Below are 56,631 nucleotides of genomic sequence, written 5' to 3'. Positions count from 1 at the left end.
CCAGGTCACCGGTGCGCAACCAGGTGCGACCGGCGTGCTGTACAAACGTCTCGGCGGTGGCTTCGGGGTTGCGCCAGTAGCCGTGGGCAATACTCGGGCCGGTGGCCCAGATTTCGCCGACGCAGTTGTCGTCCAGCTCGGCGAGAGTCTGCGGCTCGACGATCAGCACCGCGTGCTCGGGCTGGCTCGTGCCACAGCTCATGATCGCGGTGCCCTGCCCTGGTTCGGCACGGTTGGCGGCCAGCGCCTGTTCGTCCAGGCGCAACGCCGGGATGCCCTGGCCACGGGTGCCGCCGGCGACAAACAGGGTCGCTTCGGCCAAGCCATAGGAGGCGAAGAAGTTGTTCGGGGTAAAACCGCACGGGGCGAACTTCTCGGCGAAGCGCTCCAGGGTGTCGAGACGGATCGGCTCGGAACCGGAATAGGCCACGCGCCAATGGCTCAGGTCCAGGCGCTCAAGGGCCGAGTCGCTGACCCGCTCGCTGCACAGGCGGTAGGCGAAGTCCGGGCCACCGCTGATGGTTCCGCGGTATTGGCTGATCGCTTCCAGCCAGCGCAACGGGCGGCCAAGGAAGTACGCTGGCGACATCAACACGCAGGGCACGCCGCTGAAGATCGGTTGCAACAGGCCGCCGATCAAACCCATGTCGTGGTACAGCGGCAGCCAGCTGACAATCACGTCATCGGGGTTGAGGTCGATGCCAAAGCCGCGACGGATCAGCAATTCGTTAGCCACCAGGTTGCCGTGGCTGACTTGCACACCTTTGGGCAAGGCGGTGGAGCCGGAGGTGTATTGCAGGAAGGCGATATCGTCGTCCTGCAGGTTTGGCGCGACCCAGCCGGCGGCGATTTCGCTGTGCAGTTCATCCACACAGAGCAAGGGCGGCGCTTGCTCGATCTGCCCCAGGGCGTCGCGCAAACCACTGCTGGTCAGCAACAGCTTGGGCTCGGCATCGGCGATGATCGACAGCAACCGCTCCTGGTGATGCCGGCGAGTAGACTCCGGCGGATAGGCCGGCACCGCGATCACCCCCGCGTACAGGCAGCCAAAGAACGCCGCGACATAATCCGGGCCGCTGGGGAACAGCAGCACCGCACGCTCACCTAGCCCGGCCGAGGCCTGCAAGGCGGCAGCGATGGTGCGGGCGCGCAGGTCCAGGTCACGGTAGCTGAGCACCACGGTCTCGGCGGCAGACTCAGCCAGAAAGCGCAGGGCCACCTGGTCCGGGGTCTGCGCGGCGCGGCGCTGGAGAGACTGGACCAGGGTGCGGGGAAGTTCGAAGGCGTCCATCATGAGGGGTTCCTGCCTGAAATCGGCTTACGGGGAAATCGGGGATAGAGGGCATGGGCGCGCGGCGGCGTGTTCAGCCGGTCGCCAGGGCCGCCCGCCGTGCAGCGCTATGGCGCCAGCGGGTCAAGTGTTCGTCGGCGTAGCGGCGCAGGCAGCGCAACAGTGAGCTTTCCTGTTGCACCAGAAAGAAATGGTGCCCCTCGAACATGTCCAGGGAGAAACCACTGGCGGTGTCTTCCTGCCAGTCGAGTAACTCGTCGGCGCGCACGTCATCCTGCTTGCCGCCAAACACATGGATCGGCATCGACAACGGCTCGCGCTCGCCATACTGGAAACTGCCGCACAACAGGAAGTCGGCGCGCAGGATCGGCAGCGTCAATTGCATCAATTCGCGGTTGGTCAACGCGTCTTCGGGCGTGCCCTTGAGCTTGCGCAGGCGCTCGATCAGTTGGGTGTCGTCTTTTTCAATGGCGTATTCGCTGACATCCCGTCGCGCCGGGCCGGCGGTGGCCGAAGCAAACAGCGCCAGCGGTTCAGGCAGCCCGCGTTCACGCAGGGCATGGGCCAGCTCGAAAGCCAGCAAACCGCCCAGGCTATGGCCAAACAGGGCGTAAGGGCCGTCGAGTTCGGCGCTGATCTCATCCGCCAACTGCGCGGCAAGCACCTTGATATCGCGCTGCAAGGGCTCGTCCATGCGCATGCCACGCCCCGGCAACTCCAGCGGGCGCACTTGCAACCACTCCGGCAGTGCCCGACGCCAGCGGCTGTAGAACATGGCGCTGGCGCCCGAATAGGGCAGGCAAAACAGGCGCAAGCGGGTCGACGTGCTCATCTCAGACCACCCCTGCCTGGATCGCTGGGTTCTCGCGATAGAAACGCATGTCGTCCTCCTCCGGGTGCAAATCCATGGCCGGCGTGTTGGCTGGCCTGTCACCAATGAGAACGGATGGCCCGGCAAAATAATTAGTCTGCCTGCCAGGGCTGGCACACAAAGAGAAGCGCCTCACAGTTTGTCTTTCGGTATAAGATTAGTTCCACTTCTCATTTGACAATCATTATCATTAAGCATAATTTGTTGCCCGATGTGTAGGAGGCCTCAGCAGGGATGCCCTCCACTAACCATATTTGCAGCAAGGTGATTTCCATGACGGAACAAGTATCCACAAGCAGGTGCGATTCACCGTTACTCCAGGCGTTTGTCGATAATCGACTGATCCTGGTCAAGATCGCGGCGCGCATTACCGGCTGCCGTTCCCGTGCCGAAGACGTGGTGCAGGACGCCTACTTCAGACTGCAATCGGCCCCGCAGATCACCTCATCGTTCAAGGCTCAACTGAGCTACCTGTTCCAGATCGTGCGTAACCTGGCTATCGACCACTACCGTAAACAGGCCCTGGAACTGAAGTACTCCGGGACGGAAGAGGAAGGCTTGAATGTGGTTATTCATGGCGCTTCACCGGAAACCTCGCACATCAATTTTTCCACCCTGGAAAACATCGCCGACGCCCTGACAGAGTTGCCCCAGCGCACGCGCTACGCGTTCGAGATGTACCGCCTGCATGGCGTGCCACAAAAGGACATCGCCAAGGAACTGGGGGTGTCGCCAACGCTGGTCAACTTTATGATCCGTGATGCGTTGGTGCACTGCCGTAAGGTTTCGGGGACCCATAGCGATACGTTTGCCCGACGGGTCTGACCACCACGCCATTGCAATGAGGCATGAGCTTGTATGGCAGCGGGCTTGCCCGCAATGGCATTGGATCAGCCAGTCAATCCAGTGGCTGACACACCGCTATCGCGGGCAAGCCCGCTCCCACACAAGCCCCCACAGTTGATCTTCATTACCCCCAAGGTCTCAGGCCAACCCACACCGCTCAAAAAACCGCTCCCGCCCCAGCATCATCAGCGCCGCGCGCTTGTGGGGGAAATCGAACTCCTTCTCGCAGTGGAAACACTGGTTCTGCATATACCCAATCATCTTCGCGTTGTCGGCCCTGGGCTCCGCCACCACCCGCTGGGTGCGCGGGTCGTCGAGAAACAGGTAGTGCACCAACGTCGCCAGCCAACTGGCCACCTTGTGCGGCCCGCGGTGGTGCTCCTCCCCCACCAGCATATGGATGCCCCGATCGTAATCGTCCACCTCATAGAACGGCGCAATGCGATCCTCCCTGGCCCAATACGCCTCGAAATAGGCAAACGGCTCATCGTCGAAACAGCCGATCAGCGTCAAGGCATGTGGATCAGCTGCAAGCTTCTCCAGATAGTCTCGATGCTGCTCCAGGCTGCCGCTTTCCTGCCAGAAACTGGCGACCCGCGCGCTGTTCTGCCAGCGATTGAAGCGGGCCAGGTCCACGTCGATCTCCAGCGTACGCAGTGAAATCCACGCGCCCAGGCGCGCGTCGAAACGTCGGTAGACTTCGCCGCACGGTTTGGGCGCACGCACCGGATGGCGCTTGCCATTGCTGAGGATCATTTGCTGCGGATAAGCGCCACTCACCGGCTGGCCCAACCACGGCTGTGGCAATTGCCAGAACAGAGTGCGCTCGCAACGGAACTGCCCTGCCACATCCGTGGCCAGCAGCAGGCCGCTGCGCAGGGCCTCGTCAGGGGCGTATTCGAGGTGCCAGGCCAGTTGCTGGCGCTCAGGCTCCCGGGCAAACAGCCAGTAACAGGCGGCCCACAAGGCCTGCACCGACGGCACCTCACCGGGGCTTTGCAACTGCAGGTGCAGCTCTTCGCCGCGCGCCAGGCGCAGGCGCACCAGCGGCTGGCCTGCGAGAGTCAGGGTCAGGCGGCCATCGCTTTCGTCTGCGTTAAGGGCAGGCCCTGCCGGGAGTGGCAGGACTGACAAGTCTTGGGGATTGGGCATGGAGGGGGCTCACGATAATCGTCGACAGTTAGACGAAGTGACGTGAACCAGCAGCAAAAATTTAAGCGGGCGTTGCCCGGATCAGGGCGCGTCAGCTACCGGCAGCACATCAATGCGGTACGGTTCGAAGATCTTCAACAGCTCGCCGCTGTCGCGCAGATCCTTGAGCAATGCGGCAAACGCCGGGCCGCTGATCGCCGCCTTGGGCCGCAGCAAGGCGTAGTGGTGGTACACCTGATCAATGCGCTCCGACACCAGGAACTGCCCGGCGGTGTCGGCATTGCGCACCATAAAGTCACTGAGGTAAGAACGTGTGACCAGGGCGATATCCGCGCGGCCACGGGTCACCATCAGCAAGTTGCTGTCATGGGAATAGGTCAAGGTGGCGTTGAACTGCGCGGCCATGGCCTTGGGGTCGGGGTTGAAGTTGGCGAAGGCGTAGTGATAACCGCTGAACACCGCCAGGCGCTTGCCCGTCAGATCGGTGAAATAGCCCTGGCCGCGATCGGTCTGGCGCTGGGCAACGAATATCTCGGCGTCCTCCAGGCCCATGTCGACACTGGCATGGGGGATATCCTGCCAACCCCACTGCGGGTTCTCGAAGATGGCCATATCGATCCGGCCCTGCTGGAAATCACGAAAACGCCGGGGAATGGAGGTGGGTACCAGCACAAACTGGTACTCGCGCTGCGCACGGTTCAGCGCTTCCAGCAATTGCGGGAGCAGCCCGCTGTCGGCGCCCTGCTCCGGGCGCACCGTATACGGTGGAAAATGCGCAGCACCGACCCGTACCAATTGGGCCGCCGAAACCTGCGCCTGCCACAAGGTGCCCATTGCCAATACTGTTAATCCTGCAGCCAGCCGCAATGGCGAAAACATCAGGCACGCACCGTTCAAAATCTGGATCTCGCTAAGCTAGGCGTTTTTGTCCGGGGAGACAACTTCCGGCCCGACAATTAAATCGCTTGCTTTACCCGCCTAATCCGCCTTCAGCACCAGCAGCAATGCTTCATCGGCCAATTGCTCGAGGGTCATGCTGCCCTGGGCGCGGAACCAGGTCGTGGTCCACGACAGCGCCCCGGTCAGGAAACGCCGAGTGATAAATACATCACCCTTGATATACCCAGCCTGCTTGGCCTCCCCCAATACCTGCAACCAGATCTCTTCGTAGACATCGCGCAATGCCAGCACCTGGGCCTGCCCTTCTGCCGACAGCGAACGCCATTCATACACCAGCACCGCCATGGCCTCGCCGCTGCCGCCCATGATCGACTGCAACTCACAGCGAATCAGCGCCAGCACCCGTTCGCGCACGCTGCTCGCCTCGGCCAGGGAGGCGCGCATCAGCGCGGTGTTGTAATGGATGGTTTCCTCCATCACCGCCCGCAGGATTTCGTCCTTGCTCTTGAAGTGGTGGAAGATGCTGCCGGACTGGATCCCCACCGCACTGGCCAGGTCGCGCACGGTAGTGCGTTCATAGCCCTTGTTGCGAAACAGGTGAGCCGCGGTCTGCAGCAGCTTGCCCCGGGCGCTGTCGGGGTCGGTCAGTTGCCCGCCGTCCACCATGGTGCGCATCACCTCCAGGGCTTTTTGCTCATCCATGCTGCTCTCCTCAACTACTTTGATTGCGTCATGGCCGGCAATTTAGGCCGTGGCAGCCACCCAAGCAAGCGCTTGGGCACAAGTTGTGTACGCAGTTTACAAACCAAGCGCTTGCTTGGTAGTCTCGACCCAGCGATTTTGCAGAGAAGGACGTCCCATGAACAAGACCGTTCGTATCGGCTGCGCCAGTGCATTCTGGGGCGACACCTGCACCGCCGCCGCGCAGTTGGTGCAAGGCGGCGCGCTGGACTACCTGGTGTTCGACTACCTGGCCGAAGTCACCCTGTCGATCCTCGCCGGGGCGCGCATGAAAGACCCCCAGGCCGGCTACGCCCCGGATTTCGTCGAAGTCCTGGCGCCGTTGCTCGGTGATATCCAGCGCCAGGGCATCCGGGTGATCAGCAACGCCGGCGGCATCCACCCCCAGGCCTGCGCCGCCGCCTTGCAGGCCGCCTGCGACCAGGCCGGGGTGCCGCTGAAAATCGCCGTAGTGCTGGGCGATGACTTGCAACCGCAGTTCAAGCAACTGCAGGGCATCAGCGATATGTTCAGCGGCGCGCCTTTGCCGGCGATGTGCGTGTCGACCAATGCCTACCTCGGCGCGCCGGGCATCGTCCAGGCCCTGCAACTGGGCGCCGATATCGTTATTACCGGGCGCGTGGTGGACAGCGCAGTGGTCAGCGCGGCCCTGGTGCATGAATTCAACTGGGGGTGGCAGGACTACGACCACCTGGCCCAGGCCGCACTGGCCGGGCATATCATCGAATGTGGCGCGCAGTGCACTGGCGGCAACTTCACCGATTGGCGCGAGGTGCCGGACTACGAGCACATCGGTTTCCCGATTGTCGAGGTCAGTGCCGACGGCCAGTTCACCGTCAGCAAAGTGCCGGGCACAGGCGGCCTGATCAGCGAACTGAGCGTCGCCGAACAACTGCTGTATGAGATCGGCGACCCACGCGCCTACCTGCTGCCGGATGTGATCTGCGACTTCAGCCAGGTCACGCTGGAGCAACAAGGCGAAAACCGCGTGCGTCTGCGCGGTGCCAAAGGGCTGGCACCCACCGACCAGTACAAAGTCAGTGCCACCTACCCCGACGGTTTCCGCTGTACCGCCAGTTGCCTGCTGGCCGGCATCGACGCGGTGGCCAAGGCCGAACGGGTCGGCCAGGCGATCATCAACAAGACCTCGCAGTTGTTCAGCCAGCGCGGCTGGGCACCCTATACCGAGGTCAGCATCGAGTTGCTCGGCAGTGAGGCCACCTACGGCGCCCATGCCCGGCGCCAGGCCTGTCGCGAAGTGGTGCTCAAGCTGGCGGTGCGTCACCCAAGCAAACAGGCCCTGGTGCTGTTCGCCCGGGAAATCGCCCAGGCGGCCACCGGCATGACGCCGGGCCTGACCGGCATTGTCGGCGGCAGGCCCACGGTGTATCCACTGATCCGCCTGTTTTCGTTCCTGATCGACAAAAGCGCGTGCCGCCTGAGCGTCGACTTCCAGGGGCAATCCCACCCTTGCGAACTGCCTGCCACGGCCGCCCTGAGCACGCCCCACGCGCCCCTCGACCCGCCCAAACCCGAAGGCCGCGCCGAGGCCAGCGTGCCCCTGGTCAAGCTGGCCGTGGCGCGCTCCGGGGACAAGGGTAATCACAGCAATATTGGCGTAATCGCGCGCCAGCCCGAATACCTGCCATGGATTGCCGAAGCACTGACCCCAGAGGTGATCGTCGACTGGATGAGCCATGTACTCGACCCACTGCACGGGCGCGTCGAGCGCTGGTACCTGCCGGGCAGCCACAGCCTCAACTTCCTCCTCGAAAACGCCCTGGGCGGCGGCGGTATCGCCAGCCTGCGCATCGACCCACAAGGCAAGGCTTTCGCCCAGCAACTGCTGGAAATCCCGATTGCCGTGCCCCGCCACATCGCCGATCAACTCACCTAAGGGACTCTCGCCGTGGCCTTCGACTCGATCTTCAAAGCCGACCTGTTCCAGGGGCAGACCCTTATCGTCACCGGTGGCGGCAGCGGCATTGGCCGTTGCACCGCCCATGAACTGGCGGCACTCGGCGCCCATGTGGTGCTGGTGGGGCGCAAGCCGGAAAAGCTGCAACGGGTCACCCAGGAAATTACCCAAGACGGCGGCCACGCCAGCTGGCACGCCTGTGATATCCGCGATGAAGAAGCGGTGAAGGCGCTGGTCAGCCAGATCATCGAGGCACACGGGCCGATCCAGGGTCTGGTGAACAATGCCGGCGGCCAATACCCCTCGCCCCTGGCGTCGATCAATCAAAAAGGCTTTGAAACCGTGCTGCGCACCAACCTGGTGGGCGGTTTCCTGATGGCGCGGGAAGTGTTCAATCAGTCAATGAGCAAGCACGGCGGTGCCATCGTCAACATGCTGGCCGACATGTGGGGCGGCATGCCCGGCATGGGCCACTCGGGCGCAGCGCGCGCGGGGATGGACAACTTCACCAAGACCGCCGCGTTCGAGTGGGGTTACGCCGGGGTGCGGGTCAACGCAGTGGCGCCGGGCTGGATCGCCTCCAGTGGCATGGACACCTACGAAGGCGCGTTCAAGGCGGTGATCCCGACCCTGCGCGAGCATGTGCCCCTCAAGCGCATTGGCACCGAATCGGAAGTCAGTGCGGCGATTGTGTTCCTGCTCAGCCCCGCCGCCGCATTCGTCAGCGGCAGCACCTTGCGCATCGACGGCGCCGCCAGCCTGGGCAGCCGCGCCTGGCCGCTGCACAAGGCGCAGCCGCCGAGCCCGTCGTTCAATGGTTTTCACCGCGCCTACCTGCCGGATGTGCTCAAGGAGGGCCAATAAACCATGCCGGTCATCGACTCCCTACTCGACACCCACAGCCCGCAGTTCGCACAGAACCGCGAGGCCATGCTCACCGCCATCCATCATCTGCGCCAACTGGAACAGAACCTGTTGGACAAGGCCGCCGAGGCCAAGGGCAAGTTCGACAAACGCGGCCAACTGCTGCCCCGTGAGCGCCTCAACCTGTTGCTCGACCCCGGTGCGCCCTTCCTCGAACTGGCAAGCCTGGCCGGTTACAAGCTGCACGACGACAAGGATGGCAGCGCGGCCGGCGGCGGGCTGATTGCCGGTATCGGCTATGTCAGCGGCGTGCGCCTGCTGGTGGTGGCCAACAACAGCGCAATCAAGGGCGGGACGATTTCCCCCAGCGGCTTGAAAAAATCCCTGCGCCTGCAACAGATCGCCATGGAGAACAAACTGCCGGTGGTGACCCTGGCCGAAAGCGGCGGCGCCAATCTTAATTACGCGGCGGAGATTTTCGTCGAAGGCGCGCGCAGCTTCGCCAACCAGGCGCGGATGTCAGCCATGGGCCTGCCGCAGATCACCGTGGTGCACGGCTCGGCCACCGCCGGCGGTGCCTATCAGCCGGGGCTTTCGGATTACGTGGTGGTGGTGCGCGGCAAGGCCAAGCTGTTCCTGGCCGGCCCGCCGCTGCTCAAGGCCGCCACCGGCGAAGTGGCGACGGACGAGGAACTGGGCGGCGCCCAGATGCATGCGCAAACCGCCGGCACCGCCGAATACCTGGCGGAAAATGACGCCGACGGCGTGCGCATCGTGCGCGAGATTGTCAGCCTGCTGCCCTGGGACGACCGGCTGCCACCCCAGCCGGCGCGGGCCTATGTCGAGCCGCTGTATCCGATTGAAGAGCTGCTGGGCCTGATCCCCTCGGACCCGAAAAAGCCCTATGACGTAAGGGAAATCATCGCGCGTATCGCCGATGGCTCCAACTTCCTGGAGTTCAAGGGCGAGTTCGATCCCCACACCGTCTGCGGCCACCTGCACATCCAGGGCCGGGCCTGCGGGTTTATCGGCAACAACGGCCCGATCACGCCCAAGGGCGCGAGCAAGGCCGCGCAATTTATCCAGCTGTGCGACCAGAGCCAGACACCGCTGCTGTTTTTCCACAACACCACCGGCTTTATGGTGGGCACCGAATCCGAGCAACAAGGCGTGATCAAGCACGGCGCGAAGATGATCCAGGCGGTGGCCAATGCCCGCGTGCCCAAGCTCACGGTGGTGGTCGGCGGTTCCTACGGCGCCGGCAACTATGCGATGTGCGGCCGTGGCCTGGACCCACGCTTTATCTTCGCCTGGCCCAACAGCCGCACCGCCGTGATGGGCGGCGCCCAGGCCGGCAAGGTGCTGCGCATTGTCACCGAGGCCAAGCAGTTGAAAGACGGCCTGGTGCCCGACCCCAAGGTGCTCGACATGCTCGAACACGTCACCGCGCAGAAACTCGATAGCCAGTCCACGGCCCTGTATGGCAGCGCCAACCTGTGGGACGACGGGCTGATTGACCCGCGGGACACCCGCACGCTGCTGGGCTACCTGTTGGATATCTGCCAGCAAGCCCAGGTGCGCCAATTGCAACCCAACAGCTTTGGCGCCGCGCGCTTTTAACGATCAGGAGAACAATAAAAATGATCTTCACCCAGGAACACGAAGAGCTGCGCCGTACCGTACGGGGTTTTATCGAGCGCGAGATCAACCCCCACGTCGACGAATGGGAAAAAGCCGGGCGCTTTCCCATCCACGAGATTTTCCGCAAGGCCGGCGATCTCGGTCTGCTGGGTATTTCCAAGCCAGAGAAGTTCGGCGGCATGGGTCTGGACTACAGCTACTCGATTGTCGCCGCCGAAGAATTCGGCACCATCCGCTGCGGCGGCATCCCGATGTCCATCGGCGTACAGACTGATATGTGCACCCCGGCGCTCGCACGTTTTGGCTCCGATGAACTGCGCGACGAATTCCTGCGCCCGGCCATCAGCGGCGAACAGGTGGGCTGCATCGGCGTCTCGGAGACCGGCGCTGGCTCCGACGTGGCGGGCTTGAAAACCCACGCCCGCAAGGACGGCGACGACTACGTGATCAACGGCAGCAAGATGTGGATCACCAACTCCCCCAGCGCCGACTTTATCTGCCTGCTGGCCAACACTTCGGACGGCAAGCCGCATATCAACAAGTCACTGATCATGGTGCCGATGAACACCCCTGGGATCAGCGTCAGCCCTCCCCTGGAAAAGCTCGGCATGCACAGCTCGGAAACCGCCCAGGTGTTTTTCGATGATGTGCGTATTCCACAGCGCAACCGCATCGGCCACGAAGGCGCGGGCTTCATGATGCAGATGCTGCAGTTCCAGGAAGAACGGCTGTTTGGTGCGGCCAATATGATCAAGGGCCTGGAGGCCTGCGTCGACAGCACCATCGCCTACTGCAAGGAGCGCCAGACCTTCGGCAAGGCCCTGATCGACAACCAGGTGATCCACTTTCGCCTGGCCGAACTGTCCACCGAGATCGAGTGCCTACGCGCCCTGGTCTACCAGGCCACCGAGCAATACCTCAAGGGCCAGGACGTGACGCGGCTGGCCTCGATGGCCAAGCTCAAGGCCGGGCGCCTGGGCCGCGAAGTCAGCGACAGCTGCCTGCAGTACTGGGGTGGCATGGGCTTTATGTGGGACAACCCGGTGGCCCGCGCCTATCGTGATGTGCGCCTGGTGTCGATTGGCGGCGGCGCCGACGAGATCATGCTGGGGATCATCTGCAAACTGATGGGTACGCTGCCGGGGAAAAAATCGTGAACGCCTGTGAAACCCTGCTGCTGGAGCCGCACAACGGCGTGTTGCACATCACCCTCAACCGCCCGCAGAACCGCAATGCCATGAGCGTGCAGATGGTCAGCGAACTGCGCGCCGTGCTGACGGATGTCGCCCGTGACGAGCAGGTGCGGGCATTGGTGATCAGTGGCGCTGGCGGGCACTTCTGTGCGGGCGCCGATGTTAAGGACATGAGCCGCGCGGGCAGCCGCGAAGGCTTGCGTGATTTGAACCGGGTGTTTGGCGCGCTGTTGCAAGAAGTCGAAGCCCTGCCCCAAGTGGTGATTGTGGTGTTGCAGGGCGCGGTGCTGGGCGGCGGTTTTGGCCTGGCGTGTGTCAGCGACATCGCCATTGCCGACCACCAGGCACAGTTCGGCTTGCCGGAAACCAGCCTCGGCGTGCTGCCGGCGCAGATCGCACCGTTTGTGGTGCGGCGCATCGGCCTGACCCAGGCCCGGCGCCTGGCGTTGACCGCAGCGCGGTTTGACGGGGTCGAGGCGCAGCGCCTGGGGGTGGTGCATTTTGTCGAGCATGACCCCCAAGGATTGGCGCAGCGCCTGGATGAGGTGTTGGGGCAGGTATTGCGCTGTGCACCGCGCGCCAATGCGCGAACCAAGGCGTTGTTGCTCCAGAGCCTGGATCAGCCGTTGGAGCTGCTGCTGGATCAGGCTGCCGATTGGTTTGCCGAGGCGGTGACCGGGGAAGAAGGCATTGAGGGGACGCGGGCGTTTGTCGAGAAACGCAAGGCCAGGTGGGTGAGTTGATCTTGAAAACGCCACATCCCCTGTAGGAGCTGGCTTGCCTGCGATGCGGGCACCTGGATCTGTCAGGGATACCGAGGTGATGCAATCGCAGGCAAGCCAGCGCCCACACAAGCCCGCGCCTGCGCAACCAATCAAACAGGGACCCAAAATGCCCAGTTTCAATAAAATACTGATCGCCAACCGCGGCGAAATCGCCTGCCGAATCCAGCGCACCGCCCAGGCCCTGGGCTACCGCACCGTGGCGATCTATAGCGCAGCCGACGCCAACGCCCTGCACGTACAAATGGCCGACGAAGCGGTGGATATCGGCCCCGCCCCGGTGCAGCAGTCTTACCTGAACATCCCGGCGATCCTCAATGCCGCACGCCTGACCGGCGCCGATGCGATCCACCCCGGCTACGGCTTTCTCTCGGAGAACCCCGAGTTCGCCAAGGCCTGCATTGCCGCCGGCCTGGTATTTATCGGCCCCAGCGCCGACGCCATCGAGTTGATGGGCAGCAAGCGCCTGTCAAAAATCGCCATGCTCGACGCCGGGGTGCCGTGCATTGCCGGCTACCAAGGCAGCGCGCAGGACGACACCACCCTGCAGAGCGAAGCCGAGCGCATCGGCTACCCGCTGATGATCAAGGCCAGTGCCGGCGGCGGCGGACGCGGCATGCGCCTGGTGCACGCGCCGGCGCAGTTGCTCGAACAACTGCACACCGCACGCTCCGAGGCCCTGAATGCCTTTGGCAGCGACGAACTGATTCTGGAGCAGGCGCTGATCGAACCGCGCCATGTGGAAATCCAGCTGTTCGGCGATGCCCACGGCAACCTGATCTACCTGGGCGAACGTGATTGCTCGGTCCAGCGCCGCCATCAGAAGGTCATCGAAGAAGCACCCTGCCCGGTCATGACTGCCGAACTGCGCCAGGCCATGGGCGAAGCGGCGCTCAAGGCCGGACGCGCAGTGGCGTATGTCGGCGCGGGCACTGTGGAGTTCCTGCTGGACCGGAGCGGGCGGTTCTATTTCCTGGAAATGAACACCCGCCTGCAAGTGGAGCACCCGGTCACCGAACTGATCACCGGCCTGGACCTGGTGGACTGGCAACTGCAAATCGCCGCCGGCCAGCCCCTGCCCTTGCGCCAGGACCAGGTGACGCTGAGCGGGCATGCCATGGAAGTGCGCCTATACGCCGAAGACCCGGCCCAGGGTTTCTTGCCACAAACTGGCGAGGTGTTGCGCTGGGAGCCGGCAGCCGGGGTGCGGGTCGATCATGGATTGCAAGCCCCGCAGCGCATCAGCCCGTTCTATGATCCGATGCTGGGCAAGATCATCGCCCATGGCGCTACCCGCGAAGAGGCCCGGCGCAAGCTGCTGCGGGCGGTGCAGGACTGCGTGCTGCTGGGGATCCCCAGCAATCAGCGGTTACTGGTGGACCTGCTGGGGCATGCGCAATTTGTCGCGGCGGATTTCAGCACCGGATTTATTGCCGAACACTTCAGTGACATTGCCCGCCCTGCCGTCAGCGAAGAAGACCTGGCTCTGGCCGCCGCCCTGTTTTATCGGCACAGCGCGGCAGTGCATGGCCCGGCCCTGGCAGGCTGGCGCAACAATGCCAGCGTGCCCTGGACCTACCGCCTGGGCGTCGATGAGCACCGCCATGAGGTCAGCGCCCGCTTACTGGCGGAGGATCATCTGCAAGTCGGCAACATCGACATCCACCTCCTCGACAGCGACGGACGCTGGGCCAGCCTGGTCATCAACGGCATTCGGCGGCGGATTGCCTATCACCTGCAAGGCTCCCAGCTCTGGCTGTTGAATGCCGGCACCAGCCTGTGCGTGAGCAACCAGACGCAAACCGTGGCCAGTCGTGAAGCGCCCGTCAGCAGCGGCACGGTCAAGGCGCCGATGGACGGTGCCATTACCCTGCTGCAGGTGCGCGAAGGGGATGTGGTGAGCAAGGGCCAACTGCTGCTGGTGCTCGAAGCGATGAAAATGGAGCATCCGCTCAAAGCGGGCATCGACGGGGTGGTCAAGGCCATTCACGTCAGCGCCGGTGATCAAGTGCGCAATCGCCAGGTATTGCTGCAGATCGAGTAGCCCTGGGCGGAACTACCAGGCTTGGCTACGCTCTATCCCCATCAGAAAGGGATGAGTACGGGAACCTGCGATGCCTCATTGGCTGATTATTGATCTTGAAGCCACAACGGATGACGGCGGCTGGCCCGTGTCGGAGATGGAAATCATCGAAATCGGCGTGAGCCTGGTCAACCGTCAGGGCCGCGAGCTGGACCATTTCCAGCGCTTCGTGCGGCCCTTGCGCCGCCCGTTGTTGACGCCGTTCTGCCGCCAGCTGACGCACATCAGCCAGGCCAGTATCGACAGCGCAGCGCCCTTGACCGAGGTCTGGCCGCTGTTCGAACGCTGGCTGGGCCAGCATCATCCGCGCCTGGAAGGCTGGGCCAGCTGGGGCGACTATGATCGCCAGCAACTGGAGTTGGAGTGGCAGCGCCATGGCTTGGCCAGCGCGCTAAGCCAGACACCCCATGTGAACCTCAAGCAACGCTTCGCCAAGGCCCGACGCCTGGACAAGCCGTTGGGGCTCAATGGCGCCTTGCAACTGGCGGGCATGCAGTTCAACGGCCAGCAACACCGGGCACTGGAAGATGCGCGCAATACCGCGCGTTTGCTGCCGTTGATTTTGCCCGTGTAGAAGGCATACTGGCCGACCTTTCTTGCCCCTTTTTTCGAGGATTCGCCCATGTTCAAAGTCAATGAGTACTTCGACGGCACCGTCAAGTCGATCGCCTTCGGCACCCCTGAAGGTCCGGCGACCATCGGCGTGATGGCTCCGGGTGAATACGAATTCGGCACGGCCCAGCGTGAAATCATGCACGTGGTCTCGGGCGCGCTCACCGTCAAGTTGCCAGGCAGCGACGCCTGGGAAACCTTCGCCGCCGGCAGCCAGTTCAATGTGCCTGCCGACAGCAAGTTCCAGCTCAAGGTGGCCGTGGACACTGCCTACCTCTGCGAATACCGCGGCTAAGCTTTTTCCGCGCAAAAAAATGCCCGCCTCCCAAGAGGCGGGCATTTTTCATGGGCGACGGTTATTCGAGGATCGTCACCGGCATGCCGACTTCCAGGCGGCCCGCGCCGTCATTGACCAGGTTCTGGCCGAACATCACGCCATCGGGCTGTTTGCGGTAGGTTTCCAGGGTCGCCAGCGGCTGGCGATCGGCACTGCGCTCCCCGGTCGCCGGGTCGATGGTGGTGAGGATGCACCGCGAGCAGGACTTGACCACCCGGAACTCCACCTCACCAATGCGCACGCGCTTCCAGCCATCCTCGGCAAAAGCCTCGCTGCCTTCGATCACCAGGTTGGGGCGAAAGCGCAGCATTTCCATGGGCCGGCCGACGCGTTGCGACAAGTCGTCGAGAGACGCCTGGCCTATCAGCAACAAGGGGAAACCGTCGGCGAACGCCACCTGGTCATCGTCCTTGCCGTAGCCGGCCGCCGTGGTGCGCGCGCGCTCCAGCGGGACTTGCACCAAGCGTGTCGGTTTGCCGATGAACTGGCTGACCCAATCGGCGGCCTCAGCACCGGCGTCCGGGACCCGCAGGGTGTCGCGCCAGATGGTGACACCACGCAGCTCGGCATCGGCGCCGGGCAACGCCACATCCAGGGTGGGCAGGCCTGCAGCGCTCAAGGTCAGGCCACCGGCGGCATTCCACAACGCCGACAGCTGGCTCATCTGCGCCACGGCACGCTGGGTCAGGAATCGCCCACTGGCCTCGTCCACCAGCATCCAGCGTCGATCCCCGTCCAGCCCGAGTTTATCCAGGCCGATCTGCGACAAGGTCTCTGCCTTGCCCGACTTCAAGGGGTACCGATACAACGCGCTGAGACGAAGCATGAGCGTGGGTTCCTGTGAGCAAAAGCGTCACCCTATACGAGCACGCCGGCAGAATCAAAATTTCCCCCGGCCGGCAATTAGAGGCCCCCTCGTCACAGGCCGGAATCAGGCCGGCACTTCGTCCAGCATCAGGCGCTGGCGCACCACATCCACCAACTTGTCGGGCTGGAATTTGGAGAGGAAGTTGTCGCAACCGACCTTCTTCACCATCGAGTCGTTGAAGCTGCCCGACAAGGATGTGTGCAGCACCACATAGAGGCCGCGCAGACGCGGGTCGTTGCGGATTTCGGTAGTCAGGCGGTAGCCGTCCATCTCGGGCATTTCGGCGTCGGTGAAGATCATCAACAGTTTGTCGGTCATCACCTGGCCGCTGTCCGCCCATGCCTTGAGCATGTTCAAGGCCTTGAGGCCGTCACTGGCGATATGCATCTTCACCCCCAGTTGCCCCAGAGTGTCGCGCAGTTGCGACAAGGCCACGTTGGAGTCATCCACCAACAGCACTTCGCGACCACGGGCACGTTCGAGCACCGGATCCTCGAGTTTTTCCCGGGAGACCTTGGCGTTGTAGGGCACGATCTCGGCGAGGACTTTTTCCACGTCGATGATTTCCACCAACTGCTCATCCACCTTGCTGATGGCCGTGAGGTAGTGCTGGCGGCCGGCGCTCGCCGGCGGTGGCAGGATCGACTCCCAGGTCATGTTGACGATGCGGTCGACGCCGCCCACCAGGAACGCCTGTACCGAGCGGTTGTACTCGGTAACGATAATGGTACTGTTGGGCCCCGGTACCAGCGGACGCATGCCGATGGCCTGGGACAGGTCGATCACCGGCAAGGTCTGGCCGCGCAGGTTGACCACGCCGCAGACAAACGGGTGACGCTGGGGCATCAGGGTCAGCTTGGGCAACTGCAGGACTTCCTGCACCTTGAACACGTTGATTGCGAACAACTGGCGCCCTGCCAGGCGAAACATAAGGATCTCCAGGCGATTCTCACCCACCAGTTGCGTGCGTTGATCTACCGTGTCGAGAATGCCAGCCATTGAAGACTCCTGGGGTGTGCTGAAAGATTTGCTGCTTACTGGAGAAAGATATCGGCAGACAGTGCCAAACCTTGACCCCCCGGTAAAATGCCACGCAAATGCATTGATGTCACACTGACATCATGCTTTACTGGCCTCACCTTGCCGTCCGGTCGTCAAGCCACGCCGCACGACCCTCAAACGGACATAAGGTTCCGCCATGTAAGGGATTCCCCTAGTCGCAATCAGGTCCAACCTGATATTCGCGATATCCAATAGCCATTAATGTGACGCCATTCTCATTGCATGAACGGAGTCAGGCTTTTGTTTGCTATCGCAAGCCCACGGCCCAAGGGCCTTCCAGGCATTAACGCCTGGGCAATCGAAGTAATGCGAATGCCTCTGGTTGTTCCCACTGCAAGCAGCGCCAGCAGTCGCGACGCTGGTCATTCAAATAAAAGTACTACTCAAAATTCAGAAATGAACTACAGATCTCGGTCATATTTCGGCGCTAGTTTTAAGCCGTTGCTCCGGTATTACATCTCATTGTCTGACCGTACGTTGTGGAGACTTTCATGATGAACGACGGTAAAGAGTGGCAAGACGCACTTCCCGAGTTCCTCCTGGAGGCAGAAATGCTGCTGGCCAAGTCTGAGGAATGCCTGAGCCACCTGCATTTGATCCGCAACGATAACGATGCCATCGACTGCATGAAAAACAGCCTGGTCAAACTGGCAGAAAAGGCCGATGCCATGGCGCTGGACGCCATTGGCAACTTTTCCCGGCATATCCAGGACCTGATCAGCAACGCCCAAAGCCCGATGCAGCTCCACGATACGGCACTTGCAGCCCTGCATGACTGCCTGACGCTGCTGGCCTGGCAACTGGAACTGATCGACGTCAAGACCGGCAAACTCAGCCTGGATGACGCGGAGCAAACCACGTTGATTGAGACGGTTGCTCAGCAGATCCCCCAGAAGGATGTTGGCGCTCGCCATCGCCACTCCATGCCCTACGCCTCCTGAACCTGCCGTGCGGTTAATCCAGGCCGCCGGCGGGCGCCCAACTAATGCTCGTCAAATATTTAGCCAGCCAACTATCATTAACCCAATATGGGTAATAGCGATACAAAACCAAATTAATAGTACAACTAGACGCCGCTGAACTAAGCCTTGTAGCAGGCGACCAACGGTAATTGTTGGTGGTACTATTAGCGCGCTCGAAGTGGCCGACCGTGAATACGTAATAAATCTGAGAAGCGCCTCGAACCAAGACTAAACCCAATCGCTTTCCAAACAGAGCCCGGCCAGCGGTCATGACCGGTCTACCCGCAGCGAACACCCATCGGCTCCATCTGCTATGTACGCCAGCCTCAAGTCACTCATCGCCAGGTTCGTCCTCTCGGGCAATACCCGTTGGATCACCCTGGGTCTTTGCCTGTGCGCGACTCTGGTCAGCCTCTGGGTCTATGCCCACAAAGCACCGCTGCCGCTGTTTTTGCTGTTGCTCAACCTCGCCGCCCTGACCGCCGCCGGCCTGCAGCGTTGGCGCTCGCGCAAGTCGATCAAGTTCCAGCCCCAGGAATTGGCCGACCGCCTGCTGCAAGTCCAGGAAAACGAGCGCCATCGTCTCAGCCGCGAGCTACATGACGATATCGGCCAACTGCTGACCGCTGCCAAACTGCAAAGCGACTGGCTGCAACGCCGCTCGCCGGCAGAGTTGCAGGACCAGTGCGGCGTACTGTGCAACACCCTCAACGAAACCCTGGCCAAGGTGCGGGACGTCTCGGCCATTCTCAATCCCCGGCAACTGACCAGCCTGGGCCTGGAGGCGAGCCTGCGCGCGCACCTGCTCAAGACCCTGGCAAACACCCCGGTGCATTGGAGCCTGGAATGCCAGCAACGCCTGACCGGGATTCCCGAAGAGATGGCGGTGGCGGCCTTTCGTATCACCCAGGAAGCCGTGACGAACATGTTGCGCCATGCCCAGGCGCGCAACCTGCTGGTGCGCCTGCAACGTTTGCCACAGGGGTTGTCGCTGTTTATCAGCGATGACGGCCGGGGGTTCTCCCCCGCCACCGACCCGGCCCTTGCGGGGCAACGGGGCATGTCAGGCATGTGCGAACGCATTGATCAACTGGGCGGCATGCTGACGGTCAATAGCCAACCCGGCTTTGGCACGCGAATCGAAGCGCTGTTCCCCTGGGCGCCCCGTACCCTCGAACGGGCCAATTCCCCTGAGGTTCTAGAGTGACCTGCAATTTACTGCTGGTAGATGACCACGCCCTGATCCGCGCGGGTGTGCGCGCGCTGATCCTGGATATCCCAGGCTATGCGGTGATTGGCGAGGCCACCGATGGCGCGCAACTGCTCGCACAATATACCGCCTTGCTGCCCGATATCGTCTTGCTGGACCTGTCGATGAAGCACACCAGCGGCCTGGATGCGTTGCAGCAACTCAAGCACGCCTACCCCAAGAGCAAAGTGCTGATCCTGTCGATGCACACCGACCCGCAATTGATCATGCGTGCCCTGGAGGCAGGCGCCCACGGCTACCTGCTCAAGGACACCACCGCCAACGAGCTGGAACATGCGCTGCTGGCACTGCGCAACAACGAGCGCTACCTGAGCCCGGCCATCGCCCACACCGTGATCAACCAGGCCTTGATCCACAGCCAGTCCCACCCGGAGGCGCCCGTGCAGCGCCACAACCTGACGGCGCGCCAGCTGGAAATCCTGCGCCTGATCGTACGCGGCAAATCCACCCGGGAAATCGCCCACGGCCTGGGCCTGAGCATCAAGACTGTGGAAGCTCACCGCTCGCAGATCATGAAGCGCCTGCAGATTTTTGATGTGGCCGGCCTGGTGCTGTTCGCCGTGCGCGAACAGATCATCAGCCTGGACGATTAGCCAGCAACGGTGAATCCACCGGCAAGTGCACCTGCAAGGCCTTGGGCAAGGCGCTGAAGCGCAGGTCACTGCCCTTGAGCGGTTCGCCATCCAGGTTGATATCCAGTCCTTCGGCCACCTTGATTTCCACCCACGGCAGGCGTGCCCGCACAAACAGGTTATCCAGGCCCCAGCCGTCGGTCATCAGGCTGCGCAAGGTGCCGACCACTTCCTGAGGCGCCGGCAGGATGCTGATATCCAGCAAGCCATCATCGGCCATTGCCCCCGGGCACAGCTCGTGCCCGCCACCGGCCTGGCGACCGTTGCCGATGCCCAGGGCCAGTAACTCGCCGCTCCAGTGAAAGTCCGGCCCCACCAGCTCCCCATAAGCCGCCCGCAACTCGCTGAAACGCGACAAGCCGGTAAACAGATAGGCCGCACCGCCCAGCACCTTTTTCAGATCCTCGGAAGTGTTGGCCGTGACCTGGCTGCCAAAACCGCCAGTGGCCATATTGAGAAACACCTGCCCGCCAACCTCCCCCAGGTCGATAGCGCGCGGCGCAACGTCCAACAGCGCCAGGGCCTCACGCGGCTCCAACGGCACGCCGGCCGCACGGGCGAAGTCATTGGCAGTGCCCAGGGGCATCAGCACCAGGCTGGCGTCGGTCTTGGCGCGGGCCATGGCCTCGGCCACATCACGCAGCGTGCCGTCGCCGCCGCCCGCGATCAGGCGTGTGTAGCCGGCATCCAGGGCTTCACCCACCAGGCGTTGGGCATCGCCGCCCTCCCAGGTGACGCGCACCGCCAGCTCCCACCCCTGCTCGCGCTTGCCTTGCACTGCCGCCCGCACGTCTTCGTTGAGGGCTTGCTTGCCGTGCAGAATCAACAGTGCCTTGGGTTTACTCATGGGGTGAAGCTCCTATTGTTGGAGGGGACCTGAGGGATGTTGACCTTCGGCAGTCAGAAAAAAGCCATTGGGCTGTAAATAAATTCTTCAGCCCAACACTTCACTCAGGGGAATGAAATTCACCCGATCACCGATGGCCAAGGTGCTGCCCTCCACCACTTCCACCAAACCCTCTGCCCAGGCGGCACTGCGCAGCACACCGGAACTCTGGTTCGGGTAGATCACCGCCCGCCCCTGCTCCAGGCGCCCGCGCAGGTATTCGCGACGGTTGCCCGGCTTGGCCCACACGAACCCTGCCGGCACCTCGAAACGCAACGGCTGCACCACCGCGACACCCTGACGGCGCAACAGATACGGGCGCGCCAGCAAGGCGAACGTAACCAGAGTGGACGCCGGATTCCCCGGCAGGCCGATCACCGGTACGCCGCGGAAATGACCGAATGTCAAAGGCTTGCCAGGCTTGATCGCCAGCTTCCACAAGGCCAGTTCGCCCTCCTCGCGCAATGCGATACCGAGGAAGTCCGCTTCCCCCACCGAGACTCCGCCGGTGGACAGGATCAAGTCCACCGAACCCAGTGCGCCCAGGCGGGTGCGGGTCAACTCCAGGTCATCGGGCAAGATACCGGCGTCGATCACCTCGCAGCCCAGGCGTTGCAACCAACTGCACAAAACCCGCCGGTTGCTGTTGTAGATCTGTCCCGGCCCCAGTGGCAGGCCCGGTTCGATCAACTCGTCGCCCGTAGACAGCACCGCCACACTCACGCGGCGCACCACCGCCAACCGGTCGCGCCCCAGGGACGCCGCCAGGCCCAGTTCAATCGGGCCGAGCCGTGTACCGGCAGCCAGGACTTCCTCACCGACTGTAGTCTCCTGCCCCTTGGGTCGGATGTTTTGCCCTACGCGCAGCGCCTGGGTAAAGCTCACGCGCTGATCGGGTTGCAGCTCGGCGTTTTCCTGCATTTCCACACAGTCGGCCCCGTCGGGTACCGGAGCGCCGGTGAAGATCCGCGCACAGGTACCCGCCGCCAAGGGCTCAGGGGCCTGGCCAGCGAAAATACGCTGGCTCACCCGCAGCGGCTCGCCGGTCCAATCGGCAGTGCGCAGGGCGTAGCCGTCCATGGCGCTGTTGGGCCACGGCGGCAGGTCGAGGGTGGAAACCAATGCCTCGGCCAATACACGCCCATCGCACGCGGCCAATGGCAGGTGTTCCTGCTCACGGATCGGCGCGGCCTCGGCCATGTTCAGCAGCCGTTCCAGGGCTTCTTCCACCGGCATCAGGGCGCCGGTCTTGCCCGGCTTATCCACGGGATTCACACGGCTCGGCCAGCTTGAGGTGCGGCACAAAATTGCATGGGCGATGGCGGGCATCCAGCTGTTCGGCGAGAATCCCGTCCCAACCTGTACGCACCGCATTGGTGGAACCCGGCAGGCAGCACACCAGGGTGCCATTGGCCAGGCCGGCCAGGGCACGGGACTGCACGGTAGAGGTGCCGATATCGGCGACCGAAATCTGCCGGAACAGCTCGCCAAAGCCGTCCACTTGCTTGTCCAGCAAGCAACTGACCGCTTCGGGGGTGCTGTCACGGCCAGTGAAGCCGGTGCCGCCGGTAATCAGCACCACTTGCACCACATCCTCGGCAATCCAGTGGGCGACTTGCGCACGGATTTTGTAGAGGTCATCTTTGAGCAATACCCGTTCGGCCAGGCGATGCCCAGCAGCGAGCAGGCGGTCAACAAAGACCTGCCCGGAGGTGTCGGTTTCCAGGGTGCGGGTGTCGCTGACGGTCAGTACAGCGATATTAAGAGGTACGAAAGGCGCATCAGCCTTGGCTTTCATGGCTCGGTCCGGTTGTCGAAGGAACAGCCCGATGTTATATCACAGCCCCCTATTTCACTGCCGCTGCGGAGCCGTCATGCCACTCAATTCTTCGCCCCTGCCCTGCTCGATCCTGTTGCTGGCCGGCGGTCGCGGCCAGCGCATGGGCGGCCTGGACAAGGGTCTGCTCGACTGGCACGGGCAGCCGCTGATTGCTCACCTGCACCAACTGGTGCGGCCGTTGACCGACGACCTGATCATCTCCTGCAACCGCAACCAGGCGCAGTACACCCCGTACGGCGACCAGTTGGTGAGCGACGACAGTCCGGACTTCCCGGGCCCCTTGGCCGGTATCCGCGCCGGCCTGGCCGCCGCGCGCCATGAACATCTATTGATCTTGCCCTGCGATGTGCCGCATATCGACGGGCAACTGTTGGCAGACCTGCTCGAAACCGCGCGGCAGCACCCCCAGGTACCGGTGATGATCCGCCATGGGGCGTTCTGGGAGCCTTTGCTCTGCGTCATACCGACGCGCCTGCGCGACGCGGTGGAGGACGCCTGGCTGGCTGCAGAGCGCAGCCCGCGCCAGATCCTGCTGAAACTAGGGGCCCAGGCGCTCGATTGCGCCGAGAACGACCCGCGCCTGGCCAACCTCAATACACCAGAGTTGTTGCACCCACGCCCCGGCGTGTCAGAATGAGCGCTAGACAAGGAACTTTGCCGACGTTGCATACGTCACAAGGTCAGAACTCAACACAGTATTACTCTCGGAGAAGACTCATGACCCAACGGACCATCGCCGCTCTCATGCTTGCACTGGGCCTTGCTACCCTCGCCGGTTGCGCCTCGCCTACAGTGATCACCCTGAATGACGGTCGCGAAATCCAGGCTGTCGATACCCCTAAATTCGATCAGGATTCGGGCTTCTACGAATTCGAACAACTGGATGGCAAGCGTACCCGCATCAACAAGGATCAGGTTCGCACCGTTAAAGACCTGTAAGTCTTAACGCCAGATACAACAAAGCCCGCTCTTAAGCGGGCTTTGTTGTATCTGGCGCATGGGAAACATCACCACTCAAGCACGATCCGGCTGCTGAAGTCGCGCTGCTCGCCGGTCACCGGGTCGATAAACCGTACGCCCTGGGCCAGCAACTTGAGCGGGTTGGCGTAGTCATCCACGGCATCCTTGATGACCTCGGGATAAAACGGGTCATTGCAGATGCTCGCCCCCAGTGCCGTCATATGCACGCGCAGTTGATGCTTCTTGCCCGTCACCGGAAACAGGCCATAGCGCCACAGGTCACCATTCTTCTCGCGCACCTGCACCGCCGTTTCCGTGTTGCTTGCACCAGGCCCTTCCTGCATGCGGAAGAACGGTTCGCCCTCCACCAGGCGACTCTTGTGCACCAGTGGGAATGTCAGCGCGGGCAAGGCCGGGGCAATGGCTTCGTAGAACTTATCAATCTGCCGGGTGGGGAACAGTTGTTGATACGCCGAGCGGCTTTGCGGGTTGGCAGAGAACAGCACCAGCCCGGCAGTATGGCGATCAATGCGATGCAGCGGCACCAGCGACGGGTTATCCAGGCGGCGGATCAGGCGGCGCAGTAAAGTCTGCTCGACATATTCGCCGGCGGGCGTCACTGGCAGGAAGTGTGGTTTGTCGGCCACCACCAGATGCTCATCGGCATACAGGATGGTCTCCTGCACCGGGATCGGCTTCTCATCCGGCACTTCGCGAAAGTAGTGGATGCGCAAACCTTCCTTGTAGGCCAGATCCACGGCGACGGGCTGGCCATTGCCATCCAGCACCCGGCCACGGGCGATGCGGTCCAGCCACTGCTCGCGGCCGATGGCGCGAAAGTGCTCGCACAGGCAGTCGAGCACCGTCGCCCAGGGCCCAGGCGGCAGGTACAGCGTACTGGCTTGGTTCTGGGCAGCGGAAAAACCGGTATCGGACATGCGTACACTCAAGGGCCTGGAAATACTAAGGGGGCATTATCCCCCAGAATCTCAAGCCCTGACCAATTCGGCCCGCAGCACCGGCGAGGCGCTGGCAGCCTCGGTAAACTCCTTGAGCCAACGCAGGACGTCCACCGCCTCCCAGCGGCCGGGATCGTACAGTGCATACAGCAAGCCCTGATACCCCACCACATCCAACTGCTTGTGATAACCGGCGCGCTGGAACAAGGCTTCGATTTCGGCAAAACAGGTATTGAAATGCACTTTGTTGAACGGCGTCTTGCCTTCCGTGACCAGGCCATCGAGCCGCAGTTCATTCACCGCATCGCGTACGATATCGACGGACATGCGGTTGACGCTGCTTTTCAGTTGTTCGACATTCACCACGGGCGTTCCCTCTCACTCAAATCGCTGTACAAACATACAGTAACCGAATAATCAGCAACCTGCCACGGGATTAGCGCTAACTTAAAAAGGCGACCACCTGTTCAGTTTCGAACGGCCAGCCCAGTTCCGCCCCGGTATCCACCCGGCGCAGCACCGGAATACTTAGGCCATAGACGTCAAACAGCGCTTGTGAATCGGCGATATCCACCAACTCGACCAACAGCCCGCATTCGACCAACGGCATGATTTCAGCTTCCGCAAGCTCACACAGATGGCAGCCCAGGGTGCCGAACAACTGGCATTCAGGAGGCATGGCGTAAAGACCCGATAAGAAACAGGTACCCATTCTAGGCCGCGAGAAAAACCTCGTCGAGTCATGCCAAAGACCTGATCCAGATCACCATGGCCTATAACTGATTCAGCGATTCTCGCGGCTTTTTTCCTGCAACACCCCGACGGAGATGTCTGTGTTTGCCAACCTGCTGATCATTCTTGCCTCATCCCTGGTCGTCATTGCGCTGTTCCGTCGGCTGCAACTGCCTCCGGTGCTCGGCTACCTCTGCGTGGGCCTGGCCGTAGGGCCGACAGCCCTGGACTGGGTCAATGACAGCGAAGACCTGCCAGACCTCGCCGAACTGGGGGTGGTATTCCTGCTGTTTTCCCTGGGCCTGGAGTTCTCCCTGTCCAAGATGCTCAGCCTGCGCCGGGTGGTGTTCGGCCTCGGCAGCCTGCAGGTGCTGTGCTGCGCGGTAGTGCTGGGTGCCCTGCTGCTGTTGATGGGCATGTCGCCGGTGGCCGCCTTGCTGCTGGGGGCCGGGCTGGCACTGTCATCCACCGCCATTGTGAGCAAGGAGCTGACCAGCCTCGGGGAGATATTCAGCACTCATGGGCAGAATGCGATTGGCGTGCTGTTGTTCCAGGACGTGGTCGCGGTGCTGTTGCTGACCCTGGTCCCGGTGTTCGCCGGCAGTAGCGAGCAGGCCTGGTACTGGGCACTGCCCCTGACCCTGGGCAAGACCGTGGTGTTGTTCTTCGGTCTGCTGCTCGCCAGCCGCTGGGTGCTGCCGCGCCTGTTCCATGAAGTAGCCGCCTCGCATTCGGCGGAACTGTTCGTGCTGCTGGCCCTGGTGATTGTGTTGCTTACGGCCTGGCTCACACACCTGCTGGGCCTGTCGCCGGCCCTCGGCGCGTTCCTGGCGGGCATGCTGCTGGGGGAAAGCCATTACCGGCACCAGATCGAAGCGGATATCCGACCGTTTCGCGACATCCTGCTGGGGTTGTTTTTTGTCAGTATCGGCATGCTGATCGACTTGCAACTGTTCGTCAGTCACAGCCTGCAGATCCTCGGGCTGACCCTGGCACTGATGTTGATCAAGGGCTGCATTGTCGCCGCGCTGGTCAAGCTGCGCGGCAGCGACAGCGAGACCGCCTGGCGCAGCGGCCTGGCCCTGGCCCAGGGCGGTGAGTTCTGTTTTGCACTGATGGCGCAAATGCAGTTGAGCAATATGCTGCCCGGCGAAATCAGCAGCCTGCTGCTGGCCGCGACGTTCTGCTCCATGCTGCTGACGCCCCTGCTGCTGCGGGCCGCGCCCTCTATCGCCCTGCGCCTGCATCGCAAGCCCAACCAGCAAGTGCAACTGGAGGCAATCACCGCGCTCAACGCCGAGCTGCGCGGGCATGTGCTGATCTGCGGTTATGGCCGGGTCGGCCAATCCATCGGGCGTTTCCTGCGCCGTGAACAACAGGCGTTCATTGCCCTGGACGATGACCCCGAACGGGTGCAGGAAGCCGCCACCGAGGACAGCAGCGTGCATTATGGCGATTGCCGGCGCGGCGCCCTGCTCAGCGCAGTCGGCCTGGAGCGCGCACGCCTGGTGGTGATTGCCGTGGACAATAGCGACGTGGCCCTGGTGGTGCTCAAGGAAGCGCGACGGATCAACCACAAAGTGCCGATCCTGGTGCGCACCCGCGACGACAGCCAGTTGACTGAACTGAAGGCCGCCGGGGCCAGCGAGGTGGTGCCCGAACTACTGGAGTCGAGCCTGATGCTCGCGTCGCACGCAATGATCATGCTCGGCCTGCCCGACCAGCAGGTGCGCGACCGCGTCGACGAAGTACGGCGCAATCGCTACCGCTTGCTCCACGGTTTCTACCAGCATACCGACGCCAACCGTGAAGCCCCGATCAATCCTGACTGACTGCACCAATCTTATGGATCGACAAGTCCGCGCCGTAGTACTCCTCTTCCTGGCTCAAGCGCAGGCCGCAGAGGCGCTTGAGCACGCCGTACACCAGCAACCCGCCCGCCAGGGCCACTACCACCCCCAGGGCGGTACCGATCAACTGGCTGATCAGGCTCACGCCGCCCAGCCCACCCAAGGCGCTCTGACCGAAAATCCCGCAGGCAATCCCGCCCCACACACCACACAAGCCATGCAACGGCCAGACACCCAGCACATCGTCGATCTTCCACAGATTCTGGGCGGCGATAAAGCACCACACAAACAGGCCACCGGCCACCACGCCGGTGACCAGCGCGCCCACCGGATGCATCAGGTCGGAGCCCGCGCAGATCGCCACCAGCCCGGCCAACGGGCCATTGTGCAAGAAGCCCGGGTCGTTACGCCCGATCACCAGTGCCGCCACGGTCCCACCTACCATGGCCATCAACGAGTTGACCGCCACCAGCCCGCTCACCCCGGACAAGGTCTGCGCACTCATCACGTTGAAACCGAACCAGCCGACGATCAATATCCACGAGCCCAGTGCCAGGAACGGAATGCTCGACGGCGCAAACGCCACCAGACGCCCGTCGCGGTAACGCCCCTGACGCGGCCCCAGCAGCAACACCGCCGCCAGCGCCAGCCAACCGCCCATGGCATGTACCACCACCGAACCGGCAAAGTCATGGAAGGATGCGCCGAAGGTCGCCAACAACCAGGCTTGCAGGCCAAAGTTGCCATTCCACACCATGCCCTCGAAAAACGGGTAGATGAATGCCACGATCAGCGCCGTGGCACACAGTTGTGGAACAAAGCGTGCACGCTCGGCAATGCCCCCGGAGATGATCGCCGGGATGGCTGCTGCGAAGGTCAGCAGGAAAAAGAACTTCACCAGGCCATAACCATGGTCGGCACTGAGCACGGCGGCCGGCTGCATAAAGCTGACCCCGTAGGAGATCCAATAGCCTATAAAGAAATAGGCCAGGGTCGAGACCGCAAAATCACTGAGGATTTTCGACAACGCGTTGACTTGGTTCTTCTGCCGTACCGTACCGACTTCCAGAAACGCGAAGCCGGCATGCATCGCCAGGACCATCACCGCGCCGATCAGAATAAACAGCGTATTGGAGCTATGGACGAGAGTGTCCACCGCGCTTTGCACATTTTCCATGGGGATTGGCAGGCCTGCAGTTCAGGAAAAAGCACCAAAGCAGTTCATTGCCCAACAATCGCGCACTAAATTGGCACTGCGCGTTCTACCCTTCTTCAGAGGGAATGAACCGCTTTGGCGCGACGACAATCGAATAAGGCAGTGACTTGCGGGTTTTTCCACGGGTTTTAGGGATTTAGGGTAAGGTTTTTCAAGGCGTTGGCCGAAACCGCCCACAATGCGCGCAAGCCTTGCGGCTGGCGCACCAAGGCAAAGCAAAAGCTGTACCAGACAATTGCAGTGAACCTTCACCAATACCGGTGACTCTCAAGCAAAACCCTGTAAAAGCACCAGACAGCCACTCACGGAGATAACCATGGCCAGAAAATCGGCAAAGACTGCTCAAGAAATATTGATGGAAGATTTCCAGACCCTGGTCAGCGATACCGAAAAGCTGCTGGACGACACCGCGATTCTGGCCGGTGACCAGGCTGACGAGCTGCGCTCGAAGATCCATGACAGCCTGCTGCAGGCCCGGGAAACACTGAAGTTGACTGAGGACTCCCTGCGCGAACGCGGCAAGGCAGCAGTCACCGCCACCGAGGACTACGTGCAGGCCAACCCTTGGCAATCCGTTGGCATCGCTGCCGGCGTGGGCTTCCTGATCGGTCTGCTGGCTACAAGGCGCTAATCATGTCTATCGGCGAAACCGGCTCGTCCGCGGGCCCAAGCTCCACATCGCGGCGCCTCGGCGCGGCTGTCCTGGGCTTGCTGCACAGCCATGTCGAGCTGTTCGGCATCGAGTTGCAGGAACAGAAAGCACGCACCGTCAGCCTGTTGCTGTTTGCCGGGCTGGCACTGGTGTTCGCCCTGTTGCTGCTGGTGGGGTTATCGGCGCTGGTCATGATCCTGGTCTGGGATACCTACCGCCTGACCGGGATCATCAGCCTTTGCGTATTTTACGTTCTGGCCGCAGGGTTCTGCGGGTTGCGCTTGAAGGCGGCGGTATTCGATGAATCCACGCCTTTCCACGCCACACTCGAAGAGTTGGCCAACGATCGGGAGCGCCTGCTGCCATGAGCCTGACTGAATTGCCGCACACCAACTCCCGGCGAGAAATGCGCAAGGCCTTGATCCGCCTGCGCATGGAAATGCACCGCCAGGAAATTCGCCACGAGTCCCAGCAATTGCTGCTGCCCTTGCAAAAGGTGCGCAACATGGGCCAAAGCTGGCAGGACGGGTTTGGTATCAAGCATGCGCCGCTGTGGGGCGTCGCCGCTGTGACCCTGCTGGGATTCTTCACCGGCAAAGGCGCCAAGGGTGGCGGCATCGGCACCATGACCCGTCTGGTACGGCTCGGTGCGGGCCTGATCCCGTTGATCAAGCTCGCCATGCAGGGTGCGTCCCGCAAGTCCTGACGTAACTGGCTGCATTCTTGCAAACGGATCTGGCCCGGCGCCCTCTCTGCAGGGGCCGGGCCTTTTTCATGCCGAAGCACCTAAGGAGGCTCTGTGATTGACGGGCAACCGCTCGCCTGTTTTCAACCGTTTATCGACACCGCCACCGGACGCATCGCCGGGGTGGAAGCGCTGGGCCGCCTGCTCCAGGCAGATGGGCAACTGCTCTCGGTAGGCCCACTGTTCGCCGATGCACGCACGCCCACCTCGGCGTTACGCCGCCTGGACCGCAAGATCCGCGACAATGCCCTGAGCCGCCTGCATGAAGCACCTGAAGACTGGTTTCTGAGCCTCAATATCTCGCCCCGCTGGATCACGTTGCTGCGACCCGGACAAGCCCTGCCCAGCCTGAAGCAGTTGCAGGCCCATGACGTCGATCCAAAACGCATCGTGTTTGAGATCACCGAGCTGGGAGGCGACAGCCAGCGCCTGGCCGAAGTCGTCGCCCGCTATCGTGAAGCGGGCGCACGGATTGCCATTGATGATTTCGGCGCCGGGTATTCGCAACTGGATCGGGTCCTGGCCCTGCGCCCGGATATCCTCAAGCTGGATATGCGCCTGTTCCAGGCCGCGGCACTGGGTGGCCCGAGCGGCGAGGTGGTGCGCGCCCTGGCGCAAATGGCGGAAAAAACCGGATGCTGGATCATCGCCGAAGGCGTGGAAACCGAAGCGCAACTGAGCTTTGCCCTTGAGTGTGGCGCACGTTATGTCCAGGGCTATCTGTTTGCCCAGGCGCAACGGGACTGGTTCGCCGCCGATGCCTTCGTCCCGCGCTTTGCCGTGCTGCGCCAGGCTTATGTGCAGCAGAAACTGATGGAGCGCGGACGGATCATGCAATTGCGCCAGCAATTGATCGAACTGATGCAGATCCTGCAAGGCTGGGCCCTGGCCCAGGCTCCCCTGAGCCAACTGCCATGGCTGCCGGGTTTTCCCCGGTTACTGCGGTTTTATCAGTGCGATAGCCACGGCACCCAACTGACCCCCAACTTCGAATGGCGCCAGGATGCCTGGCAAGCCGACAGCCGCTACCTGGGCCACAACTGGTCATGGCGCCCCTACTTCTATCATCTGCTGGCCGAAGGCTGGGAAGAGCGGCGCCTGATTCTCTCCAACACCTACCGTGATGCCACGACCAATCAACACTGCCTGACAGCAGGACAATTCTTCAGTAACGGTCAGCGCTTGCTGTTAATCGATATTGACGCCGCCGGACTGTAGTTTTTCGCTTGCTCCGGGCGCGCCGAACCGGGAAGCTGAGGGCCGACATTCATCCTATGGAGAGCCCTCGCCTTGGATTGGCCTACCCTGCTTACCCGCGAACGCCTTGGAAAACCCCTGCACAGTCCGGAAGAACTGGGCCGCAGCCCGTTTCACAAAGACCATGACCGGATTATCTTCTCCGGGGCCTTTCGCCGCCTGGGCCGCAAGACGCAGGTTCACCCGGTGACCAGCAACGATCATATCCATACCCGGCTGACCCACTCGCTGGAAGTCAGTTGTGTGGGGCGTTCCCTGGGCATGCGCGTCGGCGAGACCATTCGCAGCGCCCTACCCGACTGGTGCGACCCCAGCGACCTGGGGATGATCGTGCAGTCGGCCTGCCTGGCCCACGACATCGGCAACCCACCGTTCGGTCATTCCGGCGAAGATGCCATTCGCCATTGGTTCCAGCAGGCAGCCGGCCGTGGCTGGCTGGATGACATGAGCAGCGCCGAACGCAATGACTTCCTCAATTTCGAAGGCAACGCGCAAGGCTTCCGCGTGCTGACACAGCTGGAATACCACCAGTTCGACGGCGGCACGCGCCTGACCTACGCCACCCTGGGCACCTACCTGAAGTACCCATGGACCGCCCGCCACGCCGACTCCCTGGGCTACAAGAAACATAAGTTCGGCTGCTATCAGAGCGAGCTGCCGATCCTTGAACAGATCGCCCAGAAGCTCGGCCTGCCACAACTCGAGGAACAGCGCTGGGCGCGCCACCCATTGGTCTATCTGATGGAGGCGGCCGACGACATCTGCTACGCCCTGATCGACCTGGAAGATGGCCTGGAAATGGAGTTGCTGGAATACGCCGAGGTCGAGTCGTTGCTGTTGAACCTGGTCGGTGATGACCTGCCGGAAACCTATCGGCAACTGGGGCCCGAGGATTCCAGGCGACGCAAACTCGCGATCCTGCGGGGCAAGGCGATCGAGCACCTGACCAACGCCGCCGCGCGGGCGTTCGTCGAACAACAGCCTGCGCTGCTGGCCGGGACCCTGCAAGGCGACCTGGTGGAACACATGCACGGCCCGGCCAAGCGCTGCGTACTGAATGCCAAGGACATGGCCCGCAAGAAGATCTTCCAGGACAAGCGCAAAACCCTGCATGAGATCGGCGCCTACACCACCCTGGAAATCCTCCTGAACACTTTCTGCGGCGCGGCCCTGGAGCAACATGGCGGCCGTACGCCATCCTTCAAGAATCGACGCGTCCTGGATCTGCTCGGCAACAGCGCCCCCCATCCTGACTGGCCACTGCATCGTTCATTCCTGCGCATGATCGACTTCATCGCCGGCATGACCGATAGCTACGCCAGCGAGATGGCCCGGGAGATGACCGGCCACTCAAACCCTCAATGACCCACACCCCGGGCAGGTTTTCCTGCCTGGGTGCTTGCCTCAAAGAATCCACCTACGCAGGCACCAGAGCAGCCTGATCGAATTCACCCCAACACCCGATGAATAATCACCCCTCTCTTATCCGCTCCAACGATCAGCTCCTACACTCACGCAAACCCACGATAGCCCAGCGCCTGACTCACCGAGCAAACAGACACAGGCATCGGCCGACGTGTTTCCGGCTGCTGCTACTTCCACGGAAACTCCTATGCCCGAACGAAAATTGCGCATCCTGTTGGTGGAAGATCACCCTTTTCAACTCCTGGCCATTCAGTGCCTGCTCAAGAGTTTCGGCTTCCACCAACTGACCCCTGCCGAGAGTGCGGAGCAGGCGATCAAGTTGATGAGAACAACCGAGGCCCCCTTCGATATCATGTTATGCGATCAATGCCTGCCGGACCTCACCGGGTTGGAGCTGGTGGAGATAGCCTGCCATACGGGCTTTGTCAAAAGTGCTGTATTGCTAAGTGGACTGCCTGCCCTCGAACTGGAATGTTTGAAAACCCTGGCAATACAACGTGACTTGCGCCTGCTTGGATATTTGGCTAAGCCCTTGAATAAAGAAGCCTGGATCGAATTGATCAGCCAGTCGGGACTTGCCGATGATTAAAGAGTGCGACCTTGCACTTGCCCAGCAACCATCTGACCAAACTGCTCCCCCACTACATCAATACACCGAGCCTGGCCAAAGTAATTTTCAAATTTTGGCGTAGGACATTAAACACTCTTGAAACTGAAACATTACCTTAATTAAAGCGGCAAATAACACCGCACAACTTTCCAATCCTTCACCTAAGAAACTCTTACAACACGACCAATAAAGCCTTAGTGTGTCGTAGTCCAATACCTTTTTGGCCGTAGGAATTTTCCTGTTTTATATCTACTCAGCCTTCCCTTCATGCTCCTGCCCTACCTTCTGAGCTAATGTGCGCGCTTATTTGCACTAGTATGGAATTGGCTCATGAATACAGTTTTTATTATTGACGACCACCCGGTCATTCGACTTGCAATCCGAATGTTGCTGGAACATGAAGGTTACAAAGTAGTCGGCGAAACAGATAACGGTTGTGATGCAATACAAATGGTCCGCGAATGCCTCCCAGACCTCATAATTCTTGACATCAGTATTCCAAAACTCGACGGACTGGAGGTTCTCTGCAGGTTCAATGCAATGAGCACGCCAATGAAAACCCTGATCTTGACGGCCCAATCGCCGACACTTTTTGCGACACGCTGCATGCGTTCCGGTGCTGATGGCTATGTTTGCAAAGAAGGCGACCTAAGTGAACTGCTAAGTGCTGTCAGAGCTGTACTTTCAGGTTACAACTATTTCCCAAGCCAGGCATTAAACAGCACCGGCACCGATGTGGGCGAAAACGAAGAATTGAATCTTTTCAAAGCCGTTAATGATCGGGAACTTATGGTCCTACAACTTTTCGCGCAAGGCCGTACAAACAAGGAAATTGCCAAAGGCATGTTCCTCAGCAACAAAACTGTTAGCACTTATAAAAAACGACTTATGCAAAAACTTAAGGCCAAGTCCTTGGTAGAACTTATCGAGATGGCAAAACGCAACGCGTTAGTGTGAGAAACAGGATGCCAAGGCGTTTAAAGGACTATCTAATCATTTTGAGTACCGGGCTGTGCTTGAGTACAGCCGTGCCAGCCACTCAAACCGCTCCAGAACGCTACGCACTGCTGAGTCGTGCCGGCATCGTTCAGTTGGACACTCAACTGACCCCCACGCAGCGCCATTGGCTACAAAACAAACGGGAACTGCTGCTGGGAGCCTCGACACCCGACTACCCACCTTTCGACATCACCGCCAGCGGTCGTGACTATGAAGGTATTACTGCCGATTACGCGGGCATCCTCGCCAAAGCCCTGGCATTGCCCGTCTCGGTGGTGCGCTACCCCTCGCGGGAGGCGGCAATCCAGGCACTGGAAGAGGGGAAAATCGACCTGCTGGGCAGCGCCAACGGATTTGAAGCGAGCAACACCGACATCGTCCTGTCAACACCCTATGCGGTCGACCAGCCGGTACTGGTCACCCGTGACACAGAAACCCGCCCGCTCGATGACGGGCTGGCGGGCCTGCGCTTGAGCCTTGTCTACCACTACCTGCCCTTGAAAGAAGTCGAAGCGCTGTACCCCAATGCGATCATCCAGATCTATCCGTCCTATTTGAATGCGCTGAATGCCGTGGCCTTTGACCAGGCCGATGTGTTTCTCGGCGATACCATTTCCACCCATTACATGATCAACAAGGGCTACCTGAAGAACATCCGCATGGCCAATTTCGGCAAGCACGAAGCGTACGGCTTCAGTTTTGCCGTGCACCGCGACCAGCAGACCCTGCTGGGCATCATCAATACGGTCCTCGCCGGTGTCGGGACCTACGAGCGGGAGAACATCGCCAAACGCTGGAGTGCAGGCAGCGATATCCTGCTGACCGACCATAAGTTGCAGTTGAGCCAGCGTGAAGAGCGCTGGCTCATGGATCACCCAGTGGTGAAAGTGGTCATCAACGAAACCTTCGCGCCACTGACATTCGCCGACTCAGATGGTCAACTGCGGGGCATGACCGCCGACCTGCTGGAGTTGATCCGGCTACGTACGGGCTTGCGCCTGGAGTTCCTGAACACCCGCAACGTCAAACAGATGATCGAGCAGGTGGAAAACGGCAATGCCGACATCATTGCCGCCATCAGCCCCAGCCGCGAACGCGAAACCAAGCTCAATTTCAGCCGCCCGTACCTGCAGAACTCCTATGTCCTGCTGACACGCAAGGAACCTGGGGCACCCTCAAGCCTTGAGCAAATGGCGGGGAAAAAACTGGCAATCACCGAAGGCAACCCCCTGGTGGGCTACCTGCGCCGCGAGTTTGCACAGATCACCCTGGTGGAGGCCAGCGACACCTTCAAGGCCTCGGAAATGCTGGCCCAGGGGCAAGTGGATGGGGCCGTCAACTCGTTGGTGGTTGCCAACTACTTCCTCTCATCCCACTTCTTCCAGGGTCGGTTGCAGGTCAGTTCGAGTATCGGCACGCAACTGGCTTCTTTTTCCCTGGCGACGTCACGCAGCGCCACCGAACTGGCCTCCATTCTCGACAAGGCCCTGCTCAGCATCGCGCCGGACGAACTTGGGGTCATCAACAACCGCTGGCGTGGCTACACGGCCGCCTCCGACAGCTATTGGCGCAACTACCACCGTCTGATTATCCAGATCGTCAGCGCCGCCGGGCTGCTGCTGCTTACATCCCTGGCCTGGAACGGCTACATGCGCCGACAGATCAAGCAGCGGCAGATGGCGGAAAGGGCCCTGAGCGATCAATACGAATTCATGCGCGCCCTGGTCAATGAGACCCCTCACCCGATCTACGTGCGTGATCGCAATGGTTTGCTACAGACCTGCAATGACAGTTACTTGCAGGTCTTCGGCGTCAAGCGCGAGGACGTCATCGGCAAGAGTGTCATGCAGATCAACCTGGAAAACGAAGCACAAGCCAGTCAGTACCATGCCGACTATCTGCGGGTAGTCGCCGAAGGCAAGCCGCTGATCCTGGATCGCGCCCTGCATATTCATGGGCAGCACCTGACGATCTATCACTGGATCCTGCCGTACCGCGATTCGGTCGGTAAGGTCCAGGGCATCATCGGCGGCTGGATTGATATCAGCGAACGCCGCCAATTGTTCGATGACCTGCGCAGCGCCAAGGACCGTGCCGATGAGGCCAATCGCGCGAAAAGCACATTCCTGGCGACCATGAGTCATGAGATCCGCACCCCCATGAACGCGGTGATCGGCATGCTGGAGTTGACTCTCAAGCGTGCCGATCATGGGCATCTGGATCGTCCGGCCATCGAGGTGGCCTACAACTCGGCCAAGGATTTGCTGGAGTTGATTGGCGACATCCTCGACATCGCACGCATCGAGTCGGGTCGCCTGAGCCTGGCGCCGGAACGCGTCAACCTGCGGGAACTGATCGAGTCGGTGGTGCGTGTGTTCGATGGGCTGGCACGCCAGAAGAGTCTCAATTTGCTACTGGAGTTCAATCCCGGCGTTGAAGAACGTGATGTGCAGATCGACCCCCTGCGCTTCAAACAGGTCCTGTCGAACCTGGTGAGCAATGCCATCAAGTTCACCGAGCAGGGCGAAGTGAAGATCAGGGTGGATATCCAGGCCACCGGCGAGCCACAGCAAATCGAGATGAAACTGTTGGTCGAGGACACCGGCATCGGGATCAGCCGAGACGATCAGCAGCGCCTGTTCGAACCGTTTTCCCAGGCCGACAATTCCGGGCACCTGGCCAGGAGCGGCGCAGGTCTTGGGCTGGTCATCTGTCGTAGCCTATGCGAAATGATGGGAGGGCAACTGACCCTGAGCAGCGTGCCCAGGGTCGGCACCCAGGTGTTTGTCTCGCTGCAGATGACCAGCCTGCCACCTGCCTACCCGCTGATCGAGCTCAAGCCTGCGACCCAGGATGCTGCGGCGGTGCTCAATGTGCTGGTGGTGGACGACCATCCGGCCAACCGCCTGCTCATGTGTCAGCAACTGGGTTTCCTCGGGCACCGGTTCACTGCAGTCCAGCATGGCGCGGCGGGGTTCCAGGCCTGGCGCCAGGAGCACTTCGACCTGATCATTGCCGACTGCAATATGCCGATCATGAACGGCTATGAACTGGCACGGTCGATCCGCGAACATGAACAACGGGAGGACATCACGCCCTGCATCATCCTGGGCTTTACCGCCAATGCTCAGCCGGAGGAAAAACAGCGCTGCCGGGATGCAGGCATGAACGACTGCCTGTTCAAACCCATCAGCCTTACCACACTGGAGCGCCATCTGGCCGAGATCACCCCACTGTCGCCAGGGCGGATCTTTGACCTCGATAGCCTGAACACCCTCACCGGTGGTGATCCACTGTTAAGCCAGCGTCTGTTGGAAGAATTGTTGAGCAGCAGCCGGCGTGATCGCGAGGAACTCATGGCAATGCTCGGACAAGGCACGCCTCAGGACCTGATCGACCAGGCCCACAAGATCAAGGGCGCTGCCAGGATCGTCCAGGCCCGCACACTGGCCAAGCAATGTGAGGTGCTGGAACAGGCAGGTGAGGCAGCCGACCCGGTGCAGGTCGAGATTTGGATCAAAGCCATAGAACAAGCCATGCTCGACCTTGAGCACGTGCTGCAAGAGCAGTTGGACAATATGGCGCCATTGTAGGGGCGGGCTTGTCGGGTCGCCGCATCGCGGCGATGGTCGTTAACGTAGACGTGGGGCCCCGCCCCCACTGTTCTACCCGACGCCATCGCAGGCAAGCCAGCTCCCACAAGGAATGCAACTGCGCTCACTCAGCAGTCAGTCAACCGCAGGAAGATTGCCGCCAGTTGCTCAATCCCCATCTGATCCTCAAGCCTGAAACGCGCCAGTTTCGGGCTATCCAGATCCAGCACCCCAATCAACCGCCCATCCTTGATCAATGGCACCACCAGCTCACTGTTGGAAGCACTGTCGCAAGCAATATGCCCGGCAAAGGCATGCACATCTTCCACCCGCTGGGTTTGCCGTGAAGCCGCCGCCGCACCACACACCCCTCGACCAAACGGGATCCGCACACAGGCGATCTGCCCCTGGAAAGGCCCCAGCACCAGTTCCTCATCACGATTGAGATAGAAGCCCGCCCAGTTCAAGTCATCGAGTTGGTTGAACAGGAACGCCGAAAACTGCGCCGCGTTGGCGATAAAGTCGCGCTCATCGGCCAGCAGCGATTCCAGCTGCGCACAGAGCATGGCGTACCCATCAAGGCCGCTGCCCGACTGTTGCAAATCAATCATGGCTGACGCTCCAGCAATTTAAGCCCCACCCAGTAGCGGGCGAACTGGTAGGCGCAACGACCGTTGCGATTGCCACGGCCGGTGGCCCAGCGCACCGCAAGGATGTCGAGTGCTTCATCGCGCTGCCACTGCAAACCCGCTTTGTTGGCCAACTCGCCGATCCAGTGCTCCACCACGTCCAGGAAGTGCTCCTGGGTGAAAGGATAGAACGACAGCCACAAACCAAAACGGTCGGACAAGGCGATCTTGTCTTCCACCGCTTCACTGGGGTGCAGTTCACCGTCCACGCGTTTCCAATTGTCGTTGTCGCTCTGGTTTTCCGGTACCAGGTGACGACGGTTGGAGGTGGCGTACAGCAGCACGTTTTCCGGGGCCTGCTCCAGCGAACCGTCGAGCACGCTCTTGAGCACACGGTAATCGCCTTCGCCGGCCTCGAACGACAGGTCGTCGCAGAACAGGATAAAACGCTGGGGCAGCTTGAGCAGTTGCTCGACCACCCGCGGCAGGTCGGCCAGGTGGTCACGCTCGATTTCGATCAGGCGCAAGCCGGCTTTGGCATGCTGGGCCAGCAAGGCGCGGACCATGGACGATTTGCCTGTGCCCCGCGAGCCCCAGAGCAACGCATGGTTGGCGGGCAGGCCGTCGAGAAATTGCTGGGTATTGCGGGCCAATTGCTCGCGCTGCTTGTCGACTCCAATCAGGTCGGACAGGCGCATATCCAGGCTGACTTCCAGGGGCAGCAGAAAGCCGCTGCGCCCCTCACGCTGCCAGCGGGCCGCCAGGCAGTGGTTCCAGTCAATCACCGCGCGAGGCGCTGGCAACAGGGGTTCCAGACGAGCAAGCACCGCATCGGCCCGCTCAAGAAAGGCATTCAATCGAGAATCCATGACTATTCCTGTGGCAAGTTCTTGTAAAAGATGGCGTATTGGCAACCCTGACGCAGTTGCCAGACGGCTGCACCTGAAAAAACGATTCATACCGGGCAAGGCCGACGCTGAGGATGTTCAGCTATGCTTGCCGGGCGAAGGGAAACGTAAAGTGGCTCAGCACCCAATGGATATCAAGTTCGCCCACCGCTTGTCTTATAAACAAGCCAGACTGACTGTGCTGGTCGGTTTCGTATTGGGAACCTTGCTCAGCCTGATCCAAATCGGCATTGATTATGCCAGCGAAGACGCGTCCATCAACCGTGAAATACACGCGCTGATTGAAATCAGCCATAACCCTGCCTCACGTATCGCCTACAACATCGACGCCGAACTGGCCCAGGAACTGACCCTGGGCCTGCTGCACTCCCCCGCCATCACGCGGGCTCAGTTGGTCGACAATAATGGCCTGGTGCTGGCTGACGTTGATCGGCCGCGCAAAGAGAGCAGCTACCGCCCCATCAGCGATTTTTTGTTCGGCGCCAACCGCCAGTTCGAAAACCGGTTGTATCTTACCCATATGCCCGGCGAATCCCTCGGCGTATTGCGCCTTGACGTCGATACGTACGCGTTTGGCAGCCGATTCCTACGCCGAGCGGAGATCACCCTGCTCAATGGCTTTGCTCGCAGCCTGATCCTGACCGGCATCCTTCTGGGCCTGTTCTACGTGATGCTGACCCAACCCCTGGTGCGGATCATCCGCGAGCTGAGCACCCGCAGCCCCGGCAATGGGCCCCAGGCTCGCCTGGACTGCCCGTCGGGGCACGAACACGATGAGATCGGTGTGCTGGTCAATGTCGCCAACCAACAGTTCGAGAATATGGAGACCGAAATCCAGCAACGGCGCCACGCCGAGGACCGCCTGACCGAGTACCTCGGCCAACTGGAAGATATTGTTTCGGCGCGTACCACCGAGCTCAAGGCGATCAACCAGCGGCTAAGCCAGTCCAACGAGGAACTGGAAGCGTCGAAAATGACTGCCCTGGGCATGGCCCAGGCGCGTGCGGCCTTCCTCGCCAACATGAGCCATGAAATCCGTACCCCGCTCAACGGCCTGCTCGGCATGATCGCGCTGTCCCTGGACAGCACGCTGAATGCCGAGCAGCGCCAACAATTGTCGATTGCCCATGACTCCGGCAAGGTCCTGGTAGAACTGCTCAACGATATTCTCGACCTGTCCAAGTTCGATGCCGGGCAACTGGAACTGGAGAGCATCCCTTTCGATCTCGGCTCCCTGGTGGAAGACACCGCCAACCTGCTGTCGCAGAACGCCGCCCCCAGCGTCGAATTGACCTGCCTGATCGACCCGCAGTTTCCCGCCCAGGTCGTGGGTGATCCGACCCGGGTGCGGCAGATCGTCAGTAACCTGCTGTCGAATGCCTTGAAGTTCACCCGTTTCGGCCGCGTCGACGTACGCCTCAGTGCACAACCCGATGGCGTGCGCATCGAAGTGTGCGACACCGGCATCGGCATTGCCCAGGAGGCCCAGACGCGGATTTTCAAACCCTTCACCCAAGCGGGCGCCGGCATTACCCGCCAGTTTGGCGGGACTGGCCTGGGGTTGGCGCTGACCCACAACCTTTGCGAGGCCATGCGCGGGCGGCTGACCATCAGCTCGGAAACCGGCTTCGGCAGCCAGTTCTGCGCCGAACTGCCACTGGCCGCCCACACACCGGCGGCGCGGCTGGGGCCGTTGACCGGCGAGGTCGCGGTGATTACCGGGGCCAGCAGTGGCCTGGCAGAACTGCTGCTCAGCCTGCTGCCGCACTGGGGATTGTCCCCACACTGCTACACCATCGACGACGACTTGACCGGCCTGGCGCCGGACATCCTGATCACCGACTGCCCCGAGTGCCTGTTCCGCCTGCGCCCGACCGTCAGCGCACCGATCCTGCTGATTACCGCCTACGGCAACTTCATGCCCAGCGAAGAAGTGGCTGCCCTGGCGCCCCTGCAACAGCAGGCTCGCCCGCTGAGCCGCGCTGCGCTGTATCAGGTCCTGCACCGCACCCTGCGCGCCGACAGCGAAATCGTCCTCGACCTGGCCCAACTGGAAACCGGCCCGGTCGCGCATCGGGCGCGCATCCTTTTGGTGGAGGACAACCCGGTCAATCAACTGGTGGCCAAGGGCATGCTCGGCAAGCTGGGCTGCGAGGTGGTGGTCGCGGCCCATGGCGGCGAGGCACTGAAGCAACTGGAAGAACAGCGCTTCGATATGGTGCTGATGGACTGCAACATGCCGGTGATGGATGGCTACGAGGCGAGCCGGCAGATTCGCCGTAGCGGGCGCTGGCCGGAGCTGCCGATTGTCGCGCTGACCGCCAATGCCCTGGCCGAGGAGCGCGAACGGTGCCGGGCCGCCGGTATGAACGACTACCTGGCCAAACCCTTCCGCCGCGAAGAACTCAACGCCCTGCTCGACCTCTGGGTGCCGACTACGACAAGTCTGTGATCTGCCGGAGCAACTGGTCGAGGCCATGGCGCAAGGCATCCGCCTGGCTCAGGTCCACACCACTGTCACACAACAGGCGGGCCTTCAGCGGCTGGACGCGCTCACGCAGCGCCTGGCCCGCGTCGGCAAGACACAAGTGCACTTCGCGCTCATCCCGGGTACTGCGCCGGCGCGTGATCAACGCCAGCTGTTCGAGGCGCTTGAGCAACGGCGTCAACGTGCCGGAGTCGAGCAACAAGCGCTCTCCCAGCGCCTTGACCGTCGGCTGGGGCGGCGCAACGGCGTGCCACTCCCACAACACCAACATGGCCAGGTATTGCGGATACGTCAGGCCCAACTCGTCGAGCATCGGTTTGTAGGCCCGCGTCACCGCCCGGGAGGCGGCGTACAGCTTGAAGCACAACTGGTCATCCAGGGCCAGGGATACGGCAGGCAAGTCGGTCATTTGAGCAACGCTTCGATCTCTTGGGTCAGTTCCTGAGGTTTGGTGGTCGGGGCAAAACGCTTGACCACCTGACCGTCGCGACCGATCAGGAACTTGGTGAAGTTCCACTTGATGCCCTTGGAGCCCAGCAGACCCGGTGCGCGCTGTTTCAATTGCACAAACAGCGGGTGGGCCTCGCCGCCGTTGACATCGACCTTCTTGAACAACGGGAAACTGACGCCGAAATTCAGCTCGCAAAACTCCGAAATGGCCCCCTCGTCACCCGGTTCCTGCTTGCCGAACTGATTGCACGGAAAGCCCAACACCACCAGGCCCTGGTCCTTGTACTGCTGCCAAAGCTGCTCAAGGCCTTTGTACTGCGGGGTGAAACCGCACTTGCTGGCGGTATTGACCACCAGGATCGCCTTGCCGGCGAAGTCCGCCAGGGTCTTTTGCTCGCCCTTGATGGTGGTGCAGGGGATGGTCAGCAGGTTGTTGCTCATGAGAACGCCTCGGATGCAGAGAAGGTTGTGAAAACATAGCGAGCAATTAAATTGCATGCAATTTAATTGACCAGACTGATAACCCGACATCAGCGTGTGACGAGGGGGGGCTTGCCCCCTCATCACCACAGCCCCTCGCTACAGGGGATTTCAGCGGGGAACCAGGTCCAGGCACACCGAGTTGATGCAGTAACGCAAGCCAGTAGGCGGCGGACCATCCGGGAACACATGCCCCAAGTGCGCATCGCACCTGGCACAGGTCACTTCAGTACGGATCATCCCGTGGCTGACATCGCGAATCTCAATCATCGCGCTATCAGCAATCGGCTGATAAAAACTGGGCCAGCCACAACCGGCATCGAACTTGGTCTTTGAATCGAACAGTGGCTCATTGCAGCAAATGCAGTGATACACACCATCGGTCGTAGTCGCGTTGTAAATGCCGGAAAACGGCCGCTCGGTGCCCTTGAGACGGCACACTTGATACTGCGCCGGGTCGAGCATTTCCCGCCATTCATCCAGGGTCTTATCCAACTTTTCCATCAATCCACCTCGACAACTGAAAAAGCCTGATCTGTGTCTTTTCCATGGATCAGGCGGCACGTATGATTGCGCCTCTTCAAAGCGCCAGTCTGGCACCCGCGTTATCGGCATTCAAACGTATTTATGGGTCAGGCCACACGCAGGATTCCCAGCACGGTAGTCTTCACATCGTCTGGATCGTTCATTTTCGGGATCACATCGCCATGCAGGTCAGCAAATCGAATAAGCTCGCCAACGTCTGCTACGACATTCGCGGCCCAGTGCTCAAGCACGCCAAACGCCTGGAAGAGGAAGGCCATCGCATCCTCAAGCTGAACATTGGCAACCCGGCGCCCTTTGGCTTCGAAGCACCGGACGAAATCCTCCAGGACGTGATCCGCAACCTGCCCACCGCCCAAGGCTATAGCGACTCCAAAGGCTTGTTCAGCGCGCGCAAGGCCGTGATGCAGTACTACCAGCAAAAGCAGGTGGAAGGGGTCGGTATCGAAGATATCTACCTGGGCAACGGCGTCTCCGAGCTGATCGTGATGGCCATGCAAGCCCTGCTCAACAACGGCGACGAAGTGCTGGTGCCGGCGCCTGACTACCCGCTGTGGACGGCGGCCGTGACCCTGGCGGGCGGCCATCCGGTGCATTACCTGTGCGACGAGCAAGCCAACTGGTGGCCGGACCTGGCTGATATCAAGGCCAAGATCACGCCCAATACCAAGGCGCTGGTGATCATCAACCCGAACAACCCGACGGGCGCAGTGTATTCCAAGGAAGTGCTGCTGGGCATGCTGGAACTGGCGCGCCAGCACAACCTGGTGGTGTTCTCCGACGAGATCTACGACAAGATCCTCTACGACGACGCCGTGCACATCTGTACCGCCTCCCTGGCCCCGGACCTGCTGTGCCTGACCTTCAACGGCCTGTCCAAGTCCTACCGGGTGGCGGGTTTCCGTTCCGGCTGGGTGGCCATCTCCGGGCCCAAGCACAATGCCCAGAGCTACATCGAAGGCATCGATATGCTGGCCAATATGCGCCTGTGCGCCAACGTGCCGAGCCAGCACGCGATCCAGACCGCGCTGGGTGGCTACCAGAGCATCAACGACCTGGTACTGCCGGCCGGCCGCCTGCTGGAGCAGCGCAACCGTACCTGGGAACTGCTCAACGACATTCCCGGCGTCAGTTGCGTCAAACCCATGGGCGCCCTGTATGCGTTCCCACGGATTGACCCGAAGGTCTGCCCGATCCACAACGACGAGAAGTTCGTCCTCGACCTGCTGCTGTCGGAAAAGCTGCTGGTGGTCCAGGGCACGGCGTTCAACTGGCCGTGGCCCGACCACTTCCGTGTGGTGACCCTGCCGCGCGTGGATGACCTGGACATGGCCATCGGGCGCATTGGCAACTTCCTGAAGTCCTATCGCCAGTAACCCGGCTTTCGCTGTACGGCCCGCAAAAGGTCGTACAGCGAGTATCTGGCAACACATTCTGTACCCAGACACACCTTCTGCTCCGCCCGCTTCCCCTCTACCCTGTACTTACCCGCAATCGTGGGGCGCAGACGCCAGCCAAGGGCAATTTTCACGGGTCCCAAGCCTCGGAAAATCCCTGCAAGCCTCTACATTCATGCTGTAGGACACAGTTTGAAATAGTCGCCCGGTTGAATAGCCCACTGCCGCACCTTATATACCCCGCAGTACGCGACATATTAAGCATGAGGAGAATTCTACAACCATGATGCGCATCCTGCTGTTCTTGGCCACTAACCTGGCGGTCGTGCTGATTGCCAGCATCACCCTGAGCCTTTTCGGCTTCAACGGGTTCATGGCGGCCAACGGGGTTGATCTGAACCTCAATCAGCTGCTGGTTTTCTGTGCCGTCTTTGGTTTTGCCGGCTCGATCTTCTCGCTGTTCATCTCCAAGTGGATGGCGAAGATGAGCACCAGCACCCAGATCATCACCCAGCCACGCACCCGGCATGAGCAATGGCTGCTGCAGACCGTCGAGCAACTGTCCCGCGAAGCCGGGATCAAGATGCCCGAAGTCGGCATCTTCCCGGCCTACGAGGCCAACGCCTTCGCCACTGGCTGGAACAAGAACGATGCTCTTGTTGCCGTCAGCCAGGGTTTGCTGGAGCGTTTCTCGCCCGACGAAGTGAAGGCCGTGCTGGCCCACGAGATCGGCCACGTCGCCAACGGTGACATGGTCACCCTGGCATTGGTCCAGGGCGTGGTGAACACCTTCGTGATGTTCTTTGCACGGATCATCGGCAACTTTGTCGACAAGGTGATCTTCAAGAACGAAGGCGGCCAGGGTATCGCCTACTACGTGGCGACCATCTTTGCCGAACTGGTACTGGGCTTCCTTGCCAGCTCCATCGTGATGTGGTTCTCGCGCAAACGCGAATTCCGCGCCGACGAAGCCGGCGCGCAACTGGCCGGTACTGCCGCCATGATCGGCGCCCTGCAACGCCTGCGCTCCGAACAGGGCCTGCCGGTGCATATGCCGGACACCCTGAATGCCTTCGGCATCAACGGTGGCGTCAAGCAAGGCCTGGCGCGGATGTTCATGAGCCACCCGCCACTGGAAGAGCGGATCGACGCACTGCGTCGTCGCGGCTGACAGCCAGCGGGTAAAAAAAGGGGCGATTGAATCGCCCCTTTTTTGTGGGCGCGTGATTTACAGCGGCGCCAACCGGTAAACCCGCTCCTCCAGCCGCGTGACACCGCCCTGGGCGAACTTCGGGCTCTCGGCCAGGATATCCCGCTGCTCCAGGACGCTCAGGCGCCAGTGCACTCCCAGCAGCCCACGGACTTCATCGTCGCTCACGGCAAACGGCGGGCCTGCCTTCAGGGCCTGCTCATAGTCCAGGCTGATCAGCAGGCCACTGTCCACCTGCGGCGCAATCGCCTGCAAATGCGCGGCATAACGCTCGCGCATCAACGGCGGCAAGGCGATCAGCGCCGCCCGGTCGTAGAGGGCCGTGCAGCCCGCCACATCTTCGCGGCTCAACTCGAAGAAGTCACCGCACCACAGCTCGATAGCGCCTGCCTGATACACCTTGAAGCTACCCCGTTGGCTGACTTGCGCAACCAGGCGCTGCTCCTGGAAAAACTCTTCAATGGCCTTTTCCGACAGCTCCACCCCCAGGACTCGATGCCCCTGGTTCGCCAGCCAGACCAGATCCAGGCTCTTGCCACATAGCGGCACCAGCACCCCCACCCCGCTGGCCAACCCCAGGCCCGGCCAGTGTCGCTGCAAATAGGGATTGACCTCGGGCAGGTGAAAGCCGATCTGATTACGTGCCCAGCGGTCATGCCAAAAGGTGGAGTTCATGAATAATCCTGAAAATTCGATCAAATAGCGCTAAAACTTATATTAGATTTAGATCAATGATCTGATTGAAGATGGTCCCATCTTAACCTTGAGGACCCCACTCATGCTGCCCAGCCTGTTTATTTCCCACGGCTCGCCCATGCTTGCCCTGCAACCCGGCGCCAGCGGGCCGGCCCTTGCACGCCTGGCGGCGGACTTGCCACGCCCCAAGGCAATCGTGGTGATGTCCGCACACTGGGAAAGCCGTGAACTGCTGGTCAGCGCCAGCCCCGCCCCAGAGACCTGGCACGACTTCGGCGGCTTCCCCCGCGAACTGTTTGCCGTGCAATATCCGGCACCGGGTGATCCGGCACTGGCCCAGCAGATCGTCGAGTTGCTCATCGCCGATGGCTTGCAAGCCCGCCTCGATCACCAGCGCCCGTTCGACCATGGCACCTGGGTGCCGCTGTCGCTGATGTACCCGGCGGCCGACATCCCTGTGGTGCAGGTCTCCCTGCCCAGCCATATGGGCCCCGTCCTGCAAACCCGCATCGGCCAGGCACTGCGCGGCTTGCGCGAACAGGGCGTGCTGTTGATCGGCTCGGGCAGCATCACCCATAACCTCGGCGAACTGGACTGGCAGGCCGGGCCGCAAAGCATCGAGCCCTGGGCACGGGAGTTCCGCGACTGGGTCGTCGACCAACTCGGCGCCGAGGATGAAGCTGCCTTGCACGACTACCGCCGCCAGGCACCCCATGCAGTGCGCAGCCATCCCAGCGATGAGCACTTGTTGCCACTGTATTTCGCGCGCGGTGCGGGCGGGCAGTTCAGTGTGGTCCACCAGGGGTTCACCCTGGGAGCCTTGGGGATGGATATCTATCGTTTTGCTTAACCACGGTTTTTTGTAGGGCCCCGGGGAAACCCAGGCAAAAAAAATCCCCGAACCAGTCGGGGATTTTTTATGTTCGATCAATCAACCCGAGGGCTGATCAATCTTCGCGATAGCGACGCAGCTTGAGCTGCTTGCCGGCAACGCGGGTGTCTTTCAGCTTGGCCAGCAACTTCTCCAGGCCATCTTCCGGCAGCTCAACCAGAGAGAAGCTGTCACGCACCTGGATGCGACCGATCGCTTCACGTGCCAGGCCACCCTCGTTGAGGATAGCGCCCAGCAGGTTCTTGGCAGCGATGCCATCACGCGCACCCAGCGCGGTACGGCAACGAGCACGGCCTTCGGCCAATGGAACCGGCGCACGACGCTCACGATCACCACGGTCCGGACGGTCGCCAGTACGCTCTGGACGATCACCGCGCGGGGCGTTGTTCGGCACCAGTGGACGTTCTTTCTCGATCGCCGCCAGGGTCAGTGCCTGACCGTTGGTAGCCTTGCGCAGCAGGGCTGCAGCCAGGGCGCGTGGGGTGCAACCGATATCGGCGGTCAGGCGGTCCAGCAGGTCGCCGTGGGTCGATTCAGCGTCAGCCACCAGCGGCGACAGGCTGTTGGTCAGTTTCTTGATGCGGGCATCGAGAACGGCCTGGGCATCCGGCAGGCGGACTTCGGCAACTTTCTGACCGGTTACACGCTCGATCACTTGCAGCATGCGGCGCTCACGCGGAGTCACCAGCAGCAGTGCACGACCTTCGCGACCGGCACGGCCGGTACGGCCGATACGGTGAACGTAGGACTCTGGGTCGTACGGCATGTCAACGTTGAACACGTGGGTGATACGTGGAACGTCGAGACCACGGGCAGCTACGTCGGTCGCCACAACGATGTCCAGACGGCCATCCTTGAGAGAGTCGATGACGCGCTCACGTTGGTTCTGGGCAATGTCACCGTTCAGCGCAGCGGCTTTGTAGCCTTTGGCTTCCAGGGCACTGGCCAGGTCCAGGGTCGCTTGCTTGGTGCGCACGAACATGATCAGGGCGTCGAAATCTTCGACTTCCAGCAGGCTCAATACAGCCGAGGTCTTCTGGTCAGCGTGAACCAACAGGTGAGCCTGTTCGATCGCGGTAACGGTCTGGGTCTTGGTCTGGATCTTCACGTGTTGCGGATCGCGCAGATGGCGTTCGGCAATGGCACGGATCGACTGTGGCAGGGTAGCCGAGAACAGTACGGTCTGACGGGTCGGTGGCAGCGCCTTGAAGATGACTTCCAGGTCATCCATAAAGCCCAGCTTCAACATTTCGTCAGCTTCGTCGAGAACCAGGTGGTTCACGGTCGACAGGACTTTTTCGTCACGACGCAGGTGGTCGCACAGACGGCCCGGCGTGGCGACAACAATCTGTGCGCCATTACGGATTGCTTTCAGTTGTGGGCCCATAGGCGCGCCGCCGTAAACGGCCACAACGGTAACGCCCGGCATTTGCTTGGCGTAGGTTTCGAAAGCGGTTGCTACTTGCAGCGCCAACTCACGGGTTGGCGCCAGGATCAGGGCTTGCGGCTCGCGCTTGGCAGGATCGATGCAGTGCAGGATTGGCAGGGCGAACGCGGCGGTTTTACCGGTACCGGTTTGCGCCTGGCCAATCATGTCTTGGCCGGCCATGATGATCGGGATCGATTGCTGCTGAATAGCCGAAGGTTCTTCGTAGCCGGTCGCAATGACGGCAGCAAGAATGTTCGGGTTAAGATTAAAAGCGGCGAAGCCGCCGGTTTCCTGGGTCATGGGTCTGCCTCTAAGTGCATCCGCAAAGACCCATGCTCCAAAGCTGCGCATGCCGTGTTGAGACTCAAGAGTCGCCCTGGCTGCTTTGTCGGCGGGGATTTGCGAAAACGAATGAATGAAAAAGATTCGTCAAGGGAGAGTCCGCTGTGCGGACGTGCAGCCGAAGCTGACTTCGGGGAATTGCGCTACCTAAACGCGGCCCGGTTAAAGGCCGGCGCGCACTATACCGGAAATCCCTGAAAAAGGGAGCTTTTTTTATCGGAAAAGGCCATTCCACTGCTCTGTGTCACTGGCTTTGCGCATCTTCGCAGGAACGTCTATTTTTCAAAGGCCCGGCCCCGTTGGTCATTGCGCTTAAACGCTTCACCTTTTGCAGTGGGCCCTTCGGTCCGAAACTGCCTTTCGCGCCCGAGGATGCCCCCATGAGTCAAGCCAGTAGCAGCCGCGTCAGCCGTGAACTACAAGGGCATGTCCTGCTGCTGGGGCTCGATCGGGTCGCCAAGCGCAACGCCTTTGACCTCGATCTGCTCAACGAACTGAGCCTGGCCTATGGCGAATTTGATCGTAATGAAGAAGCGCGGGTGGCCGTGGTGTTCGGGCATGGCGAGCATTTCACCGCCGGACTGGACCTGATCAACGTCGCCCACACCATGGCCCAAGGCTGGCAGCCGCCGCTGGGAGGTTGCGACCCGTGGGGCGTGTTCGCCGGGCCCAGGGTCAGCAAGCCGGTGATCGTTGCCGCACAGGGCTATTGCCTGACCATCGGTATCGAATTGATGCTCGCGGCAGATATCAACCTGTGTGCCAGCAATACGCGCTTTGCGCAGATGGAAGTGCAGCGCGGGATCTTTCCTTTTGGTGGTGCCACCCTGCGCCTGCACCAGATCGCCGGCTGGGGCAACGCCATGCGCTGGCTGCTGACGGGCGATGAGTTCGATGCCCATGAAGCTTTAAGACTGGGACTGGTGCAAGAGGTCATGGCCAGCGAGGACCTGCTGCCTCGAGCACTGACCCTGGCCAACCGGATTGCCAGCCAGGCACCGCTGGGCGTGCAGGCGACGTTGACATCGGCGCGCCAGGCGCGGGATGAAGGCGAGAGCGCTGCGGCGGCCGGGTTGCCGGTGCTGGTCGAAAAACTGCTTAACAGCGAGGATGCCAAGGAAGGGGTGCGGGCGATGCTGGAGAAGCGGCCGGGGGTATTCAAGGGGCTGTGAGCAGGCAGTGATGGCCTCATCGTGAGTAAGTCGAATCGGCGCACCGTCCCATTTGACTGCGTACACCTGTGGGCTTGCCCGCGATGAGCATAGGTCTCTACACAACTCTCTTCTCGGTATGTGTACATAGCCATTGCTGCGGTAACGGCGGCTATTGGTTCCGCCCTGACGGCGGCTCACTTTCGAAAAGCGCGAAAATAACCAAAGCGCTTTTGCCACCACTCGGTGCCTCGCCTAGGCTCGGCATGCCCGCAGCAACAGATATGTACACAAACCTGAGAATCACTAAAGAGATGTGCAGAGACCTAGGCCGCAATGCGGCCAGTACAGGCAACTAAGTCGCCGGCCGAACCGCCTTGATCAAGGCCTGCAACGAATACCCCAGGCGCGGCGCCAGCGCCTCGGCCCGCGCAGACACCGCCGCCAGGTCCAGCGTCTGGTCCAGGTCCGCCGGCACGATCAGGATCACATTGCCCTCCTTCACCGGCAGCTCCCAGTAATGCCGATGATAAAGCCCACGCAACAACGCAGCGCCCAGGGGCTTGCCATCATCGGTGGCCCATTGATTGATCACCAGCCAACCACCAGGGTTGAGCTTCTTCTGGCAGTTCTCCAGGAAGGTCCAGGCCAGGTGGCCAACCCCCGGCCCCACATCGGTATACAAGTCGACGAAAATCAGGTCCGCCGGCTCCGCCGTCTCCAGCAACTCCAGCGCATCGCCCACGCGGATGTACAGCCGCGGATCATCATCCAGCCCCAGGTATTCGATGGCCAGGCGCGGTACATCCGGGCGCAGTTCAATGGCTTCGACATCTTCCAGGGGCAGGAACTTGAGGCAGGCCTGGGTCAGCGTCCCCGCCCCCAGGCCAAGGAACAGCGCACTTTCGGGATGCTCGTGGCACAAGGCGCCAATCAACATGGCACGGGTGTAGTCATACTCCAGCCAGCTTGGATCGGCGGTGAACACACAGCTCTGCTCGATGGCATCGCCAAACTCGAGAAAGCGGTAATCGGCCACTTCCAGCACACGGATCATGCCGAAGTCATCGTGGACCTCAGCCAACAGGCGCTCGACGCGCTCCTCAGTCATTTCATCTCCTAATGGGCCCGGGCACGGGTTCAAGCCGCCTGGTAGCAAGCGGGAAAGGCGCGATTGTCGGCCAAGCGGCGCCAGCAGGTCACGCACTAATTGCTGATAACATGCACGTTCCCGACATTCATTCGAGTTCACGATGAGCCAACCCTGGAGCCCCGACAGCTGGCGCGCCCTGCCGATCCAGCAACAACCCCACTACCCTGACGCCGCGCACTTGCTGCAGGTCGAGCAGAGCCTGGCCAGTTACCCGCCGCTGGTGTTCGCCGGTGAAGCCCGGGAGTTGCGCCGCCAGTTTGCCGAAGTGACCCAGGGTCGCGCATTCCTGCTGCAAGGTGGCGACTGCGCCGAGAGCTTTGCCGAGTTCTCCGCTGCAAAAATCCGCGACACCTTCAAAGTGCTGCTGCAGATGGCCATTGTCATGACCTTCGCCGCCGGCTGCCCGGTGGTCAAGGTCGGGCGCATGGCCGGCCAGTTCGCCAAGCCGCGCTCGGCCAACGATGAAACCATCGACGGCATCACCCTGCCCGCCTACCGTGGCGATATCGTCAACGGTATTGGCTTCGACGAGAAAAGCCGCGTCCCGGATCCGGACCGCCTGTTGCAGTCCTACCACCAGTCCACCGCGACCCTGAACCTGCTGCGAGCCTTCGCCCAGGGCGGTTTTGCCGACCTGCACCAGGTGCACAAGTGGAACCTGGACTTTATCGCCAACTCTGCGCTGGCCGACAAGTACAGCCAACTGGCAAACCGCATCGACGAAACCCTGGCCTTCATGCGCGCCTGCGGCATGGACAGCTCGCCACAATTGCGCGAGACCAGTTTCTTCACCGCCCACGAAGCGCTGCTGCTCAACTACGAGCAAGCCTTTGTGCGTCGTGACAGCCTGACCAACGACTACTACGACTGTTCGGCCCATATGCTGTGGATCGGCGACCGTACACGCCAGCTCGATGGTGCCCACGTCGAGTTCCTGCGCGGGGTGAACAACCCGATCGGGGTCAAGGTCGGCCCGAGCATGAACCCCGAGGATCTGCTTCGCCTGATCGACATTCTCAACCCGGACAACGACCCCGGCCGCTTGAACCTGATCGCACGCATGGGCGCCAACAAGGTCGGCGACCACCTGCCCAACCTGATCCGCGCCGTGCAGCGCGAAGGCAAGCAGGTGTTGTGGAGCAGCGACCCGATGCATGGCAACACCATCAAGGCCAGCAGCGGCTACAAGACCCGGGACTTCGCGCAGATCCTCAGTGAAGTGAAGGAATTCTTCCAGGTCCATGAAGCCGAAGGCACTTATGCTGGCGGGATTCATATTGAAATGACCGGGCAGAATGTCACCGAGTGCATCGGCGGTGCGCGGCCGATTACCGAAGATGGCTTGTCGGACCGGTACCACACCCATTGCGACCCGCGAATGAATGCCGATCAGTCGCTGGAGCTGGCGTTCCTGATTGCCGAGACGTTGAAGCAGGTCAAACGCTAGGCAGGTGTGGCCTGAACCAACGCTATCGCGAGCAAGCCGGGCTCCCACCACGGTCAATGTGGGAGCAGGGCTTGCCCGCGATAGCGTCCTATCTGCCAGCCTCCATTGCCAGCATTGCCACCCGCAACCGGGCTGCGCTGTGCCGCTGACAATTGATCTGCACCTGCTCCAACCCCAGCCAATCCGCCATCTGCCGCAGGCTCAACGCCAGCGCCAACATCCCCGCCTCATCCAACCCCGGCTCTTCCTCATGCACGGCATGCACTGCCAACCGCGCATTGGCACGCTCGGCGCGCAGGTCCACCCGTGCGGCGATGCGTTCGTTGTGCAGGAACGGCAGCACGTAATAGCCGTACACCCGCTTGTCCTGCGGGGTGTAGATCTCCAGCCGATAGCGAAAGTCGAACAGGCGCTCGGTACGGCTACGCTCCCAGATCAATGAATCGAAGGGCGACAGCAAGGCGCTGGCTGTCACCTTGCGCGGGACCGTTGGCTCGGGCAGGCAATACGCCGGCTGTTTCCAACCCTGGACCTGGCAGACCTGCAATTGCCCATCCTCGACCAAGTCGGCGAGGCGCCCACGACCCTCTGCCGGGGTCAGGCGAAAATAATCGCGCAGGTCCTTTTCCGTGGCGATACCCAGCGCCGTCGCGGCATGCAGCAACAGGCCTCGCTGGGCACTGTGCTCGCTCAAGGGTGCCTGTTGCAGAATCGCTGCCGGGATAACCCGCTCCGGCAGGTCGTACAGCCGCTCGAAACCACGGCGCCCGGCCACCGTCACCAGCCCTGCGGCAAACAGCCATTCCAGGGCCTGCTTTTCATCACTCCAGTCCCACCACGGCCCGGCGCGCTCTTCACGGGTGGACAGGCTGCCCGCCCCCAACGCACCCTGCTGTTCGACGATGGCCAGCACGCGGCGGATGGTTGCCTGTTGCTCGCGCCCAAAACGCGCCATCTGCTGATAGATCCCCTGCCCCTCGGACGCCCGCTGCATGCGCCAGCGCATCAGCGGATACAGCGCCATCGGCAGCAGCGAGGCCTCATGCCCCCAATACTCGAACAGCGTACGCTTGCGCCCCTGGCTCCAGGCCGCCTGTTCCAGCAGCAACGGCGAGTAATGACCCAGGCGGGAAAACAGCGGCAGGTAGTGGGAGCGCACCACGGCATTGACCGAGTCGATCTGCAACACACCCAGGCGCTCGATCAGACGATTGACCTGGGCTGCCTTGATCTGTGCGGGCGGCTGGCGCCCGGAAAAGCCTTGGGCCGCCAGTGCCAGGCGGCGTGCTTGCTTGAGGGAAAAGCGCAGTTCTGCGGGCATGTGCATCTCCTGATTACGCCCGCAGACTGTAGCGCGGTGGCCGTCATTTACCCAACGGGTCATTCCACACACGCCGATGGCGTTCATGCTCGACATCCGCCCGGGTCAAGCCAATATCCTTGAGTGAGTCATCACTCATTTCTGCCAGGACCTGACGCTCGCGCTGCACGGCGTACCAACGGCAAACCCTTTGAAACACCCCGGCCAACGGGCGTTTCACCAACAACACATAACCTCTTTGACCCTTCATCATCTCGCCCTCCAGTGGGGATGACTAAAGTCTGGGCCTGGGGCTATGATCAATCCAACGAATGTTTTTTATGCAACACATCTCAGAGATTGATCAATTGAACAACTACCCGAGCATTGATACCGACGTGCTGCGCACCTTCGTCGCCATCGCCGACCAGGGTGGTTTCACCCGCGCCGGCGAGAAGGTCAACCGCACCCAATCGGCGGTCAGTATGCAAATGAAGCGTCTGGAGGAGGACGTGTTGCAGCGCAAGTTGTTCGAGCGTGATGGCCGGCAGGTCAGGCTTACGCCCGAGGGGCAGGTGTTGCTGGGGTATGCGCGGCGCATCCTGAAGCTGCACAGCGAGGTGTTCAATACCTTGCGCGAGCCGCATATGGTCGGGCTGGTGCGCATCGGCACCCCGGACGACTACGTGATGCGCTACCTGCCCGGTATCCTCAAGCGCTTTTCCAAGGCCTACCCGCTGATCCAGATTGAGATGCACTGCGAAGGCACGCCAGTGTTGATGCAGCGACGCGACCTGGCGTTGACCGTGGTCAGCCGTGAACCGGGGAATGAAATCGGCGAACAGCTGCGCAACGAGCGCATGGTCTGGGTGGCGTCACCGTGCTTCTGCGTGGATGAACACGAGACCCTGCCCCTGGCGATCGCCGGCCTGGACAGCTTTTGCACGCAATGGGCGCGCGCCTCGCTGGAGGCCGTGGGGCGCGAGTATCGCCTGGCCTACCACAGCTCCAACGGTGCGGCGATCCAGGCCGTGGTGGGTGCGGGGCTGGCGGTGACGGTGATGATGGAAAGCCTGGTCCCCGACGATCTGCGGATACTCGGCAGTGACGAAGGTTTCGGCCCACTGCACACGGTCAACTTGCGCCTGCTGCGCAACCCGAACATGACCTCGCCCATCACCGAGTGCCTGGCCGAATACATCCTCGAAGGCTTCAGACTTTAAAGGTCAACATCACCGCGCATACCACCAGGAAGCCGCAGAACAAACCGCGCAGCAGACGCTCCGGCAACGCGTGGGCGATTTTCACCCCCCAACTGATACTCAGCAGCCCGCCGACCGCCAAGGGCACGCCGATCAGCCAATCCACTTCCTGGTGCCAGGCATAAGTCACCAGGGTGACGCCGGTGCTGGGCAAGGCCAGTGCCAGGGACAGGCCCTGTGCAACCACCTGGGTGGTGCCGAACACGCTGGTCAACACCGGTGTGGCAACCACCGCGCCGCCAACACCAAACAGGCCCCCCATGGATCCCGACGCCGCGCCCAATACCCCCAGCCACGGCCAGGAATAGCGCATCTGCGCCGAAGGTGGCGCATTGCTGGTGACCATGCGCACCAGGTTGTACGCCGACAGGGCCACCAAAAATGCGATAAAACCAATGCGCATCACGCCCGCATCAATGCCTACCGCCCAGATCGAACCCAGCCAGGCAAAGCAAAACCCCGTGATGCCAAGCGGCAAGGCATGGCGCAGCTCAATGCGGTTGCGCTGGTGATAACGCCACAGCGCCAACATCACATTGGGCACGACCATCACCAGCGCAGTGCCTTGGGCGATTTGCTGATCCAGGCCAAACAAGACGCCCAGCACCGGAATCGCGATCAGCCCGCCACCAATGCCAAACAGCCCGCCGACGGTACCCAGGGCTATGCCCAGCACCACATACATCGCCATATCCACCACAACCGTACCCCTGCACCGTCTCAAGCCCTGCATGCTACGCAGTCCACTCTGGCATGGAAACGCACAGCAACGCACAATGGCTATGCCAAATCCGCACAAGCGAATCCCCCCATGAACCCTACGACCTTGACCGATCAACTGGGCCTGTTCCTCGACGTGCTGGAGACCGGAAGCTTTTCCGCAGCGGCGCGGCGCCATCCGCTGACGCCCTCGGCCGTGGCCCGGCGGATCGACAGCCTGGAAAGCGCCCTGGGCAGCCAGCTGTTCCTGCGCAGTACCCATGCGGTGCTGCCCACCCCCGCCGGCCTGGCATTTGCCGAGCGGGCGCGGCGGATTGTCCGGGAGTTGCAACTGGCGCGAGCCGAGGCGGTATCACTCAGCCATGCGCCCGAGGGCCTGATTCGC

The 56,631-nt window shown here is 61.4% G+C and carries 55 protein-coding genes and 1 pseudogene (2 of these 56 only partly in view); 31 read left to right on the top strand and 25 right to left on the bottom strand.

Annotated elements, in window-relative coordinates:
* Both PSH73_RS09055 and PSH73_RS09050 read right to left on the bottom strand, forming a co-directional pair.
* Positions 1-1,294, bottom strand: the 5' portion of a protein-coding gene (locus PSH73_RS09055) for a non-ribosomal peptide synthetase (RefSeq protein WP_305462271.1). 11,651 nt of this gene lie to the left of the window's left edge; the window shows 1,294 of its 12,945 coding nt (coding positions 1-1,294); its start codon is at positions 1,292-1,294; its stop codon lies off the left edge, out of view.
* A 70-nt stretch (positions 1,295-1,364) separates the two neighbouring features.
* Positions 1,365-2,123 carry a thioesterase II family protein gene (locus PSH73_RS09050; protein WP_057960217.1) on the bottom strand — a complete coding sequence of 253 codons (759 nt, stop codon included), beginning with the start codon at positions 2,121-2,123 and terminating at the stop codon, positions 1,365-1,367.
* A 312-nt stretch (positions 2,124-2,435) separates the two neighbouring features.
* Between PSH73_RS09050 and PSH73_RS09045 the strand changes: the two genes are divergently transcribed.
* Positions 2,436-2,987 carry an RNA polymerase factor sigma-70 gene (locus PSH73_RS09045; protein ID WP_029298131.1) on the top strand — a complete coding sequence of 184 codons (552 nt, stop codon included), beginning with the start codon at positions 2,436-2,438 and terminating at the stop codon, positions 2,985-2,987.
* A gap of 159 nt (positions 2,988-3,146) precedes the next feature.
* Here PSH73_RS09045 and PSH73_RS09040 read toward each other — a convergent pair whose 3' ends face one another.
* The 3 genes from PSH73_RS09040 to PSH73_RS09030 all read right to left on the bottom strand — a co-directional run bounded on the left by PSH73_RS09040 (position 3,147) and on the right by PSH73_RS09030 (position 5,762).
* Positions 3,147-4,160, bottom strand: coding sequence for a GNAT family N-acetyltransferase (locus tag PSH73_RS09040; RefSeq protein ID WP_057960218.1), 1,014 nt, complete (start codon positions 4,158-4,160; stop codon positions 3,147-3,149).
* An 81-nt stretch (positions 4,161-4,241) separates the two neighbouring features.
* A complete protein-coding gene (locus PSH73_RS09035) occupies positions 4,242-5,039 on the bottom strand; it encodes an ABC transporter substrate-binding protein (RefSeq protein ID WP_081044287.1) in 798 nt (265 codons plus the stop codon).
* A gap of 99 nt (positions 5,040-5,138) precedes the next feature.
* Complete coding sequence (locus tag PSH73_RS09030; RefSeq protein ID WP_057960220.1) at positions 5,139-5,762, bottom strand: TetR/AcrR family transcriptional regulator; 624 nt, start codon at positions 5,760-5,762, stop codon at positions 5,139-5,141.
* Between the two features lie 157 nt (positions 5,763-5,919).
* On the opposite strand from PSH73_RS09030, the gene PSH73_RS09025 reads away from it, so the two are divergent.
* The 8 genes from PSH73_RS09025 (at position 5,920) to PSH73_RS08990 (ending at position 15,189) form a co-directional block, all read left to right on the top strand.
* Positions 5,920-7,698 carry an acyclic terpene utilization AtuA family protein gene (locus PSH73_RS09025; protein ID WP_120732421.1) on the top strand — a complete coding sequence of 593 codons (1,779 nt, stop codon included), beginning with the start codon at positions 5,920-5,922 and terminating at the stop codon, positions 7,696-7,698.
* Positions 7,699-7,710: 12 nt separating this feature from the next.
* Positions 7,711-8,583, top strand: coding sequence for an SDR family oxidoreductase (locus PSH73_RS09020; protein WP_120732419.1), 873 nt, complete (start codon positions 7,711-7,713; stop codon positions 8,581-8,583).
* 3 nt (positions 8,584-8,586) lie between these two features.
* Positions 8,587-10,203: a geranyl-CoA carboxylase subunit beta gene (atuC, locus tag PSH73_RS09015; RefSeq protein WP_120732417.1), complete on the top strand. Its 1,617-nt coding sequence runs from the start codon at positions 8,587-8,589 to the stop codon at positions 10,201-10,203.
* A gap of 20 nt (positions 10,204-10,223) precedes the next feature.
* Positions 10,224-11,381 (top strand): citronellyl-CoA dehydrogenase, encoded by a 1,158-nt coding sequence (gene atuD, locus PSH73_RS09010; RefSeq protein WP_220172882.1) that lies wholly within the window; start codon positions 10,224-10,226, stop codon positions 11,379-11,381.
* Positions 11,378-12,160, top strand: coding sequence for an enoyl-CoA hydratase/isomerase family protein (locus PSH73_RS09005; RefSeq protein WP_170045402.1), 783 nt, complete (start codon positions 11,378-11,380; stop codon positions 12,158-12,160). Before atuD ends, PSH73_RS09005 begins: the two co-directional genes overlap by 4 nt.
* Positions 12,161-12,308: 148 nt before the next feature.
* Positions 12,309-14,243, top strand: coding sequence for an acetyl/propionyl/methylcrotonyl-CoA carboxylase subunit alpha (locus tag PSH73_RS09000; protein WP_282405703.1), 1,935 nt, complete (start codon positions 12,309-12,311; stop codon positions 14,241-14,243).
* A 70-nt stretch (positions 14,244-14,313) separates the two neighbouring features.
* On the top strand, positions 14,314-14,856 hold the full coding sequence (locus PSH73_RS08995; protein ID WP_057439153.1) for an exonuclease domain-containing protein: 543 nt from the start codon (positions 14,314-14,316) through the stop codon (positions 14,854-14,856).
* A gap of 48 nt (positions 14,857-14,904) precedes the next feature.
* Positions 14,905-15,189: a pyrimidine/purine nucleoside phosphorylase gene (locus tag PSH73_RS08990; RefSeq protein ID WP_032862771.1), complete on the top strand. Its 285-nt coding sequence runs from the start codon at positions 14,905-14,907 to the stop codon at positions 15,187-15,189.
* 61 nt (positions 15,190-15,250) lie between these two features.
* Here the strand turns inward: PSH73_RS08990 and PSH73_RS08985 are convergent, their stop codons facing one another.
* A complete protein-coding gene (locus PSH73_RS08985) occupies positions 15,251-16,057 on the bottom strand; it encodes an MOSC domain-containing protein (RefSeq protein ID WP_169989334.1) in 807 nt (268 codons plus the stop codon).
* Between the two features lie 105 nt (positions 16,058-16,162).
* A complete protein-coding gene (locus PSH73_RS08980; protein WP_057960227.1) occupies positions 16,163-17,098 on the bottom strand; it encodes a chemotaxis protein CheV in 936 nt (311 codons plus the stop codon).
* 554 nt (positions 17,099-17,652) lie between these two features.
* On the opposite strand from PSH73_RS08980, the gene PSH73_RS08975 reads away from it, so the two are divergent.
* The 3 genes from PSH73_RS08975 (at position 17,653) to PSH73_RS08965 (ending at position 19,986) form a co-directional block, all read left to right on the top strand.
* On the top strand, positions 17,653-18,102 hold the full coding sequence (locus tag PSH73_RS08975) for a hypothetical protein (protein WP_120732407.1): 450 nt from the start codon (positions 17,653-17,655) through the stop codon (positions 18,100-18,102).
* 334 nt (positions 18,103-18,436) lie between these two features.
* Complete coding sequence (locus PSH73_RS08970; RefSeq protein WP_057960228.1) at positions 18,437-19,330, top strand: sensor histidine kinase; 894 nt, start codon at positions 18,437-18,439, stop codon at positions 19,328-19,330.
* Positions 19,327-19,986 carry a response regulator transcription factor gene (locus PSH73_RS08965; RefSeq protein WP_057960229.1) on the top strand — a complete coding sequence of 220 codons (660 nt, stop codon included), beginning with the start codon at positions 19,327-19,329 and terminating at the stop codon, positions 19,984-19,986. The genes PSH73_RS08970 and PSH73_RS08965 overlap by 4 nt, the downstream gene beginning before the upstream one ends.
* Here the strand turns inward: PSH73_RS08965 and yegS are convergent.
* The 3 genes and pseudogenes from yegS to moaB form a co-directional block, all read right to left on the bottom strand.
* Positions 19,948-20,872, bottom strand: a pseudogene (yegS, locus tag PSH73_RS08960) (lipid kinase YegS); the annotation flags it as partial. The gene PSH73_RS08965 and the pseudogene yegS overlap by 39 nt on opposite strands.
* 87 nt (positions 20,873-20,959) lie before the next feature.
* Positions 20,960-22,147, bottom strand: coding sequence for a gephyrin-like molybdotransferase Glp (glp, locus tag PSH73_RS08955; RefSeq protein WP_370694602.1), 1,188 nt, complete (start codon positions 22,145-22,147; stop codon positions 20,960-20,962).
* 22 nt (positions 22,148-22,169) lie between these two features.
* Entirely contained in the window at positions 22,170-22,709 is a 540-nt protein-coding gene (moaB, locus tag PSH73_RS08950; protein WP_029298095.1) for a molybdenum cofactor biosynthesis protein B, read from the bottom strand.
* 76 nt (positions 22,710-22,785) lie between these two features.
* On the opposite strand from moaB, the gene mobA reads away from it, so the two are divergent.
* Entirely contained in the window at positions 22,786-23,388 is a 603-nt protein-coding gene (gene mobA / locus PSH73_RS08945) for a molybdenum cofactor guanylyltransferase MobA (RefSeq protein ID WP_198817832.1), read from the top strand.
* Between the two features lie 80 nt (positions 23,389-23,468).
* A complete protein-coding gene (locus tag PSH73_RS08940; protein ID WP_029298091.1) occupies positions 23,469-23,690 on the top strand; it encodes a YgdI/YgdR family lipoprotein in 222 nt (73 codons plus the stop codon).
* Between the two features lie 68 nt (positions 23,691-23,758).
* Here PSH73_RS08940 and PSH73_RS08935 read toward each other — a convergent pair whose 3' ends face one another.
* The 3 genes from PSH73_RS08935 to PSH73_RS08925 form a co-directional block, all read right to left on the bottom strand.
* Positions 23,759-24,649, bottom strand: coding sequence for a pseudouridine synthase (locus PSH73_RS08935; RefSeq protein ID WP_057958951.1), 891 nt, complete (start codon positions 24,647-24,649; stop codon positions 23,759-23,761).
* A 51-nt stretch (positions 24,650-24,700) separates the two neighbouring features.
* Positions 24,701-25,036, bottom strand: a complete 336-nt coding sequence (locus tag PSH73_RS08930; RefSeq protein WP_029298086.1) for a hypothetical protein — start codon at positions 25,034-25,036, stop codon at positions 24,701-24,703.
* 76 nt (positions 25,037-25,112) lie between these two features.
* Positions 25,113-25,349, bottom strand: coding sequence for a glutaredoxin family protein (locus tag PSH73_RS08925; RefSeq protein WP_057958950.1), 237 nt, complete (start codon positions 25,347-25,349; stop codon positions 25,113-25,115).
* A 148-nt stretch (positions 25,350-25,497) separates the two neighbouring features.
* Between PSH73_RS08925 and PSH73_RS08920 the strand changes: the two genes are divergently transcribed.
* A complete protein-coding gene (locus PSH73_RS08920) occupies positions 25,498-27,234 on the top strand; it encodes a monovalent cation:proton antiporter-2 (CPA2) family protein (RefSeq protein ID WP_178118017.1) in 1,737 nt (578 codons plus the stop codon).
* Here PSH73_RS08920 and PSH73_RS08915 read toward each other — a convergent pair.
* The gene (locus tag PSH73_RS08915; RefSeq protein ID WP_057439162.1) at positions 27,221-28,429 is read right to left on the bottom strand and encodes an ammonium transporter; all 1,209 of its coding nucleotides are present in this window, start codon (positions 28,427-28,429) and stop codon (positions 27,221-27,223) included. The genes PSH73_RS08920 and PSH73_RS08915 overlap by 14 nt on opposite strands.
* Before the next feature lie 355 nt (positions 28,430-28,784).
* Here PSH73_RS08915 and PSH73_RS08910 point away from each other — a divergent pair, with 355 nt between their 5' ends.
* The 8 genes from PSH73_RS08910 (at position 28,785) to PSH73_RS08875 (ending at position 37,749) form a co-directional block, all read left to right on the top strand.
* Positions 28,785-29,099, top strand: a complete 315-nt coding sequence (locus tag PSH73_RS08910) for a YqjD family protein (RefSeq protein ID WP_057439163.1) — start codon at positions 28,785-28,787, stop codon at positions 29,097-29,099.
* A gap of 2 nt (positions 29,100-29,101) precedes the next feature.
* Positions 29,102-29,488: a phage holin family protein gene (locus tag PSH73_RS08905; protein WP_057439164.1), complete on the top strand. Its 387-nt coding sequence runs from the start codon at positions 29,102-29,104 to the stop codon at positions 29,486-29,488.
* The gene (locus PSH73_RS08900) at positions 29,485-29,826 is read left to right on the top strand and encodes a hypothetical protein (protein WP_057958948.1); all 342 of its coding nucleotides are present in this window, start codon (positions 29,485-29,487) and stop codon (positions 29,824-29,826) included. Before PSH73_RS08905 ends, PSH73_RS08900 begins: the two co-directional genes overlap by 4 nt.
* A 93-nt stretch (positions 29,827-29,919) precedes the next feature.
* A complete protein-coding gene (locus PSH73_RS08895) occupies positions 29,920-31,083 on the top strand; it encodes an EAL domain-containing protein (protein ID WP_120732405.1) in 1,164 nt (387 codons plus the stop codon).
* 72 nt (positions 31,084-31,155) lie between these two features.
* Positions 31,156-32,487 (top strand): deoxyguanosinetriphosphate triphosphohydrolase, encoded by a 1,332-nt coding sequence (locus PSH73_RS08890; protein WP_057439167.1) that lies wholly within the window; start codon positions 31,156-31,158, stop codon positions 32,485-32,487.
* Between the two features lie 247 nt (positions 32,488-32,734).
* A complete protein-coding gene (locus PSH73_RS08885) occupies positions 32,735-33,136 on the top strand; it encodes a response regulator (protein WP_057958946.1) in 402 nt (133 codons plus the stop codon).
* 351 nt (positions 33,137-33,487) lie between these two features.
* Positions 33,488-34,114, top strand: coding sequence for a response regulator transcription factor (locus PSH73_RS08880; RefSeq protein WP_057439169.1), 627 nt, complete (start codon positions 33,488-33,490; stop codon positions 34,112-34,114).
* Positions 34,115-34,122: 8 nt separating this feature from the next.
* Complete coding sequence (locus tag PSH73_RS08875; protein ID WP_305462261.1) at positions 34,123-37,749, top strand: transporter substrate-binding domain-containing protein; 3,627 nt, start codon at positions 34,123-34,125, stop codon at positions 37,747-37,749.
* Positions 37,750-37,877: 128 nt separating this feature from the next.
* On the opposite strand, the gene PSH73_RS08870 is transcribed toward PSH73_RS08875, so the two are convergent.
* Entirely contained in the window at positions 37,878-38,360 is a 483-nt protein-coding gene (locus tag PSH73_RS08870; protein WP_057958944.1) for a GAF domain-containing protein, read from the bottom strand.
* Entirely contained in the window at positions 38,357-39,247 is an 891-nt protein-coding gene (locus tag PSH73_RS08865) for an ATP-binding protein (RefSeq protein ID WP_029298058.1), read from the bottom strand. The genes PSH73_RS08870 and PSH73_RS08865 overlap by 4 nt, the downstream gene beginning before the upstream one ends.
* Positions 39,248-39,413: 166 nt before the next feature.
* Between PSH73_RS08865 and PSH73_RS08860 the strand changes: the two genes are divergently transcribed.
* Positions 39,414-41,738, top strand: a complete 2,325-nt coding sequence (locus PSH73_RS08860) for a response regulator (RefSeq protein WP_057958943.1) — start codon at positions 39,414-39,416, stop codon at positions 41,736-41,738.
* Here the strand turns inward: PSH73_RS08860 and PSH73_RS08855 are convergent.
* The 3 genes from PSH73_RS08855 to msrB form a co-directional block, all read right to left on the bottom strand.
* Complete coding sequence (locus tag PSH73_RS08855) at positions 41,722-42,183, bottom strand: MarR family winged helix-turn-helix transcriptional regulator (protein ID WP_057958942.1); 462 nt, start codon at positions 42,181-42,183, stop codon at positions 41,722-41,724. The two genes, PSH73_RS08860 and PSH73_RS08855, sit on opposite strands and share 17 nt — an antisense overlap.
* A complete protein-coding gene (locus PSH73_RS08850; protein WP_057958941.1) occupies positions 42,180-42,665 on the bottom strand; it encodes a glutathione peroxidase in 486 nt (161 codons plus the stop codon). Before PSH73_RS08850 ends, PSH73_RS08855 begins: the two co-directional genes overlap by 4 nt.
* Before the next feature lie 150 nt (positions 42,666-42,815).
* Positions 42,816-43,208 carry a peptide-methionine (R)-S-oxide reductase MsrB gene (msrB, locus tag PSH73_RS08845; RefSeq protein ID WP_057958940.1) on the bottom strand — a complete coding sequence of 131 codons (393 nt, stop codon included), beginning with the start codon at positions 43,206-43,208 and terminating at the stop codon, positions 42,816-42,818.
* Between the two features lie 203 nt (positions 43,209-43,411).
* Here msrB and PSH73_RS08840 point away from each other — a divergent pair, with 203 nt between their 5' ends.
* Together PSH73_RS08840 and htpX are read left to right on the top strand one after the other, a co-directional pair.
* Entirely contained in the window at positions 43,412-44,623 is a 1,212-nt protein-coding gene (locus tag PSH73_RS08840; RefSeq protein WP_029298044.1) for a pyridoxal phosphate-dependent aminotransferase, read from the top strand.
* A 304-nt stretch (positions 44,624-44,927) separates the two neighbouring features.
* Positions 44,928-45,815 carry a protease HtpX gene (htpX, locus tag PSH73_RS08835; protein ID WP_029298042.1) on the top strand — a complete coding sequence of 296 codons (888 nt, stop codon included), beginning with the start codon at positions 44,928-44,930 and terminating at the stop codon, positions 45,813-45,815.
* A 57-nt stretch (positions 45,816-45,872) separates the two neighbouring features.
* Here htpX and PSH73_RS08830 read toward each other — a convergent pair whose 3' ends face one another.
* Positions 45,873-46,529, bottom strand: coding sequence for a thiopurine S-methyltransferase (locus PSH73_RS08830; protein WP_305462259.1), 657 nt, complete (start codon positions 46,527-46,529; stop codon positions 45,873-45,875).
* Between the two features lie 103 nt (positions 46,530-46,632).
* Here PSH73_RS08830 and PSH73_RS08825 point away from each other — a divergent pair, with 103 nt between their 5' ends.
* Complete coding sequence (locus tag PSH73_RS08825) at positions 46,633-47,400, top strand: class III extradiol ring-cleavage dioxygenase (protein WP_057958938.1); 768 nt, start codon at positions 46,633-46,635, stop codon at positions 47,398-47,400.
* 97 nt (positions 47,401-47,497) lie between these two features.
* Here the strand turns inward: PSH73_RS08825 and PSH73_RS08820 are convergent, their stop codons facing one another.
* Positions 47,498-49,171 carry a DEAD/DEAH box helicase gene (locus tag PSH73_RS08820; protein WP_017136163.1) on the bottom strand — a complete coding sequence of 558 codons (1,674 nt, stop codon included), beginning with the start codon at positions 49,169-49,171 and terminating at the stop codon, positions 47,498-47,500.
* A 422-nt stretch (positions 49,172-49,593) separates the two neighbouring features.
* Between PSH73_RS08820 and PSH73_RS08815 the strand changes: the two genes are divergently transcribed.
* Positions 49,594-50,385: a crotonase/enoyl-CoA hydratase family protein gene (locus PSH73_RS08815; protein WP_057958937.1), complete on the top strand. Its 792-nt coding sequence runs from the start codon at positions 49,594-49,596 to the stop codon at positions 50,383-50,385.
* A gap of 334 nt (positions 50,386-50,719) precedes the next feature.
* On the opposite strand, the gene PSH73_RS08810 is transcribed toward PSH73_RS08815, so the two are convergent.
* Positions 50,720-51,475, bottom strand: coding sequence for a spermidine synthase (locus PSH73_RS08810; RefSeq protein WP_057439179.1), 756 nt, complete (start codon positions 51,473-51,475; stop codon positions 50,720-50,722).
* Positions 51,476-51,617: 142 nt separating this feature from the next.
* On the opposite strand from PSH73_RS08810, the gene PSH73_RS08805 reads away from it, so the two are divergent.
* Positions 51,618-52,964, top strand: a complete 1,347-nt coding sequence (locus PSH73_RS08805; RefSeq protein WP_057958936.1) for a class II 3-deoxy-7-phosphoheptulonate synthase — start codon at positions 51,618-51,620, stop codon at positions 52,962-52,964.
* Between the two features lie 88 nt (positions 52,965-53,052).
* Here the strand turns inward: PSH73_RS08805 and PSH73_RS08800 are convergent, their stop codons facing one another.
* Both PSH73_RS08800 and PSH73_RS08795 read right to left on the bottom strand, forming a co-directional pair.
* The gene (locus tag PSH73_RS08800) at positions 53,053-54,285 is read right to left on the bottom strand and encodes a winged helix-turn-helix domain-containing protein (protein ID WP_169989337.1); all 1,233 of its coding nucleotides are present in this window, start codon (positions 54,283-54,285) and stop codon (positions 53,053-53,055) included.
* A gap of 43 nt (positions 54,286-54,328) precedes the next feature.
* Entirely contained in the window at positions 54,329-54,535 is a 207-nt protein-coding gene (locus tag PSH73_RS08795) for a DUF1127 domain-containing protein (protein WP_169989338.1), read from the bottom strand.
* A gap of 70 nt (positions 54,536-54,605) precedes the next feature.
* Between PSH73_RS08795 and PSH73_RS08790 the strand changes: the two genes are divergently transcribed.
* Positions 54,606-55,487, top strand: a complete 882-nt coding sequence (locus tag PSH73_RS08790; RefSeq protein ID WP_057439228.1) for a LysR family transcriptional regulator — start codon at positions 54,606-54,608, stop codon at positions 55,485-55,487.
* Here PSH73_RS08790 and PSH73_RS08785 read toward each other — a convergent pair.
* Positions 55,477-56,226: a sulfite exporter TauE/SafE family protein gene (locus PSH73_RS08785; RefSeq protein WP_057439181.1), complete on the bottom strand. Its 750-nt coding sequence runs from the start codon at positions 56,224-56,226 to the stop codon at positions 55,477-55,479. The two genes, PSH73_RS08790 and PSH73_RS08785, sit on opposite strands and share 11 nt — an antisense overlap.
* Positions 56,227-56,337: 111 nt before the next feature.
* Between PSH73_RS08785 and PSH73_RS08780 the strand changes: the two genes are divergently transcribed.
* Positions 56,338-56,631, top strand: partial view of a LysR family transcriptional regulator gene (locus PSH73_RS08780; protein WP_305462256.1) — the 5' portion only. 657 nt of this gene lie beyond the right edge of the window; 294 of the gene's 951 nt are visible here — the first part of the coding sequence; its start codon is at positions 56,338-56,340; the stop codon falls past the right edge of the window.

This window comes from Pseudomonas sp. FP2294 (assembly GCF_030687625.1).
Classification (GTDB): Bacteria; Pseudomonadota; Gammaproteobacteria; order Pseudomonadales; family Pseudomonadaceae; genus Aquipseudomonas; species Aquipseudomonas shahriarae.
Note: the sequence above shows the minus strand (reverse complement) of the source record. Positions and strands in the feature narration are given on the sequence as shown.

Bases quoted from the DNA above. Each gene is read 5' to 3' on its own strand.
- PSH73_RS09050 (WP_057960217.1), bottom strand. From the start codon at position 2,123: ATGAGCACGTCGACCCGCTTGCGCCTGTTTTGCCTGCCCTATTCGGGC.
- PSH73_RS09045 (WP_029298131.1), top strand. From the start codon at position 2,436: ATGACGGAACAAGTATCCACAAGCAGGTGCGATTCACCGTTACTCCAG.
- PSH73_RS09040 (WP_057960218.1), bottom strand. From the start codon at position 4,160: ATGCCCAATCCCCAAGACTTGTCAGTCCTGCCACTCCCGGCAGGGCCT.
- PSH73_RS09035 (WP_081044287.1), bottom strand. From the start codon at position 5,039: ATGTTTTCGCCATTGCGGCTGGCTGCAGGATTAACAGTATTGGCAATG.
- PSH73_RS09030 (WP_057960220.1), bottom strand. From the start codon at position 5,762: ATGGATGAGCAAAAAGCCCTGGAGGTGATGCGCACCATGGTGGACGGC.
- PSH73_RS09025 (WP_120732421.1), top strand. From the start codon at position 5,920: ATGAACAAGACCGTTCGTATCGGCTGCGCCAGTGCATTCTGGGGCGAC.
- atuC (WP_120732417.1), top strand. From the start codon at position 8,587: ATGCCGGTCATCGACTCCCTACTCGACACCCACAGCCCGCAGTTCGCA.
- atuD (WP_220172882.1), top strand. From the start codon at position 10,224: ATGATCTTCACCCAGGAACACGAAGAGCTGCGCCGTACCGTACGGGGT.
- PSH73_RS09000 (WP_282405703.1), top strand. From the start codon at position 12,309: ATGCCCAGTTTCAATAAAATACTGATCGCCAACCGCGGCGAAATCGCC.
- PSH73_RS08995 (WP_057439153.1), top strand. From the start codon at position 14,314: ATGCCTCATTGGCTGATTATTGATCTTGAAGCCACAACGGATGACGGC.
- PSH73_RS08990 (WP_032862771.1), top strand. From the start codon at position 14,905: ATGTTCAAAGTCAATGAGTACTTCGACGGCACCGTCAAGTCGATCGCC.
- PSH73_RS08985 (WP_169989334.1), bottom strand. From the start codon at position 16,057: ATGCTTCGTCTCAGCGCGTTGTATCGGTACCCCTTGAAGTCGGGCAAG.
- PSH73_RS08980 (WP_057960227.1), bottom strand. From the start codon at position 17,098: ATGGCTGGCATTCTCGACACGGTAGATCAACGCACGCAACTGGTGGGT.
- PSH73_RS08975 (WP_120732407.1), top strand. From the start codon at position 17,653: ATGATGAACGACGGTAAAGAGTGGCAAGACGCACTTCCCGAGTTCCTC.
- PSH73_RS08970 (WP_057960228.1), top strand. From the start codon at position 18,437: ATGTACGCCAGCCTCAAGTCACTCATCGCCAGGTTCGTCCTCTCGGGC.
- glp (WP_370694602.1), bottom strand. From the start codon at position 22,147: ATGCCGGTGGAAGAAGCCCTGGAACGGCTGCTGAACATGGCCGAGGCC.
- moaB (WP_029298095.1), bottom strand. From the start codon at position 22,709: ATGAAAGCCAAGGCTGATGCGCCTTTCGTACCTCTTAATATCGCTGTA.
- mobA (WP_198817832.1), top strand. From the start codon at position 22,786: ATGCCACTCAATTCTTCGCCCCTGCCCTGCTCGATCCTGTTGCTGGCC.
- PSH73_RS08940 (WP_029298091.1), top strand. From the start codon at position 23,469: ATGACCCAACGGACCATCGCCGCTCTCATGCTTGCACTGGGCCTTGCT.
- PSH73_RS08935 (WP_057958951.1), bottom strand. From the start codon at position 24,649: ATGTCCGATACCGGTTTTTCCGCTGCCCAGAACCAAGCCAGTACGCTG.
- PSH73_RS08925 (WP_057958950.1), bottom strand. From the start codon at position 25,349: ATGCCTCCTGAATGCCAGTTGTTCGGCACCCTGGGCTGCCATCTGTGT.
- PSH73_RS08920 (WP_178118017.1), top strand. From the start codon at position 25,498: ATGTCTGTGTTTGCCAACCTGCTGATCATTCTTGCCTCATCCCTGGTC.
- PSH73_RS08915 (WP_057439162.1), bottom strand. From the start codon at position 28,429: ATGGAAAATGTGCAAAGCGCGGTGGACACTCTCGTCCATAGCTCCAAT.
- PSH73_RS08910 (WP_057439163.1), top strand. From the start codon at position 28,785: ATGGCCAGAAAATCGGCAAAGACTGCTCAAGAAATATTGATGGAAGAT.
- PSH73_RS08905 (WP_057439164.1), top strand. From the start codon at position 29,102: ATGTCTATCGGCGAAACCGGCTCGTCCGCGGGCCCAAGCTCCACATCG.
- PSH73_RS08900 (WP_057958948.1), top strand. From the start codon at position 29,485: ATGAGCCTGACTGAATTGCCGCACACCAACTCCCGGCGAGAAATGCGC.
- PSH73_RS08885 (WP_057958946.1), top strand. From the start codon at position 32,735: ATGCCCGAACGAAAATTGCGCATCCTGTTGGTGGAAGATCACCCTTTT.
- PSH73_RS08880 (WP_057439169.1), top strand. From the start codon at position 33,488: ATGAATACAGTTTTTATTATTGACGACCACCCGGTCATTCGACTTGCA.
- PSH73_RS08875 (WP_305462261.1), top strand. From the start codon at position 34,123: ATGCCAAGGCGTTTAAAGGACTATCTAATCATTTTGAGTACCGGGCTG.
- PSH73_RS08870 (WP_057958944.1), bottom strand. From the start codon at position 38,360: ATGATTGATTTGCAACAGTCGGGCAGCGGCCTTGATGGGTACGCCATG.
- PSH73_RS08865 (WP_029298058.1), bottom strand. From the start codon at position 39,247: ATGGATTCTCGATTGAATGCCTTTCTTGAGCGGGCCGATGCGGTGCTT.
- PSH73_RS08860 (WP_057958943.1), top strand. From the start codon at position 39,414: ATGGATATCAAGTTCGCCCACCGCTTGTCTTATAAACAAGCCAGACTG.
- PSH73_RS08855 (WP_057958942.1), bottom strand. From the start codon at position 42,183: ATGACCGACTTGCCTGCCGTATCCCTGGCCCTGGATGACCAGTTGTGC.
- PSH73_RS08850 (WP_057958941.1), bottom strand. From the start codon at position 42,665: ATGAGCAACAACCTGCTGACCATCCCCTGCACCACCATCAAGGGCGAG.
- msrB (WP_057958940.1), bottom strand. From the start codon at position 43,208: ATGGAAAAGTTGGATAAGACCCTGGATGAATGGCGGGAAATGCTCGAC.
- PSH73_RS08840 (WP_029298044.1), top strand. From the start codon at position 43,412: ATGCAGGTCAGCAAATCGAATAAGCTCGCCAACGTCTGCTACGACATT.
- htpX (WP_029298042.1), top strand. From the start codon at position 44,928: ATGATGCGCATCCTGCTGTTCTTGGCCACTAACCTGGCGGTCGTGCTG.
- PSH73_RS08830 (WP_305462259.1), bottom strand. From the start codon at position 46,529: ATGAACTCCACCTTTTGGCATGACCGCTGGGCACGTAATCAGATCGGC.
- PSH73_RS08825 (WP_057958938.1), top strand. From the start codon at position 46,633: ATGCTGCCCAGCCTGTTTATTTCCCACGGCTCGCCCATGCTTGCCCTG.
- PSH73_RS08820 (WP_017136163.1), bottom strand. From the start codon at position 49,171: ATGACCCAGGAAACCGGCGGCTTCGCCGCTTTTAATCTTAACCCGAAC.
- PSH73_RS08815 (WP_057958937.1), top strand. From the start codon at position 49,594: ATGAGTCAAGCCAGTAGCAGCCGCGTCAGCCGTGAACTACAAGGGCAT.
- PSH73_RS08810 (WP_057439179.1), bottom strand. From the start codon at position 51,475: ATGACTGAGGAGCGCGTCGAGCGCCTGTTGGCTGAGGTCCACGATGAC.
- PSH73_RS08805 (WP_057958936.1), top strand. From the start codon at position 51,618: ATGAGCCAACCCTGGAGCCCCGACAGCTGGCGCGCCCTGCCGATCCAG.
- PSH73_RS08800 (WP_169989337.1), bottom strand. From the start codon at position 54,285: ATGCCCGCAGAACTGCGCTTTTCCCTCAAGCAAGCACGCCGCCTGGCA.
- PSH73_RS08795 (WP_169989338.1), bottom strand. From the start codon at position 54,535: ATGAAGGGTCAAAGAGGTTATGTGTTGTTGGTGAAACGCCCGTTGGCC.
- PSH73_RS08790 (WP_057439228.1), top strand. From the start codon at position 54,606: ATGCAACACATCTCAGAGATTGATCAATTGAACAACTACCCGAGCATT.